At 64.7% G+C, this 48592-nt stretch carries 35 protein-coding genes (1 of these 35 running past the window's edge); 20 read left to right on the top strand and 15 right to left on the bottom strand.

Annotation, left to right across the window (positions count from 1 at the left end):
- Positions 1-59: 59 nt before the first annotated feature.
- Positions 60-3380, bottom strand: coding sequence for a maltose alpha-D-glucosyltransferase (treS, locus tag OGL93_RS19860; protein WP_263264634.1), 3321 nt, complete (start codon positions 3378-3380; stop codon positions 60-62).
- Between the two features lie 14 nt (positions 3381-3394).
- Positions 3395-5419, bottom strand: a complete 2025-nt coding sequence (locus tag OGL93_RS19855; RefSeq protein ID WP_263264633.1) for an alpha-1,4-glucan--maltose-1-phosphate maltosyltransferase — start codon at positions 5417-5419, stop codon at positions 3395-3397.
- 202 nt (positions 5420-5621) lie between these two features.
- Between OGL93_RS19855 and OGL93_RS19850 the strand changes: the two genes are divergently transcribed.
- The 5 genes from OGL93_RS19850 (at position 5622) to OGL93_RS19830 (ending at position 12659) form a co-directional block, all read left to right on the top strand.
- Positions 5622-5798: a hypothetical protein gene (locus OGL93_RS19850; RefSeq protein WP_263264631.1), complete on the top strand. Its 177-nt coding sequence runs from the start codon at positions 5622-5624 to the stop codon at positions 5796-5798.
- A gap of 204 nt (positions 5799-6002) precedes the next feature.
- The gene (locus OGL93_RS19845) at positions 6003-7082 is read left to right on the top strand and encodes an enoyl-CoA hydratase/isomerase family protein (RefSeq protein WP_263264629.1); all 1080 of its coding nucleotides are present in this window, start codon (positions 6003-6005) and stop codon (positions 7080-7082) included.
- 60 nt (positions 7083-7142) lie between these two features.
- Positions 7143-8294: an acyl-CoA dehydrogenase family protein gene (locus tag OGL93_RS19840; protein ID WP_263264627.1), complete on the top strand. Its 1152-nt coding sequence runs from the start codon at positions 7143-7145 to the stop codon at positions 8292-8294.
- Between the two features lie 121 nt (positions 8295-8415).
- Positions 8416-10275: a pyruvate kinase gene (locus OGL93_RS19835; RefSeq protein ID WP_263264626.1), complete on the top strand. Its 1860-nt coding sequence runs from the start codon at positions 8416-8418 to the stop codon at positions 10273-10275.
- 266 nt (positions 10276-10541) lie between these two features.
- The gene (locus OGL93_RS19830; protein ID WP_263264624.1) at positions 10542-12659 is read left to right on the top strand and encodes a TonB-dependent siderophore receptor; all 2118 of its coding nucleotides are present in this window, start codon (positions 10542-10544) and stop codon (positions 12657-12659) included.
- A gap of 62 nt (positions 12660-12721) precedes the next feature.
- On the opposite strand, the gene OGL93_RS19825 is transcribed toward OGL93_RS19830, so the two are convergent.
- Positions 12722-13825 carry a catalase family protein gene (locus OGL93_RS19825; protein WP_263264623.1) on the bottom strand — a complete coding sequence of 368 codons (1104 nt, stop codon included), beginning with the start codon at positions 13823-13825 and terminating at the stop codon, positions 12722-12724.
- A gap of 212 nt (positions 13826-14037) precedes the next feature.
- On the opposite strand from OGL93_RS19825, the gene OGL93_RS19820 reads away from it, so the two are divergent.
- The 3 genes from OGL93_RS19820 to OGL93_RS19810 all read left to right on the top strand — a co-directional run bounded on the left by OGL93_RS19820 (position 14038) and on the right by OGL93_RS19810 (position 16547).
- Positions 14038-14763 (top strand): haloacid dehalogenase type II, encoded by a 726-nt coding sequence (locus OGL93_RS19820; RefSeq protein ID WP_263264622.1) that lies wholly within the window; start codon positions 14038-14040, stop codon positions 14761-14763.
- A 119-nt stretch (positions 14764-14882) separates the two neighbouring features.
- Positions 14883-16052 (top strand): cystathionine beta-lyase, encoded by a 1170-nt coding sequence (locus tag OGL93_RS19815; protein ID WP_263264621.1) that lies wholly within the window; start codon positions 14883-14885, stop codon positions 16050-16052.
- A gap of 168 nt (positions 16053-16220) precedes the next feature.
- Positions 16221-16547, top strand: coding sequence for a hypothetical protein (locus OGL93_RS19810; RefSeq protein WP_263264619.1), 327 nt, complete (start codon positions 16221-16223; stop codon positions 16545-16547).
- Between the two features lie 70 nt (positions 16548-16617).
- Here the strand turns inward: OGL93_RS19810 and OGL93_RS19805 are convergent, their stop codons facing one another.
- From OGL93_RS19805 to tpx, 5 genes are all read right to left on the bottom strand, one after another.
- The gene (locus tag OGL93_RS19805; RefSeq protein ID WP_263264617.1) at positions 16618-18066 is read right to left on the bottom strand and encodes an efflux transporter outer membrane subunit; all 1449 of its coding nucleotides are present in this window, start codon (positions 18064-18066) and stop codon (positions 16618-16620) included.
- Positions 18063-21170, bottom strand: coding sequence for an efflux RND transporter permease subunit (locus OGL93_RS19800; RefSeq protein WP_263264615.1), 3108 nt, complete (start codon positions 21168-21170; stop codon positions 18063-18065). The genes OGL93_RS19805 and OGL93_RS19800 overlap by 4 nt, the downstream gene beginning before the upstream one ends.
- Entirely contained in the window at positions 21167-24355 is a 3189-nt protein-coding gene (locus tag OGL93_RS19795) for an efflux RND transporter permease subunit (RefSeq protein ID WP_263264614.1), read from the bottom strand. The genes OGL93_RS19800 and OGL93_RS19795 overlap by 4 nt, the downstream gene beginning before the upstream one ends.
- The gene (locus OGL93_RS19790) at positions 24352-25668 is read right to left on the bottom strand and encodes an MdtA/MuxA family multidrug efflux RND transporter periplasmic adaptor subunit (protein ID WP_263264613.1); all 1317 of its coding nucleotides are present in this window, start codon (positions 25666-25668) and stop codon (positions 24352-24354) included. Before OGL93_RS19790 ends, OGL93_RS19795 begins: the two co-directional genes overlap by 4 nt.
- Positions 25669-25866: 198 nt before the next feature.
- Positions 25867-26367 carry a thiol peroxidase gene (gene tpx / locus OGL93_RS19785; RefSeq protein ID WP_263264611.1) on the bottom strand — a complete coding sequence of 167 codons (501 nt, stop codon included), beginning with the start codon at positions 26365-26367 and terminating at the stop codon, positions 25867-25869.
- Positions 26368-26702: 335 nt separating this feature from the next.
- Between tpx and moaA the strand changes: the two genes are divergently transcribed.
- The 9 genes from moaA (at position 26703) to OGL93_RS19740 (ending at position 39585) form a co-directional block, all read left to right on the top strand.
- Positions 26703-27701 (top strand): GTP 3',8-cyclase MoaA, encoded by a 999-nt coding sequence (moaA, locus tag OGL93_RS19780; RefSeq protein WP_263264643.1) that lies wholly within the window; start codon positions 26703-26705, stop codon positions 27699-27701.
- A gap of 121 nt (positions 27702-27822) precedes the next feature.
- Positions 27823-28782 (top strand): MoxR family ATPase, encoded by a 960-nt coding sequence (locus OGL93_RS19775; protein ID WP_263264610.1) that lies wholly within the window; start codon positions 27823-27825, stop codon positions 28780-28782.
- Positions 28783-28804: 22 nt separating this feature from the next.
- Positions 28805-29806 carry a DUF58 domain-containing protein gene (locus tag OGL93_RS19770; protein WP_263264609.1) on the top strand — a complete coding sequence of 334 codons (1002 nt, stop codon included), beginning with the start codon at positions 28805-28807 and terminating at the stop codon, positions 29804-29806.
- On the top strand, positions 29803-30318 hold the full coding sequence (locus tag OGL93_RS19765) for a DUF4381 domain-containing protein (RefSeq protein ID WP_263264608.1): 516 nt from the start codon (positions 29803-29805) through the stop codon (positions 30316-30318). The genes OGL93_RS19770 and OGL93_RS19765 overlap by 4 nt, the downstream gene beginning before the upstream one ends.
- Positions 30311-31369 (top strand): VWA domain-containing protein, encoded by a 1059-nt coding sequence (locus OGL93_RS19760; RefSeq protein WP_263264606.1) that lies wholly within the window; start codon positions 30311-30313, stop codon positions 31367-31369. Before OGL93_RS19765 ends, OGL93_RS19760 begins: the two co-directional genes overlap by 8 nt.
- Entirely contained in the window at positions 31366-33108 is a 1743-nt protein-coding gene (locus OGL93_RS19755; protein ID WP_263264603.1) for a VWA domain-containing protein, read from the top strand. The genes OGL93_RS19760 and OGL93_RS19755 overlap by 4 nt, the downstream gene beginning before the upstream one ends.
- Positions 33105-34718, top strand: a complete 1614-nt coding sequence (locus OGL93_RS19750) for a BatD family protein (protein WP_263264602.1) — start codon at positions 33105-33107, stop codon at positions 34716-34718. Before OGL93_RS19755 ends, OGL93_RS19750 begins: the two co-directional genes overlap by 4 nt.
- Positions 34719-34732: 14 nt before the next feature.
- Positions 34733-35965: an exonuclease SbcCD subunit D C-terminal domain-containing protein gene (locus tag OGL93_RS19745; protein ID WP_263264601.1), complete on the top strand. Its 1233-nt coding sequence runs from the start codon at positions 34733-34735 to the stop codon at positions 35963-35965.
- Positions 35962-39585 (top strand): AAA family ATPase, encoded by a 3624-nt coding sequence (locus tag OGL93_RS19740; protein WP_263264600.1) that lies wholly within the window; start codon positions 35962-35964, stop codon positions 39583-39585. Before OGL93_RS19745 ends, OGL93_RS19740 begins: the two co-directional genes overlap by 4 nt.
- Positions 39586-39708: 123 nt before the next feature.
- On the opposite strand, the gene OGL93_RS19735 is transcribed toward OGL93_RS19740, so the two are convergent.
- The 5 genes from OGL93_RS19735 to OGL93_RS19715 form a co-directional block, all read right to left on the bottom strand.
- Positions 39709-39891: a hypothetical protein gene (locus OGL93_RS19735; RefSeq protein WP_263264599.1), complete on the bottom strand. Its 183-nt coding sequence runs from the start codon at positions 39889-39891 to the stop codon at positions 39709-39711.
- Between the two features lie 98 nt (positions 39892-39989).
- The gene (locus tag OGL93_RS19730) at positions 39990-41144 is read right to left on the bottom strand and encodes a lactonase family protein (RefSeq protein WP_263264598.1); all 1155 of its coding nucleotides are present in this window, start codon (positions 41142-41144) and stop codon (positions 39990-39992) included.
- A 63-nt stretch (positions 41145-41207) separates the two neighbouring features.
- Positions 41208-41480, bottom strand: coding sequence for a DUF5629 family protein (locus tag OGL93_RS19725; protein ID WP_263264597.1), 273 nt, complete (start codon positions 41478-41480; stop codon positions 41208-41210).
- Positions 41481-41555: 75 nt separating this feature from the next.
- Entirely contained in the window at positions 41556-42548 is a 993-nt protein-coding gene (araD1, locus tag OGL93_RS19720; RefSeq protein ID WP_263264596.1) for an AraD1 family protein, read from the bottom strand.
- 21 nt (positions 42549-42569) lie between these two features.
- On the bottom strand, positions 42570-43880 hold the full coding sequence (locus OGL93_RS19715; RefSeq protein ID WP_263264595.1) for an MFS transporter: 1311 nt from the start codon (positions 43878-43880) through the stop codon (positions 42570-42572).
- Between the two features lie 199 nt (positions 43881-44079).
- Between OGL93_RS19715 and OGL93_RS19710 the strand changes: the two genes are divergently transcribed.
- Positions 44080-45819, top strand: a complete 1740-nt coding sequence (locus OGL93_RS19710; RefSeq protein WP_263264594.1) for an IlvD/Edd family dehydratase — start codon at positions 44080-44082, stop codon at positions 45817-45819.
- Positions 45820-45954: 135 nt separating this feature from the next.
- Here the strand turns inward: OGL93_RS19710 and OGL93_RS19705 are convergent, their stop codons facing one another.
- Entirely contained in the window at positions 45955-46596 is a 642-nt protein-coding gene (locus OGL93_RS19705) for a hypothetical protein (protein ID WP_263264593.1), read from the bottom strand.
- Positions 46593-46946, bottom strand: coding sequence for a hypothetical protein (locus tag OGL93_RS19700; protein WP_263264592.1), 354 nt, complete (start codon positions 46944-46946; stop codon positions 46593-46595). Before OGL93_RS19700 ends, OGL93_RS19705 begins: the two co-directional genes overlap by 4 nt.
- A gap of 360 nt (positions 46947-47306) precedes the next feature.
- On the opposite strand from OGL93_RS19700, the gene OGL93_RS19695 reads away from it, so the two are divergent.
- Together OGL93_RS19695 and OGL93_RS19690 are read left to right on the top strand one after the other, a co-directional pair.
- A complete protein-coding gene (locus OGL93_RS19695) occupies positions 47307-48056 on the top strand; it encodes a hypothetical protein (protein ID WP_263264591.1) in 750 nt (249 codons plus the stop codon).
- 57 nt (positions 48057-48113) lie between these two features.
- Positions 48114-48592, top strand: partial view of a hypothetical protein gene (locus tag OGL93_RS19690; RefSeq protein ID WP_263264590.1) — the 5' portion only. Its footprint extends 259 nt past the window's final position; 479 of the gene's 738 nt are visible here — the first part of the coding sequence; the start codon lies at positions 48114-48116; the stop codon falls past the right edge of the window.

Genomic DNA, 48592 nt, shown 5'->3' with positions numbered 1-48592 from the left:
TTGAATATCCGCGTCTGGCGGAAATACGCCCTGGGCGCGGCCCTGTCCCTGTTGCGCACTCATGTGTTCTCTCCGTTGGTAGCCAGCAGCCCGAACAGGCCATGCAAAGGCACGGCCAGCCACGTTGGGCGGTTTTCGGCTTCGTAAGCGATTTCGTAGGCAGCCTTTTCGAGGCTGAACAATTCAAGGGCCGCGCGCTCTCCTTCGGGGTCTTCCCACGCATGGGGAAGCGTGGCGCTGGCCAGCCCGTAGGCTTCGATGAAGGCTTGACGTGCTTCGCCCAGGTAGCGCTCGGCCACGTGACGCCGTGCCTCGCCCGCCTGGCTGGAGCTGTCCACTGCCTGGGCGCTGCGCACGGCCATGGCGGCGGCGTAATCGAACGACCGCAGCACGCCACTGACGTCCTTGTAGGGGCTGTATTTGCCCCGGCGTTCTTCCAGCGGCCGCGCAGGCTCGCCTTCGAAGTCGATCAAATAGGCATCGCCCTGCACCACCAGTACCTGGCCCAGGTGCAGGTCGCCATGCACCCGCATCACCAACCCACCCGCCGCCGCGCGGGCGAGCTTGGCCACATGGGCCAGCAGGGCGTCGCGCCGGGCCAGGAGTTCGGCCACCTTGGGTTTGGCGTCATCGGTGAAGCTGTCCTTGTGTTGTTCGAGTAGGTGCAGCGCGCGTTCGACCTGCGCGGTAACGCTTTTGCTCCATGCCTCGGCATCTTTTTCATCACTGACCCGGGCGGCGAAGTCGGGGTTGTCGGTGTCCCCGGCCAGCGCCACATGCATTTCGCCCAGGCGCTGGCCGAGCATGCCGGCGAAGGCCTTGAGTTCTTCCAGGGCGTTGTAGTGCTGGGCCTGCTCGGAGCGGGCGGCGTCGAGCTCATCGCGCACCGCGCGCTCGAGGTTGTTCTGGGTCCACTCCCAGGCGTCGCCCTGGTTGTTGAGGTAGCCCTGGGCGATCATCAACAAATGTGGCGTGCCGGCGTCGTCTACCCGAACCACCGAACCCATCAGCGGCGAGATGTTCTGGTAGCCCGCCGCCGTGAGGAAGGCGCCCATCTCCAGCTCCGGGTGGACGCCGCCGCTGACCTTGCGAATCATTTTCAGCACCATGGAGCCATCTATCACCACGGAGCTGTTGGACTGCTCGGCCGACAGGTAGCGGATGGCCGGCTCCTCGGTGAGGTTCAGCGCGGCCATTTGCGCGGTATGGGTAAAGCGCAACTCCCCTTCCCCGCAAGGCAACACAGTGTCGGCCTTGAGCCCCTTGACCACCGCGCGGATAAAGCTCTCCAGCACGAAGGCATCGGTGAGCAGGCCCACCTTGTTGTTGCGGCGCACCCGCGACAACGCCAACTGCTGCGGCAAGGCGCTGGTGATCAATTCCTCGGGCAAAAACCCGAAGGGGAACTGGTAGCGGCTCACCACACCGCCGCTGCTCACTTCGATCTCGCTCAGCAGCACGGGCGTGGGCAGGTTGCTGAAGCGCGCGCCGTAGGCCAGGCGGATGCTGTCGATAGCCGTGCCCTTGCCCGCGAACCAGCGACGCTTGGGCAGGTACTGTTGCAGCGTCGCTTGCTCGAGCGTATGCCGCGCCGGCCCTTCGAGCAGCTCCTCCATGCGTTTTTTGAGCACCAGAGTTTCGAAGTCGGGCATAGGTTGCGCGGGTTCCACGTGCCAGCTGGGCATTTGATTCTCCGGTGCGAGCAGAAACCAGTAAAAAGCGTAAGGGGGCAAGGTCAGCAGGAAGTTCAGTTGCCCGATCGGTGGGAAGGCACTGCCGCCCAGCATCTCCACCGGAACCATGCCCGCGTAGGGCGACAGGTCCAGCTCGGCGGCCTGGGCAGCGCGCGACACGTTGGCCACGCACAGCACCTGCTCGGTCTTGCCGTTGCCGTCGGTGTACTCGCGGATGTATGCGAGCACCCGGCGGTTGCTAGGCGTGAGCATCTTCAGCGTACCGCGGCCGAAGGCTTGTTGTTGCTTGCGCACCGCCAGCAGGCGGCGGGTCCAGTTCAACAGCGAATGCGGATCGCCGGCCTGGGTTTCTACGTTGACCGCTTGGTAGCCATAGAGCGGGTCTTGGATGGGTGGCAATACCAGGCTCGCCGGGTTGGCTCGAGAAAAGCCACCGTTGCGGTCCACTGACCACTGCATCGGGGTGCGCACGCCGTCGCGGTCGCCCAGGTAAATGTTGTCGCCCATGCCGATCTCGTCGCCGTAATACAGGGTGGGCGTGCCGGGCATGGACAACAGCAGGCTGGTCAACAGTTCGATCCGCCGACGGTCGCGCTCCAGCAGGGGCGCAAGGCGGCGGCGGATGCCTAGGTTGATCCGCGCACGCCGATCGGCGGCATAGTGGTTCCAGAGGTAATCACGCTCCCGGTCCGTGACCATTTCCAGGGTCAGTTCATCGTGGTTGCGCAGGAAGATCGCCCACTGGCAGTTCGGCGGGATCTCGGGGGTCTGCCGCAGGATGTCGGTGATCGGGAAGCGGTCCTCCTGGGCCAAGGCCATGTACATGCGCGGCATCAGCGGAAAGTGGAACGCCATGTGGCATTCGTCGCCGTGGTCGCCTTTGCGGTCGCCGAAGTACAGCTGGGTATCTTCAGGCCACTGGTTGGCCTCGGCGAGGAGCATCCGGTCCGGGTAATTGGCGTCGATCTCGGCGCGGATGGCCTTGAGCACCTGGTGGGTTTCCACCAGGTTCTCGTTGTTGGTGCCGTCGCGCTCGATCAGGTAAGGGATGGCATCCAGGCGCAAGCCGTCGATGCCCAGGTCCAGCCAATAGCGCATCACCCCGATGACCGCCTTCATCACCTGCGGGTTGTCGAAGTTCAGGTCCGGCTGGTGCGAGTAGAACCGGTGCCAGAAGTATTGGCCGGCGACAGGGTCCCAGGTCCAGTTGGACTTCTCGGTGTCGAGGAAGATGATCCGGGTGCCGTCGTATTTCTTGTCGTCATCGGACCACACATAGAAATCCCGGGCCCGCGAGCCCTTCTTGGCCCGGCGCGCACGCTGGAACCACGGGTGCTGGTCCGAGGTGTGGTTGATGACCAGCTCGGTGATGATGCGCAGGTTGCGCTTGTGCGCCTCGGCAATGAAGCGGCGCACATCGGCCATGGTGCCGTAGTCCGGGTGTACCGCTTTATATTCCGAGATGTCGTAGCCGTCATCGCGGCGTGGGGAGGGGTAGAACGGCAGCAACCAGATGGTGTTGACCCCTAGCTCGGCGATGTAGTCGAGCTTGGCAATCAGCCCCGGGAAGTCACCGATGCCGTCGTTGTTGGAGTCATGGAAGGACTTCACATGCACCTGGTAGATCACCGCATCCTTGTACCAGAGCGGGTCGTTCAAAAACGCTTCGCGGGGTTTCTTAGCCATTTATGGGGCATCCGTCAGATTGAAGCCTTTTCCATTCGCCAGATCCCAAAGGGCATCTGCGGCTCCAGGCGCATGAATTGAGTCTTGCCGTACCAGGTCCAGCGGTGCCCGGTCATCAGGTCCTCACCATTGACCGCGGCATTGTCGCCAAGCCCCAGCTCCCACAGAGGCAATTCGAACTGCGCCTCCTGGACGTTGTGCGGGTCGAGGTTGATCGCCACCAGGATGAAGTTCTTTTTGTCCGGGGTACGTTTGCCGAAATACAGGATGTTGTCGTTGAACGCATTGTAGAAAGCCACGCCCAGATGGGTTTGCAAGGCCGGGTTCTGCCGGCGGATGCGGTTGAGCTGGGCGATCTCGGCAATGATGTTCCCCGGCTGGGTGAAATCTCGCACGCGGATTTCGTATTTCTCCGAATCCAGGTACTCCTCCTTGCCGGGAATAGGCGCGGCCTCGCAGATCTCGAAGCCCGAGTACATACCCCACAGGCCCGACCCCATCGTTGCCAGCGCGGCGCGGATCAGGAACCCGGGGCGCCCGCTTTCATGGAGGAAGAACGGGTTGATATCCGGCGTGTTGACGAAGAAGTTCGGCCGATAGCACAGCGACCATGGCGGCTGGTTGAGCTCGGTGAAGTACTTCTGCAGCTCGGCCTTGCTGTTGCGCCACGTGAAGTAGGTGTAGCTCTGGCTGTACCCGACCTTGCCCAACCGGGCCATCATCGCGGGCTTGGTGAAGGCCTCGGCGAGGAACATCACGTCCGGATCGCGGCTGCGGATTTCCTCGATCATCCATTGCCAGAACGGCAGTGGTTTGGTGTGGGGATTGTCCACTCGGAAGATCTTCACACCTTCCTGTACCCAGCCCCAGACCACCTCGCATAGTTCGAGCCACAGCGACGGCACGGCTTCGGCCGCATAGAAGTCGACGTTGACGATGTCCTGGTATTTCTTCGGCGGGTTTTCCGCGTAGCGGATGGTGCCGTCGGGGCGCCAGGAGAACCAGCCCGGATGCTGCTTGAGCCAGGGGTGGTCCTGGGAGCACTGGATGGCGAAGTCCAGCGCGACCTCAAGGCCATGCTCGGCGGCTGCCTTGACCAGGCGGCGGAAGTCCTCGCGGGTGCCCAACTGCGGGTGGATCGCTTCATGGCCGCCATCGGGGCTGCCGATCGCGTATGGGCTGCCAACGTCGTCCGGGCCTGCTTCAAGGGAGTTGTTGCGGCCCTTGCGGTGCGCCCGGCCGATGGGGTGGATGGGGGTGAAATACAGCACGTCGAAGCCCATGTCGCGGATCATCGGCAATCGGCCGTGCACGTCGTTGAAGGTGCCGTGGCGCTTGGGGTCGTCGGTGATCGAACGGGGGAACAGTTCGTACCAGCTGGCGAATTCGGCCCGCTCCCGCTCGACTTCTACCGGATATTCAGGGCTGTGGCTGAGGAACGGGCGGTTGTCTGCCTCGCGCATGGCTTGGGCGGTCGCCGGCTCCAGCAACAGCGCCACGCGCCGATCCGTGTCTAGCCCGGCCAGGCGGTCATGCACGCCTTTGATACGTTCACGCAGCTCGCCTTCGCAGCGCTGCATCGCCTGCTCCAGATGCAAGCGCCCTTCTTCAAGCTCCAGGTCAATGTTCACCCCGGCGCCGTACTTCTTTTCTATCTCATAGCGATAGCTGGCGAACTCATCCTTCCAGGCCTCGATCACAAAACTGTGCCGGGCGACTTCGTCAAAGGTGATCTGCGCCTGCCAGCTATCGTTGCCCAGGTCCGCCATGGGCGTGCTTTGCCAGTCCGGGTTGCCGACCTTATGCCAGCGCAGGATGACCGCCAGCTTGTCATGGCCATCGGTGAACACCTTGGCATCGATGGTCAGCGTGCGGCCAGCCAACGATTTGACCGGCCAGGCACCGTCGTCGAGCACCGGCGACACGTCTTCGATAGCGATGCGTGGCAACAGCAACGCCTCGGATATGGTCAAGCGGTGTTCAAGGTGTTCGCCATGGGGCGCCCCTGGCCCCGTTTCAAAGGTTTGTTCCACCGTCATCGAGCTTCGCTCCCTACGCCTCGTGGACGCCACGCGTTCACTTGTGCCCTGCCGAAACCGGGCGGCTTCGACCTTTGAATTCGGAGGCTGAGCACTTTTGAAAGTTCAAGCGCTGTGCGCCCGTCAGGTGGCGGCCGGCGCACGGGACCCTTTCGCTTCGCTAAAGGGTCTGTTGAAAGAATCCGCACACAGGAGCATCGCCATGACCCTACCCCTTCCCGAGCCGCTCGACATTCCCGATCCGAACATCGACGATCCGGCGCTGCCGCCGGCGGCCCCACGCGATGAGCCCGACGAGGTCCCGTCCCCCGCCAGCACACCCCCAGGCATAGGCGACCCACCGGCAGAGGCTCCGCCAGCGCACGCTGGGCCGCTCTGAATCTATGCTTACAGCGGGACGAACCAAGCGCGTTGGATCCGGTCTGATATTAGTGGTCAGCAGCGTTGGCACGAATGGCAAAAACGCAGGCCAATGCTGCACCAATGCTCGTTGAAGCACGCAAACTTGCCTGTCAGGATGCCGCCATCCCAGCAACCAGCGTGCGCGGCGGGCCCGCCTTAACAATAAGCAGGGACTTTGCGAATGTCTGCACAGGCTATTTCCGCCCAGGGCCAGGATGCCAACCTCCTTAACAACCCTATTTTGAGTGAGGTCCGCAATCACGTCGGCTACCTCACTTTGAACCGCCCCGCGGGTATCAACGCGCTCACCTTGCCAATGGTGCGCGAAATGCGTGCACGCCTTGCCGAATGGGCCGAAGACAGCGACGTGCTGGTGGTGGTGCTGCGCGGCGCCGGCAACAAGGGCTTCTGCGCCGGCGGCGACGTGCGTGCGCTGTGCGAGAGCTACGAACGCCACGACAACCTGCACCAAACGTTTTTCGCCGAGGAATATCAGCTGGACCTGGCCCTGCATCAATTCCGCAAGCCAGTGGTCGCGCTGATGGATGGCTTCACCCTCGGCGGCGGCATGGGCCTGGCACAGGCCGCCGAGTTGCGCGTGGTGACCGAGCGCAGCTGGCTGGGCATGCCCGAGACCGCCATCGGGTTTTTTCCAGACGTTGGCGCCAGTTATTTCCTGTCCCGGCTGCCCGGCGCCATCGGCCTTTACCTAGGCATCACCGGTGCCCGCATCCAGGCGGCCGATGCCCTCTATTGCGGCCTTGCCGACTGGTTCGTGGAGCACGACCGGCTGGCGCAGTTCGAAGAGCGCCTGGACCGCACCGAATGGTCGGCCATGCCCTTGAAGGATGTACAGAACGTGCTCGCCAAGCTGGGCGTGCAAGTGCTGCCTGAGCCGCCGCTGGATCGCCTGCGCCCGGCCATCGATCATTTCTTCAATCAACCGGAGGTGCCCAGCATCATTGAACAGCTTCGCCAGGTGAACGTGGCGGACAGCCGCGACTGGGCCTTGCGCACGGCCGAAGAAATGGCGCTGCGCTCGCCCCTGGCGATGGTGGTAACCCGTGAAATGCTAGTGTTCGGGCGCCAGCTGAGCCTCGAGAGCTGCTTCCATATGGAGCTGCATCTGGCCAGCCAGTGGTTCGAGCGAGGCGACTTGCTCGAAGGCGTGCGGGCCCTGCTGATCGACAAAGACAAGCGGCCGCGCTGGAAGCCGGCCCCAGGCCCACGACAACTACAAGAACTATTCGAAGGCCTCTGACCCTCGCCCTCCCGCAGGAGCGGGCGCCGGGGGCAGGCAGGCTTTGCCAAGGAGTGACACATGCAAGACCTCGAGCTGAGCGAAGAACAGGTCATGTTCCGCGACATGGCGCGCCAGTTTGCCCAGGGGCAGATCGCGCCCCATGCCCAGGCGTGGGAGAAGGCTGGCTGGATCGACGACCAGGTGATCGCACAAATGGGCGAACTGGGGCTGCTGGGCATGGTAGTGCCCGAGCAATGGGGCGGCAGTTACCTGGACTACGTCGCCTACGCCCTGGCTGTGGAGGAAATCTCCGCCGCCGATGCGGCAGTGGGCGCAATGATGAGCGTGCACAACTCGGTAGGTTGCGGGCCGATCCTCAAGTTCGGCACCGCTGCCCAGCAAGACACCTGGCTACCGCGGCTGGCTAGCGGCCAGGCCATTGGCTGCTTCTGCCTGACCGAACCCCAGGCGGGCTCCGAAGCGCACAACCTGCGCACCCGGGCGGAACGCCAAGGGGATGAATGGGTGCTCAACGGTGCCAAGCAGTTCGTTACCAACGGCCGCCGCGCAGAGCTGGCCATCGTGTTCGCGGTGACCGATCCGCAACTGGGCAAAAAGGGCCTGTCCGCGTTCTTGGTGCCGACCGCGACCCCGGGCTTTACCGTTGACCGCAGCGAACACAAGCTGGGCATTCGCGCCTCGGACACCTGCGCGATCACCCTGAGCGACTGCCGGGTGCCGGCGGCCAACCTGCTGGGCGAACAGGGCAAAGGGCTTGCCATTGCCCTCTCCAACCTGGAGGGCGGCCGCATTGGTATCGCCGCGCAGGCGGTAGGGGTTGCCCGTGCCGCGCTGGAAGCCGCGCTGCGCTATGGCCGCGATCGGGTGCAGTTCGGTCAACCCATCGTCGAGCATCAAAGCGTGGCCAACCTGCTGGCCGACATGCACACCCGGATCAACGCCGCGCGCCTGCTGGTGCTGCACGCCGCGCGCCTGCGCAGCGCCGGCCTGCCGTGCTTGTCCGAAGCCTCCCAGGCCAAGCTGTTCGCCTCGGAAATGGCCGAATGGGTATGCTCCAAGGCGATCCAGATCCACGGTGGCTACGGGTACCTGGAGGACTATCCGGTGGAAAAATACTACCGGGACGCCCGCATCACGCAGATCTACGAGGGTTCCAGCGAGATCCAGCGAATGGTGATAGCACGGGAGCTGGTGCGCAACGGCCTCTGATCCCTTTGGCGCCGAAGGCCCTGCGCCTTCAGCGCCCGCCCCGCTCATCGCTACGTAAGAAAACCGTCATCCTCGCGCCCTATGGTGAAGTGGCTATTTCCAATCGCCACGAGGGCGCGCCATGTCTTCTGCTCCATTCTCCTCCCTGGCTGAATACGCCCCCGCTGGGGCAGCCCTCAAGTCCTTGTATTTTCTGCGAGAGCAGATGCGCGCTGCGCTGGCCGACCTCGACTTCACGGCTATCGACCCCAGCTACCGCGACAGCGCAGCCAACCTGATCGCCTATCTCGCGCTGCGCCGTCACGATGTGCGGCTGCTGCAACGCCAATTGAACGCGCTCGGGCTGTCCTCGCTTGGCCACTGCGAGAGCGATGCCTTGGACACGGTAACCCGGGTGATCGCAGTGCTGGAGCAGATGCACGCCTCGTTCGGGGCAGCACCCGAAGCCTCCGAGCCGTGGCCCGCACCTGCCCAGGAGTACGCGTTGCAAGGGCATGCCGAGGCGCTCTTCGCCGGCCAGGCCCGTGGCAGGGATGTGCGCATCATGGTCACCATGCCCGAGGAAGCGGCGCACGATGCCCAACTTGTCGAGCGCTTGGTGGTCGCCGGGATGAACTGCCAACGGATCAATTGCGCGCACGATGGTCCCGACGCCTGGGCCAAGATGATCGAGCATGTGCGTCAGGCCTCCCGCAAGCTCGGTAAGCCCTGCCAGGTCGCCATGGACCTGCCCGGGCCCAAACTACGCACCGGCCCCATGGCCGCCGGCCCTGCGATATTGAAACTGCGGCCGCAGCGTGATGAGAACGGCGCCGTGCTGCAACCGGCCCGGGCATACCTGACCGGCGACCGGCACACCGCAGAGGTGGCGGTCGAGGTGCCCGCAAAGTGGTTGCGCACGCTGCAGGTCGGGGACGTGCTCAAATGCCGGGATGCGCGCGGGGCCAAGCGCAAACTGCACGTGGTCGATGTGCAGCCGCAGGGTGTGTGGGTAGAGCTGGATAAAACCACGTACATCGCCCCGAACATGGCCCTCAAACGCAAGGCGCCGGATGGGCGCAAGGCCAAGGCCCGCGTAGTCTCGGTACCGCCTCGAGGGCAGGCGATCAAGCTGCGCGAAGGTGACCTGCTGACGCTTACCCGCGCCGCCGAGCAAGGCGCCCCGGCGCAGGTGGACCCAAGCGGCACGGTGGTCGCCCCGGCGCATATCGGCTGCACCGCCGAGGCCGTGTTCGCCACGGCTAAACCGGGCGACCCGATCTGGTTCGACGACGGCAAGATTGGCGGGAAAGTGCTGGAGGTTAGTGCACAGGCGCTACAGGTGCGCATCGATCACGCACCCGGCGGCGCCAAGCTCAAGGCAGACAAGGGCATCAACCTGCCCAATACCGACCTGGGGCTGGTCGGCCTGGCGGACGATGACCTGGCCGCGCTGGAGTTCGCGGCGCGCCACGCAGACATCATCGAATTGTCGTTCGTGAACTCGGCAGACGATGTCCGCTGCCTGTTCGACCACCTCAAGCGCCTGGATGCCGAGCACCTGGGCGTGGTGCTCAAGATCGAAACCCGCCAGGGCTTCGAAAACCTCCCGCAACTGCTGCTCGAAGGCATGCGCAGCCGTCGGCTGGGCGTGATGATCGCTCGCGGCGACCTGGCGGTCGAAACGGGCTTCGAGCGCACGGCTGAATTGCAGGAAGAAATGCTCTGCCTGTGTGAGGCGGCGCACGTGCCGGTGATTTGGGCGACCCAGGTACTGGAGACCCTGGCCAAGACCGGAGCGCCCACCCGGGCGGAAATGACCGACGCCGCCATGGGCATCCGGGCCGAATGCGTGATGCTCAACAAAGGCCCTTACATTCATAAGGCGATCGCCGCCCTGGACGACCTGCTCAAACGGATGCACAACCACCACGAAAAGAAGCGCGACATGCTGAGGAAGCTGCAGGTAGCGCGCTTGCCGGTGCAGACCGCGCAGGCGTGATCCCTTGTGAGGGCCAGGGGCCGAATAGGAGAAGGCCCTTCACCAACCGGTTCGTGACAGGCCTGCTACCCAGTGGATACAACCCTGTACAAACCCAGCAACGGGGCTGGCAGCCCCGCGCCGCTTGGCTTAGCGGTACGCTCTACCCAAAAATCACTTGCGAGAACTCGCCATACGTCGCAGTCAAGATTGATTATCATTATTTCTAGATGTGAAAATTGCGAATACTTCCCACTTCCCCAAGCTCATTGGAGTATTCGCTCGCCATGCGCAAACTTACTGCAGTCCCGGTGTCAACGCTTACGTTGCTCGCCGTGAGTATCTTCAACAGTGCATTGGCCGATGACAGCACAGTGGCACTGCCTGCCACCGTCGTTGACTCCACAACCGATGCCGCTGCGCAAATTGCACCGCAAAGCTATCAGGCCACGCCTAACACAAGCACCACCCGTTTAAACCTTACTCCGCAGGAAACCCCGCAGAGCACCACGAGCGTCAAGCGTCAGGCGATCGAGGATTTCAAGCTGAACAGCATCCGGGATGTGTTGGCCAACACCCCTGGGGTGAACGTTCAGAAGACCGAGACAGATCGGACCTACTTCACCGCCCGTGGTTACGACATCACCAATTTCGAATACGACGGCATGGGCATGCCGCTGAACAATGGTTTGCTGGTGGGTGACATCGACCCCGCGCCGTACGAACAGATCGACATTCTGCACGGCGCCAACGGGCTGATGAGCGGAAGTGGCAACCCCTCGGCCATCATTAACTTCGTGCGCAAGCGGCCCACTTATGACACCCAAGCACGTGTGGATGTCAGTGCCGGTTCCTGGGACAAGCGCCGGGTCGACGTCGACGTGTCCGGCCCTTTGACCGAGACCGGGAACATACGTGGGCGGTTGATCTACGCCAACGAGGTAGGCAATTCCTATCTCGACCGCTATTCCCGCGAAAAGAACATATTCAGCGGGCTGCTGGCGTTCGACCTTACCGAGAACGACACCCTGACCGTCGGTTACGAAGATCAGAAAACCAGCTCCGATGGTGCCAGTTGGGGCTCGCTGCCGCTGACCGATGCCAGCGGCAAGGCTATCCACTACAGCAGTACTCACGCCAACATCGCGCAGCCGTGGTCATACTGGAACATCCATACCACCCGTGCCTTCGCCGAGTGGGAGCACAGCTTCGCCAACGACTGGAAGTCCACGCTGACGCTTACGGCCATGGAGCACCGCGAAGATACCCAGATGTTCTACATCTACAGCTCGGATGCGACCACCGGGTATACGGGGCTGGGGTCCAAGTACAAGGACAAGACCCGCGAGGTGGACGCAGACCTGTCCCTCACCGGCCCATTCTCCTTGGCTGGCCGCGAGCATCAGCTGACCCTCGGTGCCAATGTGGCCCGCTCGCGCACCCAGGAAACGTCGCTGTATGGCAGCGCCTTGTACTACACGCCGGTTTCGCTCGAGGACGCCTTGAACGGCAACGTCGCCAAACCTACCTACGACATCGCCAACTCGGCGGACACGTCCAACTACACCGACCGGCAGAAGAGCGTGTATGCCGCCGCGCGATTCAGCCTGGCGGACGATTGGCATTTGATCACCGGGGCACGGATGCTAAGCGCGGACAGCGATGGCGAGAACTACGGGACCGGCCGCGACGTGCGTATCCATGGGAAGGTCACCCCCTACGCCGGGGTGATCTACGACGTGACCCCGCAATACGCGCTCTACGCCAGCTACGCAGAAATCTATAACCCGCAGTACTACCTCAACCCGCAGGGCTCGGTATTGGCGCCCCTCGAAGGCAAGACCTACGAAGCGGGTATCAAGGGGCACCTGCGCGACGGCAAGCTCGACGTATCGGCGGCGCTGTTCCATACCAAGCAGGACAACGTCGCGACCTACGCAGGCTACAATGCCAGCCTCGGTGGCTATCTCTACGACGGCATGTCCTACGAGAGCAACGGCCTGGAACTGCAGACCTCTGGCGAATTGGCGCCCGGCCTGCAGGTTCAGGGCGGCTATACCTATGTGTACATGACCGACGAGGATGACAACCGCGGCCGCACCTTCATGCCGCGCCACCTGTTCACATCCTTGATGACCTACCAGCTGCCCATGGCACCGAAGGTCAAGGTCGGCGGTAGCCTCAAATGGCAGAGCAAGATCCAGAACGACGACGTGCCAGAGGCCAGCCAGGGCGCTTACGCGTTACTGGGCTTGATGACTGGCTACGAGATCGATTCGCACTGGAGCACCCAGCTGAACCTGGACAACCTGACCAACCGCAAATACCTGGAAAGCGTGCGCTACGGCCAGAGCAACTTCGGCACCCCCCGCAACCTCACCGCGTCGATCAGCTGGAAGTTCTGACCAGGTAACGGGCAGGCGCCAGCCACTGATCGCAGTGGCCGGCGCTTAGGCTTGGCCGACTCTCACAGCCCATCCGCTGGCCGCGGCTCATGGATCGGGCAACCGCGATGCTCACCACGGAAGCCCGCCGAATGCTCGTAGGCCGGCTTGCGCACGCGCATGATGCCGCCCAGCGGGCGATGCGCGGCCAGGCCATGCCAGGGGCTGAAGGACATGCCGTCGTCCACCTCGCTTACCCGTTCGGTCGACCACGTGGGCTGCCGGGGGATGTCGATACGCGCTACGGCGACATACGGGCTCTGGTCTTCAGGCCATAGCACCGAGGCGTCTTCGATAGGCATTTTCTCGGCGTCGGTGGCGAGCTGAATCCGCACTTCCCAGGTGCCGTCCTGCTCGGCGAAGTAGGCCTGCACGGCTTCACGCAAGCCGTCGGGCTTGTCGTCCAGGTCCACCTTCTGCCCGGTCAGCGCGGTCAGGCCAGGCGACACCGGAGCGACGCTGAGCTTGGCGTAATAGGCGCCGTAAAGGATGGGCACGACCGTGTAAAAGGTTTCGCCGAGGATATGCGTCAAGGGGTGGCCACCAAGGCTTCTCAGCGTGCCGCTTTCACCGCCCATGGCCTCGACCGTGGATTCGATACCGCGCAGGGCCGCCGAGAGGGCTTTCTTCAGCCCTGGGGCCTTGTCGGTGGTTTTTGCCAGGAGCTTCAGCGTTTTTAGAAAATCCTTCGGGGTGGCCGCGGTGAACGCCCTGGCGTTCTGCATGACGAAGTCCTGGGTGGTGTCGCCTTCGCTGCCCGGCAGCCGCTCCCCTTCCACGCCGATGATCTTCAACGCCAGGCCACGCGGGGTGGAGACCTTGTCGTCGAGGATGTCCCCAGGGTTGGTGGACAGCCGCATCACCACGTTGTAGCGGCCGGGCCGGGCGAACGCGCCTTGGGCCAGCTCCGACGGCAGCCCGTCGAGCACCGTCAGCGTTCCCTTGAGCAGCCCGTGGGCCTTGGCATGAACGCTACGCACCGGATGGCCGTAATCGGCCAGGGTGGTTTCCAGGATGCTGTGCATGGCTTCGACCAAAGCCGCGCTGGTTTCGGCTTCGTCTTCAGGTATCTGCTCGAAGGATGGCTGGAACAGGATCGGCGGCACGACGGGCGGAAGGGTATTCATGGGTAGGGTCTCGATCGGCTGAGTACGGTGGCGCGCCGTGCCCGGTTTCTTTATCGACGGGCTAAGGCGGGACCTACTGCCGACCCTCAAACCCTGCCCGGCGTTCAGCGGCTGCGACCAACGCAGCGGCAACCGGATGCAATCGTTGGCCTGTGAGGCGGTCAACTGTATGCCGCTGGCGATCAGGCCGGCCAAATTTCGGAGGGCGGGCTGTGAGCGAGCAGGTGCGGAAGGCAGGCTTTCTAGGCTTCGACGTGTTTGGCACGGTGGTGGACTGGCGCAACGGCGTGGCCCGTGCGGCGCAGCCGTTCCTCGACCGCTACGCAATCGATGTCGATCCACTGAACTTCGCCGACGAGTGGCGGGGGCTGTATCAGCCCTCGATGCAGCGGGTGCGCTCAGGGGAGCGTGCCTTCGTGACCCTCGACGTGCTGCACCGGGAAAACCTCGAAACCGTCCTGGCCAGGCACAACGCCGACTTTGCCGCCATCCGCGAACGCGACCTGGTGGCGCTGAACACCGCCTGGGAACGGCTCGACCCTTGGCCCGACGCTGTCGAAGGGCTGACCCGGCTCAAGTCCCGCTTTCCCATAGGGCCCCTGTCTAACGGCCATATCGCCGGCATGTTGAACCTGGCGAGGTTCGGTGGGCTGCCCTGGGATGTCATTACCGGCGCCGGGTTGGCCCAGACCTACAAGCCGCAACCGCAGGCTTACCTCAAATCCGTGGCCGCGGTAGGCCTGCTGCCCGAGCGGACGGCGATGGTCGCCGCCCATAACCAGGACCTTGCCGCGGCCAGCGCGACCGGCATGCGCACGGTGTTCGTACGCCGGCCCACCGAACATGGCCCCGCTCAACAGACCGACCTCGCAGCGACCGGCCCCTGGGACATCGTTGCCGAATCGCTGATCGAGGTGGCGCAAGCGTTGGAGTGTTGAGCCAGGCTCGCGGGTGATTCGGCTTCACCCATGCCCTCCAGGGCAGGGCGCTTCTTGCAGGTGCGGGCAAGCTCACCAGCGACGGCCAGAACGCACTACCCAGCAGACAGGGAGACCGCATGAACGACAATAAAAAGCAGCATTGGCACACCACCCTGGTTCAGCCTCAGGTGCAGGTGCCGGCGGGCTTCAAGGCCCTGGTGCCGGCGATACACCGGGGGTCGACCGTGGTATTCGAGCGGCTGGCCGATGTGCAGGACAACTGGCGCCAGGACCACTACACCTACGGCCTGTACGGCACCCCCACTACCCGTGAACTGGCGCTGCGCATCGCCGAGCTGGAAGGCGCCCACGGCAGCTTCATCACCCCGGGAGGCCAGGCGGCGATTCTGCTGGTGTATCTGGCTTGCTGCCGGGCCGGCTCGCATGTGCTGCTGCCAGACAGCGCCTACGGCCCCAACCGCGAACTGGCGACAGATTTATTGGCGGGGCTGGGCATCGAGGTCGAACCTTACGACCCGCTGGCCGGCGCGAACATCGCCACCCTGATCAGGCCTAATACCCACCTGGTGTGGTGCGAAAGCCCCGGCTCCATCACCATGGAAGTGCAAGACGTTCCAGCCATCGTGGCCGCCGCGCACCAGGCGGGAGTGCCCGTGGCCCTGGACAACACCTACGCCGCCGGGGTCTATTTCGATGCCTTTGCCCACGGGGTGGATATCAGCCTACAAGCCCTGACCAAGTACATAGGCGGGCACAGTGACCTACTGCTCGGCTCGGTGTCTGCCGGCGGCGCACAGTGGTTCGAACGGCTAGGCGCCACCCATCGCCTGCTGGGCTTGGGGGTATCCCCAGACGATTGCGCGCTGGCGCTGCGCGGCCTGGAAACCCTCGCGGTGCGCCTGGAGCGGTTGCAGGCCTCCGCGTTAGAAGTCGTTGGCTGGTGCAAGCAGCAGCAAGCCATCGCCCGGGTGCTGCACCCTGCCCTGCCCGATTGCCCGGGGCATGACCACTGGCAGCGCGACTTCAGCGGCAGCAGCAGCTTGTTTTCCATTGTGTTCCAGCCAGGCTTCGATCAAGCGTGCACCACCCGCTTCGTGGAAGGCCTGCGCTTGTTCAAGCTGGGCTTCAGCTGGGGTGGCACTACCAGCCTGGTGATGGCCTACCCGCGGCTGGCCCGGGGCCCGGCGCGAGCAGGGCAACTGGTGCGGTTGAACATCGGCCTGGAAGCGCCAGCGGACCTGATCGCCGACCTGGCGCAGGCGCTCGCCGGAGCCGGTAGTGCTTGAGCGGCGCGGGCACCGGCATCAGGTGCCCAGCGCAGGCAAAGGCTCGCGTTTACGTTAAAACACATATTGCTCAAATAGCCTTGCAGCGACCGTTCGTCGGCCAGCAGGCACCTTAAGCGCAGCGTCGTACCCAAGCTAAGGTAATCCCCATAATGCGGAGATTCACCCATGAACATGAATAAACTGGCCGGCCTAGTATTAGCCGGTCTGCTGAGCGCAACTTCTGTCGCTGCGCTGGCGGCGGAATCTGGCACCACCACCGCGCCTAACAGTGGTAACACGACTAACCCGTCGACCACGGGCGGTGGCAATGGCACCAATAACGGGGGCATGGGCCAAAGTACTCCTGGCACCCCTGGCACCTCGGGCGCAGGTACCGGCGGCATGACCAACGGCACCGGTGGTGGCAGCGACGGTGGCGGGTCGGGCGATGGCGGTGGCTCTAGCGGCGGCGGTAGCGGCGCTGGTGGTTCGGGCGGCGGCGCTAGCAAATAAGCCTAGGCTTGATCGAACCGGCCGACTGCTTCGCGCAGTGGCCGGTTTTTTTATGCTTGCCATAAGGCTGCTACGGGTTCGCCTCCCACCCCCCACCCAGCGCCACGATCAGGTTCACGCTAGCCAGCAACCGGCTTTGCAAGAGCGTTAGCGCGCTGCGTTCGTTATTCAACGCGGTCGCTTGCACCGTGACCACGTCCAAGTAGCCGATAAGCCCTGCCCGGTATTGGTTGGTGGTCAGGCGCAAGGAATCGCGCGCCGCGGCCAGCGCCTCATCGCGTAACACCGCCTCGTTTTCATAGACCTTCAACTGGCTGAGGTAGTCCTCGACCTCGCGCATGCCGTCGAGCACGGTCTGCCGGTACTGGGCGACAGTCTGGTCATAGGCCGCCTGGGTACGCTGCACTTCGGCCGAACGCTGCCCGCCGTCGAACAGGGTCAGCGCCAGCTCCGGCCCCACCGACCAGTAGCGGTTGGGCAGGCTGATCCAGTTCGACGAGCTGCTGGAGCTATAACCGCCGCTCAGGCTGAGCGACAGGTCGGGGTAATAAGCCGCGGTGGCCACGCCGATCTCGGCATTGGCGGCAATCACGTTACGCTCCGCCGAGGCGATATCTGGCCGGCGCTCCAGCCATTGCGACGGCACACTCAGGGGAATCTCCGGCAATGCCGGCACCTGTTCGCGCTCGGCCAGGCCGAAGGTGGCCGGAGGCTGGCCCATCAGCACCGCGATGGCGTTTTCCAACTGTGCCCGCTGCCATTGCAGGTCCACCAGTTCGGCCTGCGTGCTTTTGAGCTGGGTGCGCGCCAGGGCGATGGCGTCGCTGCCTGCCACGCCCGCGCGGTACTGGTTCTGGGTCAGTTCCAAGGACCGTTGATAGGTTTCGACGGTGGCCTGCAACAGCCGCTTCTGCTCATCCAGCACGCGAATCTGCAGGTAGTCCTGCACCAGTTGCGATTGCAGGCTCAGGCGCATCGCCGCCAGCTCGGCAAAGCTTGCCCCGGCACTGGCGGTATCGGCTTCCAGACCGCGACGCAGCTTGCCCCACAGATCCGCTTCCCAGCTCACGCCCAATTGCGCGTTGTAGGTATCGCGGATGCCGCTGCTGGCCGTGCTCAGGCTAGAACCGCTGCTGCCGCTGCCCTGGGCGGCGCGGGTTTTGCCTACGCTCAGGCCGAGGCTTGGATAGAAGGCACCGCGGGCGCTGCGCACCAGCGCTTGGGCCTGGCGATACTGGGCGTCATATTGGGCGACGGTCTGGTTGTTGCGGTTGAGCGCGGCCACCAGCTCATTGAGGGCCGGGTCCTGGTACACCTCCCACCAGGCGCCCCGGGCCCGCTCATCGGCCGGTGCCGCCTGCCGCCAACCCTCGGCCTGCTTGAACTGCGCCGGCGTAGCCACAGCCGGGCGCTGATAATCCGGGCCCACGGCGCAGCCGGCGAGCCATCCGGCGCAGCAGGCCAGGGCCAGCAGGCGCGGATAAACAGCCCAGGGGCGGAAGGCGGTTGGCACGGTCATAGCGGGGTTTCCAAGGCAGCGTCGGTGCGGATCCCACGCCAGCGGTTATAGCGATGGCGCAAGCGGTCGAGGGCAAGATAAACCACAGGCGTGGTGTAGAGGGTCAGGACCTGGCTGAGCAGCAAACCGCCGATGATCGCCAGCCCCAGGGGCCGCCGCATCTCCGCGCCGTCGCCGCTGCCCAGCAACAATGGCAGCGCACCGAGCACAGCGGCCAGGGTGGTCATCAGGATCGGCCGCAAGCGCAGCAGGCACGCGCGGCGGATTGACTCCAGCGGCGCCAGGCCTTCGTCACGCTCCAGTTGCAGCGCCAGGTCGATCATCAGGATCGCGTTCTTTTTCACCACCCCGATCAGCAGGAACAACCCCAGGAGGGAAATGAGGCTGAACTCGCCGCCGGTGAGGTAGATGGCCAGCAGCGCCCCGACCCCAGCCGAGGGCAGGGTCGAAAGGATTGTCAGCGGGTGGATATAGCTCTCATAGAGAATGCCGAGGATCAGGTACACCGCCACTAACGCCCCGAGGATCATCCATGGCTGGCTCTTTTGCGAATCCATGAAGGCATTGGCGTTGCCACCGGCCTTGACGATGAGTTCGTCGGGTATGCCCAGCCCGGCCAGCCCCCGCTCGATCGCTGCGGTGGCGCGATCCAGAGGCACCCCGGGAGCAAGGTCGAAGGAAATCGCCTCCGAGGCGAACTGCCCGTCGTGGCTGACGCTGTCATCGGCCAGGCTGTTCTCGTAACGGGCCACGGCTGCAAGCGGCACCCGCTTGCCCGCGCTGGTGATGACCTGCACCTGGTCCAGGGTGACCGGATCCTGGGCATAGCGGGGGTCGATCTCCATCACCACCTGGTACTGGTTCAGGCTGTCGTAGATGGTGGAGATCTGCCGCTGGCTATAGGCATTGTTGAGCACCGTCATCACGGTGTTCATGTCCACACCCAGGCGCTTGGCCTGGTCGCGGTCCACCACCAGGGTCACCTGCGCGGTGCCGGCGCCATCGCGGGCATCGATGGACGTCAGCTCCGGCAGCGAGCGGAACAGCGCAACCACCTTCGGGAACCACTGCCGCAACGTGGCCAGGTCGCCGCTTTGAATGATGTATTGGTACTGGGAGCTGGAGTTGTCCCGGGCGCCACCGAATTGCAGGTCTTGGTCGGCCATCAGCATCAAGCGCCCGCCGGGGATCTTCGGCACCGTGCGGCGCAGGCGCTCGATCACTTGCTGCGCAGACACCCCGCGCTCCGCCAGGGGCTTGAGCCGCACCAGAATGGTCGCGTTATTGGTGCCGTTGTTACCGCCAAGGGTCGCGGCCACGCTGAGCACCGCGGGGTCGGCCAGGATAGCGTCGCGGAACTGGTGCATCTTGGGCTGCATCACGGTGAAGGAGAGGCCGTCGTCGCCCCGGATGAAGCCCATGAGCTGGCCGGTATCCTGCTGCGGCATGAAGGTTTTGGGCACCACCACATACAGCGCGACGTTCAGCGCGATGGTCGCCAGCAGCGACAGCAAGGTCAGCACGGGGTGGCGCAGCACCCAGCCCAACGTGCGATCGTAACCGGCCATCAGCCGCTGGTTGGCGGCGTTGCTCCAGCGCTGCCAACGCCGCTCGGGCCCCGGCGGCCGCGGTTTCAGCCAGCGCGCGCAGAGCATGGGGGTCAGCGTGAGCGACACCACCAGCGATACCACCACCGCGGCGGCAAGGGTGATGGAAAACTCGCGGAACAGGTTCTCGATGATCCCGCCCATGAACAGGATGGACAGGAACACCGCCACCAGGGAGGTGTTCATCGCCAGCAGGGTAAAGCCCACCTCACGGGCGCCCTGGTAAGCGGCGCGCAGCGGCGGGATGCCGTCGTCGATGTGCCGGGAAATGTTTTCCAGCACCACGATGGCGTCGTCCACCACCAGCCCGGTGGCCAGGATCAGCGCCATCAGCGAGAGGTTATTGAGGGAAAACCCGTACAGGTACATCACCGCGAAGGTGCCGATCAGCGACACCGGCACCGCCAGCGTGGGGATCAGCGCGGCGCGGCCGTTGGCGAGGAAGCCGAACACCACCAGCACCACCAGCACCACCGCGATCAGCAGGGTGCGCTCGGCCTCGTGCAAGGTGGCCTTGATCACCGTGGTGCGGTCCATGCCCACGTCCAGTTCCACGTTCGCCGGCAGTAACGAGCGCAGCGCCGGCAGGTGCGCCTTGATCGCTTCCACGGTTTCCAAGATGTTCGCTCCGGCCTGGCGGTTGATCACCAGCAGCACCGCATCCTGGCGGTTGTAGAAGCCGCTGTTGTAGCGGTCCTCGACCCCATCGCTGACCTTGGCCACGTCACCCAGGCGCAGGATCGCGCCGTTTTGCTGGCGGATCACCAAGGGCCGGTAATCGCGAGCCTGCTCGAGCTGGTCGTTGGCCTGCACCTGCCACGCCCGCTGGGCGTCTTCGACGAAGCCTTTGGGCTGGCGCACGTTGGCGTTGTCGATGGCCGAGCGCACCTCGTCCAGGGCGATGCCGTACTGGTTGAGCCGGGCCGGCTCCAGCTCGATGCGCACCGCGGGCAGCGAGCTGCCGCCGATCTGCACTTCCCCCACCCCGCTCACCTGGGCCAGGGTCGGCGAGAGGACGGTGGACGCCAGGTCATACAAGCGGCCTTTGTCCAACGCCGGAGAGGTCAGCGCCAGCACCATCACGGGCGCCTGGGAGGGGTTGATCTTCTTGTAGGTGGGCATGCTCTTCATGCCGCTGGGCAACAGGTTGCGCGAGGCATTGATCGCTGCCTGCACGTCCCGGGCCGCGCCGTTGATGTCGCGCCCTTGCTCGAATTGCAGGATGACCCGGGTCGAGCCCTGGCTGGAGCGGCTGTTCATGCTGGTCACCCCGGAGATGGCGCCGAACGCCCGCTCCAACGGGGTGGCCACCGACGAAGCCATTACTTCCGGGCTGGCCCCGGCCAGGTTGGCGCTGACCACGATCACTGGAAAGTCCATCTGTGGCAACGGCGCCACGGCCAGCTGGCCGAAGCTCACGCCGCCGAGCAGGATGATCGCCAGGCTCAGCAACAGGGTGGCGACCGGGCGCCGGATGAACGGGCCGGAGAGGTTCACGCCTGGGCCTGCGGCGCGGGTCGCCGGCCGAAGCGGCGGCTGGTGCGGTCAAACCATAGGTAAATGACCGGGGTGGTGAACAGCGTGAGCAACTGGCTGACCAGCAGCCCACCGACCATCACCAGCCCCAGCGGTTGCCGCAGCTCAGCGCCAGAGCCACTGGCGAACATCAATGGCAAGGCACCGAACAGCGCCGCCAGGGTGGTCATCAAGATCGGCCGGAAGCGCAGCAAGGCGGCCTCGTAGATCGCCGCCTGGGGTTCCAGGCCGCGGCTGCGCTCCGCTTCCAGGGCGAAGTCGATCATCATGATCGCGTTCTTTTTAACGATCCCGATCAGCAGAATGATGCCGATGATAGCGATCATGCCCAGGTCCTTGCCGCTGATCAGCAGCGCCAGCAGCGCGCCGACCGCCGCCGATGGCAGGGTCGAGAGGATGGTGATCGGGTGGATATAGCTCTCGTACAGCACTCCCAGCACGATGTACATGGTCACCACCGCCGCCAGCACCAGCAGCAGCGTGCTCGACAGCGAAGCGCGGAACGCGGCGGCGGCGCCCTGGAATTCGGTTTGCACACTAAGGGGCATGCCGATGTGCTGCTGGGCCTGCTCGATCACCTGCACCGCCTCGCCGAGCGAAATTCCATCGGCGAGGTTGAACGACAGCGTGACCGCCGGGAACTGCCCCAGGTGAGAAATGGCCAGCTGCGCCTGGCGCTGCTCGATCCGCGCCAGGCTCGACAGGCGCACCTGAGCGCCGCTGGTAGTGGTCGTGTTGGTGGTGGCGCTTGCGTTGGCGGAAGAGCCGGTGCCGCTGGCCATTTCCGTTTCTGTGCTGGTATCGCTGCTGCTCGACGAGGCTTTCACGTAGAGCTGTTCCAGCGCCTCGGGGCCTATGCGGCCGCCGTCCGCCGACTGCAGCACCACCCGATACTGGTTGGCCTGGGTGTAGATGGTGGAGATCTGCCGCTGGCCGAAGGCGTCGTAGAGGGCATTGGTGATGTCCGACACCTTCACGCCCAGGCGCATCGCCGCATCGCGGTCGATGTCCAGGTACACCTGTAGGCCCTTGTCCTGGAGGTCGCTGGCCACGTCCTTGAGTTCCGGGCGCTGGCGCAGCTCGTCCACCAGCGTGCCGGTCCATCGCGCGAGCAGGTCCGCATCCGGGGAGGCCAGGCTGAACTGGTACTGCGTGCGGCTGACCCGATCCTCGATGGTCAGGTCTTGCACCGGCTGCATGAACAAGCGCACGCCCACCAGGCGGTCCACCTTCGGTTGCAAGCGGGCGATGACCTCGGCAGCGCTGAGGTCTCGCTCGCCGTGGGGCTTGAGGTTGATCAGCAATCGCCCGCTGTTGAGGGTGGCGTTGTCGCCGTCCACGCCAATGTAGGAAGAAAGGCTCTGCACGGCCGGGTCCTGCAGGATGATGTCCGCCAGGGCCTGCTGGCGCTCGCTCATGGCCTGGAACGAGACCGCCTGCGGCGCCTCGGAAACCGCCTGGATAAAGCCGGTGTCCTGTACCGGAAAGAAGCCCTTGGGCACCATCAGGTACAGCGCTACGGTCAGGCCCAGCGTGGCGACTGCCACCAGCAGGGTCAGCGGCTGATGCCGCAGCACCCAACCCAGGCCTTTGGCATAACGGGCGACGAGCCAATCCAGCCAGGCGCCGCTGGCGCGGTAGAAGCGAGACTGCTGCCCTTCCGGCGGCTCCCGCTTGAGCATGCGCGCGCACATCATCGGCGTGAGGGTAAGCGACACCACCAGGGAGATGAGGATGGCCACCGCCAGGGTGATGGCGAATTCTCGGAACAACCGGCCTACCACATCGCCCATGAACAACAAGGGAATCAGCACGGCGATCAGCGAGAAGGTCAGCGACACCAAGGTGAAACCGATCTGCCGAGCGCCCTTGATCGCCGCCTGCATCGGCGTTTCACCCTCTTCGATATGGCGGGCGATGTTTTCCAGCATCACGATGGCGTCGTCCACCACAAAGCCGGTGGCGATGGTCAAGGCCATCAGGGTGAGGTTGTTGACCGAGAACCCGGCCAGGTACATCACGCCAAAGGTGCCGATCAGCGACAGCGGCACGGTCACCGACGGAATCAGCGTGGCACTGAGCCGACGCAGGAACAGGAAGGTCACCATCACCACCAGGGCAATCGCGAACAGCAACTCCTTCTGCACATCCCACACCGAGGCGCGGATGGTCTGGGTGCGGTCGCTGAGCACCGTCACGTCCAGGCCCGCCGGCATGCTGGCGGTGAGGGTGGGCAGCACGGCCTTGACCCGGTCGACCACGTCTATCACGTTGGCGCCGGGCTGGCGCTGAATGTTGAGCAGTACCGCCTGGTTGCGGTTGGCCCATGCGGCAAGGCGTTCGTTTTCCGCGCCATCGGCGATCTCGGCTACGTCGCGCAGGCGCAGCGGCGCGCCGTTCTTGTAGCTGAGAATCAGGTTGGCGTATTCCTCCGGGGAGCGCAGCTGGTCGTTGGCGTCGAGCATGGCCACCCGCGTGGGGCCGTCGAAGTTGCCCTTGGGCTGGTTCACGTTGGAGGCACCGATCAGGCTGCGCACGTCGGCCAGGTTCAACCCGGCCGCGGCCAGTGCCTGCGGGTTGACCTTGATCCGCACTGCGTGCCGTTGCCCACCGGCGATGCTGACCATGCCCACGCCGCCGATCTGGGCGATCTTCTGCGCCATGCGGGTATCGACCAGGTCGTTGACCTTGGGCAACGGCAAGGTCTTGGAGCTGATGGCGATGGTCAGCACCGGCGTATCCGCCGGGTTGACCTTGTTGTACACCGGCGGCGCCGGCAAATCGCTGGGCAACAGGTTATTGGCCGCGTTGATGGCGGCCTGCACTTCTTGTTCGGCGACGTCCATGTTCAGCGCCAGGCTGAAGCGCAGGGTAATGACCGACGCGCCACCGGAACTGGTCGAGGCCATTTGTTCAAGCCCGGGCATCTGGCCGAACTGGCGCTCCAGCGGGGCGGTGACGGCGCTGGTCATCACCTGCGGGCTGGCACCTGGGTAGAGGGTCATCACCCGGATGGTGGGATAGTCCACCTGGGGCAGTGCCGATACCGGCATCAGCCGCCAGCCGATCAGGCCGGCCAGCACGATCGCCAGCATGCTCAGCGTGGTAGCGACCGGGCGCAGGATAAACAGCCGCGAGAGGTTCATGCGCCGGCCTTGCCCTGGCCCGAAGCTTGGCTGGGCGCCGTGGTTTCGCTCGGCTTGGCGCCTTGCAGGTGCTCGCCGGGGCCTGCGGGCAGCGCACGGTTGTCGTTGACCACTTCCACCTCGCCCCCGTCGCGCAGGCGGTCGGTGCCTTCGAGCACGATGCGGTCACCCTTGGCCAGGCCGCTTTCGATGACGGTCGAGCTGCCATCGCTGGCGCCGACCTTCACTTGCCGCACGCGCACCTTGTTGTCCCCCTCCAGCAGGTAAACGAAGGTGCCGTCGGTGCCGAACTGGATGGCCGCGCTCGGCGCCAGCACCACCTGGCGCAGGGTATCGACCAACAGCCGAACGTTGACGAACTGGTTGGGGAACAGGTGCTCGTCCTTGTTCTCGAAGCGCGCCTTGAACTTGAGCGTGCCAGTGGCGGTGTCGATCTGGTTGTCCGGGCTGGCCAGCACGCCGCTTGCCACCTGCTCGCGGTCGGCGCGATCCCAGGCTTCCACGCTGAGCTTGTCACCCTTGCGGTAGCGCTGCAGCACGGGGTCGATCTGGGTTTCCGGCAGGGTGAAGGCAATGCTGATCGGCTGCATCTGGGTGACGACCGCGACCGCGGTGCTGTCATTGGCGGCCAACAGGTTGCCGGCATCGAGCTGGCGCAGGCCAACGCGGCCAGCGATGGGTGCGCGGATGTCGGTGAACTGCAGGTTCAGGCGGGCATCCTCGACCGCGGCGGCGTTGGTTTTCACCGTGGCCTGGTACTGCGCCACCAGCGCTTCCTGGGTGTCGAGGGTTTGCCGGGCGATGCTGTCCTGGGCGAAGAGGTCGCGGTAACGCTTGAGGTCCACCTGGGCATTCTTCAACTGCGCCTGGTTCTCGCCCAGGGTGCCCTCGGCCTGCTGCAACGCGATGCGGTAGCTACGCGGATCGATCTGCGCCAGCAGATCGCCGGCCTTCACCGCCTGGCCTTCCTGGAAGTTGACCTTGACCAGCTCGCCTGCCACGCGGGTGCGAACGTTGACCGTATTGAGCGCGGTCACCGTGCCCAAGGCTTTGAGATAAACAGGGAAGTCCCCCAGGGTGACGGCACCGACCCTTACTGGGGTGGCCCCGGCGGCATCGCCCCAACCTGGGCGCATAGGGTTGCCGCCGGGGCGGCGGGCATGGCCCTGGGCCTTGGCGGACGGATCCTGGGGGGCGGCCACCTGACGATGGTTCCAGTACCAGACAGCCGCACTCACGGCCAGCAGCAACAACAAGGCGGCCAGCGCGGCGCGAACCAGGCGGGAACGGGAATGACGGGGACGATCGACCATGGCGCGGCTCAGCTTTCCTTCAGGACGCTGAACGATAAGCACTCGGGCGCTTTTCGCAAAGCGCATTTACCGGTCATTTACGCTATTAGTAACAATGCGTTACCAATAACACCTACGAGATGACCGTTCGTGGGCTGGCGCCTGCTCCTACGGGGCGTGGCGCAAGAATGGCCGCTGCCCCGCAGGATCGGAAAGGCGTTACTTCAGTACGGCCAGGGCCGCGTCGTAGTTCGGCTCCTGGCCGATTTCCGGTACCAGCTCGCTGTACAGCACCTTGTCTTGCTCGTCGAGCACCACCACTGCGCGAGCGGTCAGCCCCTTGAGCGGGCCTTCGGCGATGGCCACGCCGTAGGCTTCGATGAACTCGCGACCACGCTGGGTCGACAGGTTCACAACGTTTTCCAGGCCCTCGGCGCCGCAGAAACGCTTCTGGGCGAACGGCAGGTCGGCCGAGATGCACAGCACTGCGGTGTTCGACAACTCGTTGGCCTGGGCGTTGAACTTGCGCACCGAGGTGGCGCAGGTGGGGGTGTCCACGCTTGGGAAGATGTTCAGCACCTTGCGCTTGCCGGCGAAGTCGGCGAGGGTTTTATCGCTCAGGTCACCGGCCACCAGCGAGAACGCTGGCGCTTGGCTGCCGGCCTGGGGAAGTTGGCCGTCGACACGGATAGGGTTGCCCTTGAGGGTCACTTGAGCCATGAACGCTTTCCTTTTGGTGGAGTGTTGTCGGAACCGGCGAGTTAACCATGATTAGCCCGGGGCGGCCATGGTTCAGAACCTTCCGGGCCAGGCTGGATTCGGCAAGCAGCAGCCCGAGTTCGCAAGCCTCGGCCGCTCACCCGAGGTCCAATAGCCCATCCGCCCGAACCCCGACACCATCAACGAGGTCTATCAAGCCATCGCCACAAGCGATTGGACGCCCCCGCCTGTAGGCTTTAACGTGGCCTGTCGGGCCGTTGGCCTGGCAATGCCCAGAGGTCGTTTTTGATCGCGCGGGCGTACCTTGTGGTTCAGTTTTTTCATGCGAGGCAATGATGGCACCGCGGTACCTGACCGACAGCTTTGCCAGAAGGGTCGACTACCTGCGGATGTCGGTCACTGATCGCTGCGACTTCCGTTGCGTGTATTGCATGGCCGAGGACATGCAGTTCCTGCCACGCCAACGCATCCTTACGCTCGAAGAACTCCATGAGATGGCCCGCGCTTTCGTCGCGCTGGGCACGCGCAAGATTCGCCTGACCGGCGGCGAACCCCTGGTGCGCGCCGGCATCGTCGAGCTGTGCGCCAAGATCGCCGCCCTTCCCGGCCTCGAAGAGCTGTGCATGACCAGCAACGGCTCCCAGCTCGCGCGCCTGGCCGGCCCGCTACGGGATGCCGGCGTGCACCGCCTCAACATCAGCCTGGACAGCCTCGACCCCGAGCGGTTTCGCCAGCTGACCCGCACGGGTGACTTGGCCCAGGTAATCGCCGGCATCGACGCGGCGAACGCCGCGGGCTTCACGCACACCAAGCTCAACTGCGTGGTGATGAAGGGCCGCAACGACGATGAGATCAACGACCTCGTAGGCTTTGCCATCGACCGCGGCCTGGACCTGAGCTTTATCGAAGAAATGCCACTCGGCGTGATCACCGAGCACAGCCGTGCGGAGGCATTTTATTCCAGCGACCACGTGCGCGAACGCATCGCCCAGCGCTATACCCTGGTGCCGGCCACCGATACTACCCATGGCCCTTCGCGCTATTGGCGCCTGGCCGAAGCGCCAGGCACCCGGATCGGCTTCATTTCCCCGCATAGCCATAACTTCTGCGCCACTTGCAACCGCGTGCGGCTGACCGTCGAGGGCCGCCTGTTGCTGTGCCTGGGCAACGAACACGCGGTGGACCTCAAAGCCATATTGCGCGCCAACCCGGGCCAACCGGAGCGGCTGCAACGGGCGATCATCGAAGCCATGGCGCTCAAGCCTCTGCGGCATGACTTCAAGCTGGACGACAGCGTGCAGGTGGTGCGCTTCATGAACATGACCGGCGGCTGAAGCGCTGCCGGCCCTGCCAGGCGCTGGCGCACGCCTGCGAACCAGGCATCGCTTGCAAGGCGCCAATGCATTAAAATGCTGGCCCTTTCCCAGCCCGCCCGGCCACCCAGGAACCCCACCGATGGAACATCGTGAAGCGCTGATCGCGCTGCGCAGCTTTCTCTCTACCCAGATCCTTGGCCAGGACAAACTTATCGACCGCCTGCTGATCGTGCTGCTCGCCGACGGCCATATGCTGGTCGAGGGCGCGCCGGGGCTGGCCAAGACCAAAGCCATCAAGGAACTGGCCGAAGGCGTTGAAGCGCAATTCCACCGCATTCAGTTCACCCCGGACCTGCTCCCCGCCGACATCACCGGCACGGAGATCTACCGCCCGGAAACCGGCAGCTTCGTGTTCCAGCAGGGGCCCATCTTCCACAACCTGGTGTTGGCCGACGAGATTAACCGCGCGCCGGCCAAGGTGCAGTCCGCGCTGCTCGAAGCCATGGCCGAGCGCCAGGTCAGCGTGGGCCGCAGCACCTATGAGCTGTCGCCGCTGTTCCTGGTGATGGCCACGCAGAACCCGATCGAACAGGAAGGCACCTATCCGCTGCCCGAGGCGCAGCTCGACCGCTTTTTGATGCACGTGAAAATCGGCTTTCCCGACGCCTCGGTGGAGCGGCGGATCCTCCAGCAGGCCCGCGGCGAGGCCCTCAACGGCGAAACCAAGCCCGAGCGGCGGGTCAGCCAGCAGGCTATTTTCGCCGCCCGCAAGGAGATCCTCGGCCTGTACATGGCCGATGCCGTGGAGGAGTACCTGGTGCAGCTGGTGATGGCTACCCGCACCCCAGCCAAATACGACAGCGAGCTGGCCGAGTGGCTGACCTACGGCGCCAGCCCGCGCGGTTCGATTTCCCTCGACCGCTGCGCCCGCGCCCATGCCTGGCTGGCCGGGCGGGACTTCGTGAGCCCCGAAGACCTGCAAGCGGTGATCTTCGATGTGCTGCGCCACCGCATCATCCTGTCCTTCGAGGCCGAAGCGGCGGGCGTGGACCAAGACCGGGTGATCCAGCGCATCCTCGATGTGGTCGCGGTGGCCTGAGCCTCTCTATGAACAGCCAGCCATGAACAACCCGCCGCGCCCCGCGCCCAGCATCACCGTTACCCTCGCCGAATTGATCGAGATGCGGCATCGGGTGCGCGAAGTGCAGCTGTTTTCCCGGCCGGGCCAGCGCAGCCCGCTGATCGGCCTGCATCACTCCAAGCTGCGCGGGCGTGGCGTGGACTTCGACCAGGTGCGGGTGTACCAGGCCGGCGACGACGTGCGCAACATCGACTGGCGCGTCACCGCGCGCACCCAGGAGCCGCACACCAAGCTGTTCCACGAGGAGCGTGAGCGGCCGATCTTCATCCTGGTGGAGCAAAGCCGACAGCTGTTCTTCGGCTCGGCGGTGGCGTTCAAGTCCACCTTGGCCGCGCAGGTGGCCGCACTGTTCGGCTGGGCCACGCTGGAGCACAACGACCGCATCGGCGGGCTGGTGTATGGCGACCAGGAGCACTACGAGATCAAGCCCCGGCGCAGCAAGCAGAGCCTGTTGCAACTGCTCAACCGGCTGGCGCGAGTCAATGCCGCCCTCAGCACGGACGCCCTCCCCGCGGCGGACCCGCTCGGCAGTGCCCTGCGGCGTGCCCGCGAGGTGCTGCGCCCCGGCAGCCTGGGCATCGTCATCTGTGACGAGCGCGCGCTGAGCGACGCCACCGAGCAGCAACTGAGCCTGCTCGCCCGCCATTGCGACCTGCTGTTGCTGCCGATCAGCGACCCCCTGGACCACGCCCTGCCCGCCGCCGGCCTGTTGCGCTTCGGCCTGGGTGCGGCGCAGCTGGAGGTCGACACCAGCGACGCCGAGTTGCGCCGCGGCTACCAGGCCCTGGCCGAGGCACGTCGGGCGCGCTGGGAGCGCCTGGGGCAAAAGCTGGGAGTGCTGGTGTTGCCGCTCAGCACCCGCGCCGATGCGGTGGACCAGCTGCGTGAGTACACCAGTTCGCGGCCCAAACCGGGTGCCCGGCCAGACGTCAGGCCGGGCGCCAAGCCGGCGTCGCCACCGAGCACGGGCGCTGCTCAATGAACCCCTTGCCTGGCTTGCTGCCGCTGATCGAGCCGGCCCCTGTCAGCGCCTGGCCGCCAGCCCCTGGCTGGTGGGGCCTGGCGTTACTGCTGCTGATCGCCGTTGCCGCCGCGCTGTGGGCCTGGCGACGGCGGCCAGCGCCGACAGCGCCGCCAGCCGTAGCGGTAGTGCCCGAAAGCAGCGAGCCCGCGGTAGACCCCGCCCGGCTGGAGGCCCTCGCCGAGCTGGCGTTACTGCCGCGCCCTTACGATGGCGCACCCGCCGGCGCCTGGTTGCAACAGCTCAACGCGCTGCTCAAACGCCTGTGCCGCAACCATTACCCCGGGGCCAACAGCCATACCCTCAACGGCCGCAAGTGGTTGGCGTTTCTGGACAACCGCTGCCCGGCAGCGGGCCTGACCCGGTGGATGATCCTGGTGGAAGGCGTTTACCGCCCCGAGTGCAAGCTGGACGACAAAGCCATCAACGGGCTCTATCAGGCCGTGGACACCTGGATTCGCAAACATGTTTGAGTTCGCCTGGCCGCTGATCTTCCTGCTGCTACCGTTGCCGTGGGTCGCCCGTCGCCTGCTGCCGCCGGCCAACAGCGGCGAGCAGGTGCTGCAGGTGGGGTTTCTCGAAGAACTGGCCACCCTCAGCCACCGCCGCACCAGTGGCGGCCTGCCCGGCTGGCGCCAGCAACTGCCCTACGCCGGGGTGTGGCTGCTGCTGCTGGTCGCCTGTGCCAGGCCGCAATGGCTGGGGCCGCCCCTGCCGCTGCCGGCCAGCGGCCGCGATCTGCTGGTGGCGGTCGACGTGTCCGGCTCGATGGATTACCCCGACATGCAATGGCAAGGCGAAAACGTCAGCCGCCTGGCGCTGGTCAAGCACCTGCTCGGGGATTTCCTGGAGAACCGCCAGGGTGACCGGGTGGGGCTGATTCTCTTCGGCAGCCGCGCTTACGTGCAGGCGCCACTGACCTTCGACCGCCACACCGTGCGCGCTTGGCTGGACGACGCCCAGGTGGGCATCGCCGGGCAAACCACCGCCATCGGCGACGCCATCGGCCTGGCGGTGAAGCGCCTGCGCCTGCGCCCGGCCGAAAGCCGGGTGCTGATCCTGGTCACCGACGGCGCCAACAACGGCGGGCAGATCCAGCCACTGACCGCGGCGCGCCTGGCCGCCGCCGAGCAGGTGCGCATCCATACCATCGGCATCGGCGCCGACCCGCAAGCGGCCGGAGCCGCGCCGAACGCGGCACTAGGCCTCAACGCTGGCAGCGACCTGGACGAAACCGCCTTGCAAGCCATTGCCAGCGCCACGGCCGGGGAGTACTTCCGTGCCCGCGACGGCCAAGACCTGCAAGGCATCGGTGAGGCGCTGGACCGCCTGGAGCCGGTGAACCAGCAACCGACCCGGGTTCGCCCAGTGGAGGAGCTCTACCACTGGCCGCTGGCGGCGGCGGTGATCTGGGTAGCGATCCTGGCCGGGCAACGCCTGTTGCCACCGGGCCGCCGCTTCGGCTGGGCGCGCCCAGCCCCGGCGCTGCGCGGGCACCTGGCCCGGCTGAGGCGGCGGCGATGAGCGCGTTCTGGCCGCATTGGGCACGCCTTGGCTGGTTCTTCGCCTGGCCGCTGCTCGCCTGGCTGTGCTGGGCGTTATGGCTGCGTCGCCGCCGCAGTGGGCGCTGGCAGGCATTGCTGCCGAGCGCCTTCCACGCGACGCTGCTGCGCGGCAGCCAAGCCCGCGCCGAACGCTGGCCGCGGGTGCTGCTCGGGCTCGCCGCGCTGCTAGCCGGGCTGGCGCTGGTCGGCCCCGGCTGGCAGCGCGAGCAACAGATCGCCCAGCGTCCGGACGACCCGTTGGTGATCATCCTGGCCCTCACCCCGGACATGCTCGCCAAGGACGCATCACCCGACCGCCTCGGCCAGGCGCGGCGCAAGATCCTCGACCTGCTGCAGCACCGCGCCGATGCGCAGACCGCCATCGTGGTCTACGCCGGCAGCGCGCATACCCTGGTCCCGCTATCGGATGACGAGGCCACGAGCCGCAACCTGCTCGAAGCCCTTAAACCCTCACTGATGCCCGAGCCTGGGCAGCGCGCGGACCTTGCCGTGCATCAAGCGCTGGACCTGCTCGCTCAGGCCGGCCAAGGGCCGGGCAGGTTGCTGCTGATCGCCCCGGGCCTCAGCGACCTCGAGCGCGAAGGCATCGACCATTGGCTGGGCCGGCACTCCCCGCCGTTGCTGGTGCTGGGCGTGGGCAGCGCCGAAGGCGGGCCGGTCACCCTGGAAAACGGCGAGCTGCTCAAAGGGCCAGACGGCGCCATCGCAGTGTTGCGCCTGGATGCGACCGCCCTGGCCGCGACCGCCGCCCGGGCCCATGGCCGCTACGAAAGCGCCCGCCTGGACAACCACGACCTGCGCGCGCTGGGCCTGCTGGACACCGCCCACACGCCCATGGCAGGCGACGAGACCCCACCGCGCCCGCTCGACCGCTGGGCCGACCAAGGCTATTGGCTGCTGTTGCCACTGCTGGCGTTGGCCGCCCTCGCTGGCCGTCGGGGTTGGCTGCTGTGCCTGCCGTTGCTGCTCGGCATGGCCATGGCGCCACGCCCGGTGTATGCCTACGGCCTGGCCGACCTCTGGTGGCGGCCAGACCAACAAGGTGCGCATCTGCTCACCGAGGGTAAGCCGGCGCAAGCCGCCCAGCGCTTCATCGATTACCGCTGGCAGGGCATCGCCTTCTACCGGGCCGGCCGATATGCCGAAGCCGCCCAATGCTTTGCCGAAGGCGACAGCGCCGCCGACCACTACAACCGCGGCAACGCACTGGCGCAGAACGGCCAGCTCGAAGCCGCGCTGCAGGCGTATGAGCAGGCGCTGGAGCGCGAACCCGGGCTGCGCGCCGCCAGCGACAACCGGGCGTTGGTGCAAAAGCTGCTCGATGCTGGCAAAGCCGAGCCCAATCCCGCCAACCCGGCTGAGGGGTCCGCCAACGCGGCACCCGCATCGGCCCAGGGTGGCAGTGCCGGCGAAGGCGCTGGCGGTGAGCAAGGCACGGCTGCGGCCGCCGCTGCGCCGCCGTCGGCCACCCCACCTGCGGTTTCCGCCGCCACGGCCAGCGGCAATGCCGGCGCGAACGCTGAAGGTGCCCCCGGCGCAGCCAGCCCCGCCAAGGTCGCCAGCGCCAGCGAGGCGCCGGACGACGAAGCCCGGGAGTCATTGGAGCAATGGCTGCGACAGATCCCCGACGATCCGTCAGAATTGCTGCGGCGTAAATTCTGGTATGAACAGCAACAACGGCAGGAACAACATCCATGAGTCGGCTCTGTGCCCTTTTACTCTGCGGCTTGATCGCCCTGTTGCCGGTTTCGGCGACCGCGGCGGTGCTGCTGGCCAGCGTCGACCGCACGCGCCTGGCAGTGGGCGAAACCTTCGAGCTGACGTTGCAGACCAACGACGTGACCCTGTTCGGCAAGCCGGACACCTCACCGCTGCAAGCGCAATTCGAGGTTGGCGATACCCGCCAGGTGAACGAACTGGCCAGCCTGGCCGACGATCACGGGCCGAGCACGCGCTGGATCATCACCCTGGTGCCCCGGGAAAGCGGCACCCTCACCTTGCCCAGCCTGAGCCTGGGCGAACTGCACAGCCAGCCCATCGTGCTGCAGGTGCTCGACGCCGATGCGCCAGTGGCGGCTACCCAGGCACCGGTGTTCATCGAGGCCACCCTGGATCAGAACCAGGTATACGTGCAGGCGCAGCTGATCCTGACCCTGCGCGTCTACCATTCGGTGGCGCTGTATGACGACAGCAGCTTCGCCCCCCCGGACGTAGCCGATGCGCGGGTGGCGCCGCTAGGTAACCGGCGCACTTACGAGAAGGTGATCAACGGCTTGCGCCATGGCGTGATCGAAACCCGTTACGCGCTCTACCCGCAGCGCAGCGGTGACCTCACCATCCCGGCACTGCTGTTCACCGCGACCACGGTCAATGCCGACGACACCGGCAAGCCACGCCCAGGGCCGCAAGTGCGGGTGAGTTCGGCACGCATGACGGTGCGGGTGCTCGGCCGGCCAGCGCTGTACCCGGCCGACGCTACCTGGCTGCCGGCGCGTAGCCTGACCCTCAGCGAAAGCTGGAACCCGCCCCCGGAAGACGCGCGCGAGGGTGATTCGCTTACCCGCACCCTCACCCTCAAGGCCGAGGGGTTGTCCAGCGCGCAGCTGCCACCCCTGCCCCAGGCCGAACTCAGCGGCGTGCGCCGCTACCCCGACCAGGCGCAGTTGAACGACCAGAGCACCGAGCGTGGCCTGGTCGGCAGCCGCCAGGAGCGTGAGGCGTTGGTCCCGATGCGCGCCGGCAGCACCGAACTGCCGGCGGTGGAAGTGGTGTGGTGGAACACCCGCGAAGACCATCTGGAGCGCACTAGCCTGCCGGCGCGCACGTTGCAAGCCGCTGAACGGCCGGCGGCACCCGTGGACAACGGGCCCGCCGCAGTGGCGCCCCGGCCCCGCCCGTTGTGGCCATGGCAACTATCGACCGTGCTGCTGCTGTGCACTACCCTGCTGGGCTTCGGGCTGTGGTGGCGGGCGCGGTCGCAGCCAGCGGTGGCGCGGCTCGCCGCCACCGGGCCGAGCCCACGCAGCCTGCTCGACGACCTTAAGCGCGCCTGCCAGAACAACGACCCGCAAGCTTCCCGCCAGGCCCTGGACGCCTGGGCCCGGCAGCAGTCGGAGACCCTCGCGCAATTGGCGGCACGCTACCCGGCGCTGTCCGATGCCCTCGACGGCCTGAACGGCGCGCTCTATAGCGAAGCGGGCCGTTACTGGCAAGGCAGTGGACTGTGGAGCGTAGTCAGCGGCATCCCGACCATCGCCCGACCGGCTCCAGGGGCGGAAGAAAACCTGCCGCCGCTTTACCCTAAATAGTTTCGAGACCCGCCATGCGCTTGCTGCACACCTCTGACTGGCACTTGGGCCAAAGCCTGCACGGCCAGGACCGCGACCACGAACACCAGGCCTTCCTCGCCTGGCTGCTGGCGCGCATCACCACGCTGTTGCCCGATGCCCTGCTGATCGCCGGCGACATCTTCGACACCGTGAACCCGCCGCTCAAAGCGCAGGAACGGCTCTACGACTTTATCGTCAATGCCCATGAAGCCTTGCCGTCACTGACCATCGTGATGATCGCCGGCAACCATGACTCCGGCTCGCGCATCGAACTGCCCGCGCCGCTCATGCGCCGGCTGCGCACCCACGCCTTGGGCCGGGTGTTATGGCTCGACGACGGCCAGCTCGACTGCGACCGCTTGCTGATCCCGCTCACCGACGGCCACGGCGCCACCGTCGCCTGGTGCCTGGCGCTGCCGTTCCTGCGCCCTGCCGAGGTCACCGGCCCACACCTGGGCGAGGACTACCTCGGCGGCATCGCGCAGGTGCACCAGCGGTTGATCGCGGCGGCCAACGCACGCCGTCAGCCGGGCCAACCGCTGATTGCCATCAGCCACGCGCACATGGCCGGCGGCGCGGTATCGCTGGACTCCGAACGCAGCCTGGTGATCGGCACCGCCGAGGCGCTGCCCGCCAGCCTGTTCGATGACAGCGTCGGCTACGTGGCGCTGGGGCACTTGCATAAGCCGCAGCAGGTCAACGGCGAGCAACGCCTGCGCTATAGCGGCTCGCCTATCCCGCTGTCGTTTTCCGAAGTGGACTACCCCCACCAGGTGCTGCAAGTGGACTTCATCGGCGAACAGCTGCAGCAGGTGCAGGCTCACCGCGTACCGCGCGCGGTAGACCTGCTGCGCGTAGGCCCGGCCCGGCTGGACGACGTGCTGGCTCGCCTGGCCGCGCTCCCTGCGCCAGACCTGCTCGCTGGCGTGGTGCAGCACCCCTGGCTGGAAGTGCGGGTGATTCTCGACGAGCCGCAGCCTGAGCTGCGCACCCAGGTTGAAGCGGCCTTGGCCGGCAAGGCCGCGCGGTTGGTGCGTATTGCCGTGGAATACCACGGCAGCGGGCTGCGCCAGGATGCCGTGGCCTTGGAACAGCTCGAGCAACTGAGCCCCGAACAGGTGTTCAGCCGCGCCTGGGAAGAGCAATACGGCAACGCTGTGGACGATGCCACCCTGAACGACTTTCTGCTGCTGTTGCAGGAAGAGCAGCTGGAGCCACAGCCATGAAAATCCTCGCCATCCGCCTGAAGAACCTGGCCTCGCTGGCCGGCCCGGTGGCCCTGGACTTTACCGCCGAGCCCCTGGCCAGCGCCGGGCTCTTTGCGATCACCGGCCCCACCGGCGCGGGCAAGAGCACCCTGCTCGATGCCCTGTGCCTGGCGCTGTTCGGCGCGGTGCCACGGTTGGGCGATACCGGCCGCGACGCCAAGGTGCCCGATGCCGAGGGTGAAATCGCCACCGGCGACCCGCGCAACCTGTTGCGCCGCGGCGCGGGCGCGGGCTTTGCCGAGGTGGATTTCATCGGCGTGGACGAGGTGCGCTACCGCGCCCGCTGGGAGGCCAACCGCGCCCGCGACAAGGCCGGCGGCAAGCTGCAACCCAGCCGGCAAACGCTGCTGGACCTGGACAGCGATCGCCTGCTGGCGACACAAAAAGGAGAGTACCGGCCACTGCTCGAAGCTCGCCTGGGGCTGAACTTCGAGCAATTCACCCGCGCTGTGCTGCTGGCCCAGAGTGAGTTCAGCGCGTTCCTCAAGGCCGACGACAACGAACGCAGCGAATTACTGGAAAAGCTCACCGATACCGCGCTGTATAGCCGCCTCGGCCGCCGCGCCTACGACAAGGCGCGCAGCGCACGCCAGCAGCTGGAAGCGTTACAGGCCCAGGAAGGCGCCAGCGCCGCGCTCGATGCCGATGCCCGCATCGCCCTGGACAGCCGCCTGGACCAGGCCCGCCAAGGCTTGCTGGCAGCCCAGCAGCAGCGGCGCGAAGTTGAAACCCAGCACCAGCACCTGCTCGACGAGCAGCGCCTGAACGCCGAACAGCAAACGGCCGCCCACGCCCTCGGCCAGGCCGAAGCGCAGTGGCGGCAACTCGAAGGCCAACGGCAAGACCTCATCCACCTCGACGCGCTGGCCCCGCAGCGTGCGCTGCTGGAGCGCCAGGCGCGCTTGCGCGGGCAACTGCACACCCTCGGGCCGGCCCGGGATGAAGCCGCCGACCAGGTGCAGGCCACCGAGCGTGCCGTCGAGCATGCCCAGGGGCAGGTGCAAGCCGCCGAAGCGGGCCTGCTGACCGTCACAGGCGCGCAGGCAGCCGCCGCGCCCGCCTTGCGCGAAGCCTTCGACCAACAGGCCACGCTGCAGCACCTGGAACACGACCTGGCGCCGCTGCAAACGCAACTGGCCCAGGCGCAACGGCAACATGAAGCCGGCCAACAGGCGCTCGCTGACCTGGCGCAGGCCCAGCGCCAGGGCGGCGAGCTGCTCCAGGCTGTCGAAGCGCGGCTGGAAGACAGCGCTCCGCTGGCGCGCCTGAGCAATGCCTGGCAGGCCTACCAACCACGCTTGCAACAGCTGGCGCCGCTGGCCGCCCGCCAAGCCCAGCTGGCAACGGCGCTGCCCGGCCTGCGCCAAGCGGCCGACGCCGCCAACGAGCAGCAAGCCGCGGCTCAGGCCGTGCTCGATGATGTGCAAGGGCGGCTTGGCGCGTCGGCGGACCTAGGCGAGCGCCTGCGCTTGCTCAGCGAGCTGATTGCCGACAACCGCCGCGCGCTGGAACAATTCGACGCCCTGGACGGCGGCTGGCGCCGCTGCGCCGAGGCCCAGGAGCGGCTCGCCGAACTCAGCACGCAGCAGCAAAAGCTTGCCGAGCAGCGCCAGGCGCGCACCGCCGAGGGTAAAGCGGCGAGCGCTGACCACCAGGCCGCCAGCCAGGCGCTGGAGGTCACGGTGAACCTGCTGGAGCGCCAGCACCTGGCGCGCTTGCGTGCCGGCTTGCATCCGGGCGCGCCCTGCCCGGTGTGCGGCAGCGCGGAACATCCGGGCGGCCATGATGCCGCGCTGGCCACCCTCGAGGCCCAGGACCTGGACGACATCCAGGCCGCGCAGGGGCGCGTGCAGGCCCTGGCGGACCGCCTCGCCGAGCTGCGCGCGGACGTTCGCGCGCTTATGGACCAACAAAAAACGCTGCACGAGCAACAGCAACGGCTGGATGCTCAGCACAGCGCCGCGCTGGACGCCCTGCAGGCATTGCCGCGGCAGGACGAATTGCTGGCGCAACCGATCGCCCGGCGACAGGGCTGGCTGAACGACGCCGTGGCGCGCTTGCGCCAGCAGATCGCTGCGGACGACGAACAGCTCAAGGCCCTGCTCGCCGCGCAAACCCAGGCCGGCCAGAGCCAGCAGCGACTGCGCGAGACGCAGCAGGTGGCAGACGCCGCGAACCGCGCGCTGGCCCAGCAGCAGGAACAGTTGCAACGCGAGCAGCAGCGGTTCGATGAAGCGCTCGACGCCTTCGCCGAACTGCTGCCCGAGCACACGCTGGCAGCGCTGCGGGCCGAACCGGCGCGGGCAGTCGCCGCGCTGGAACATACCCTCGCCGAACGCTTGCGCCTGCTGGAGCAGCAACAGGCGCAGCAACTTGCGCAGACTCAACGGCAACAACAGGTGCAGGTGACCGAGGCTGAGCAGCAGGGCCTGGCGCGCCAGCTGGAAAGCCTGCGCGGCGCCGTGCAGGGCCTGCAACAGCGGCGCCTCGATGCCCAGGCTACGCTGGCCGAGCGGCTTGGCTCGCAGCCTAGCGCCGCAGCGTGGCAAGCCAGCCTGGAGCAGGCCGTGGAGCAAGCCCGCGGGGCCCAGGCCGCGGCGGCCCAAACCCTGCAACAGGCGGGCAATGAACTGCTCGCGGCCCGCGGCCGCTGGCAAGCGCTAGTCGACCAGCACACCGCCAGCGAGGCAGAGCTGGCCGAGCTGGACACTCGCCTGCAGCAGTGGCGCCAGGCCCATCCAACCCTCGGTGACGCTGACCTGCAACGTCTGCTAGCAATCGCCGAAGACGCCGTAGAGCAGCTGCGAAGCCGCCTGCGCGAAGCTGAAAGCGCGCTGGAACAAGGCCGGGTGTTGTTGCACGAACGTCAGCAGCGGCTGCAAGCGCACCGGGCCGACGCCACCGCGCCAACCCAGACCGCCGAGGCGCTGGCGGAGGCTCTCATCGCAGCCCAGGGCCGTTGCGAAGCGCAGGAGCAGGCGTGCGCTGAACTGCGCGCCGCCCAGCTCGAAGACGACCGCCGCAGGCAAGCCCGCGAGGCGCTGGCCGCCCAGGTCGAACAAGCCCAGGCCGAGCACCGACGCTGGGGGCGCCTGTCGGCGTTGATCGGTTCGGCCGAGGGCGACCGCCTGCGCAAGATCGCCCAGGCCTACAACCTCGACTTGCTGATCCGCCACGCCAATGCCCAATTGTTGCAGCTGGTGCGCCGCTACCGACTCAAGCGTGGCGGCAGCGCCTTGGGGCTGCTGGTGGTGGATACCGAAATGGGTGACGAAGTGCGCTCGGTGCATTCCCTCAGCGGCGGCGAAACCTTTTTGGTATCTCTGGCGCTGGCGCTGGGCTTGGCCTCCATGGCCTCGAGCAGCCTGCGCATCGAATCGCTGTTCATCGACGAAGGCTTCGGCAGCCTGGACCCCGAATCCTTGCAACTGGCCATGGACGCCCTGGACAACCTGCAAGCGCAGGGCCGCAAGGTCGCGGTGATCTCCCACGTGCAAGAGATGCATGAGCGCATACCGGTGCAGATCCAAGTGCGGCGGCAGGGCAATGGCTTGAGCGAGGTCACGGTGGTGCCCTAACCCAACGACCCGACCGTTCCTGGGCGCTGCCCGGCCTCACAGGTGCGGGGCGAGCGGGCTGCGGCGCCCGAGGTCATTGGGAAAGCAGGCCAGCCTGCGAACTCACTGGCGACGCTGCGTCAATCAATGCGTGGCGATCTTATGATCCAGCGCGGCATAAAAGTTGGCGCTTTTTTGCAGGTATTGCGGGGTATAGCCCTGGGCCGAACGGCCGGAATGGTCGGGTTGGCCATTGGCACTGGTGGGCAGCGCAACGGACGCGGAAATGGCGGATGCGGCGATAACTGAGAACAGGTTGAAGTGCATGATGGCGTTCCTCCGGGAAGTCAGTGACGGTGAGGAAAACTTAACTCCCGGAGGCGCACGCTAGAAATTCATTGCAGCAGTAACAGTTATCAGCGCCATCAATGGGCTGGCTGCAAGAACTTCAGGTCCGACGGCGAATCCAGCGGATAATGCTGCACAGTGCGCTGCAACATTCCGCTCGCGGCATCCCGCTCTACCACCACGATTTCATTGCTCTTCTGGTTGGCGATCAGCACGAAGCGGCCGCTCGGGTCGAGGGTGAACTCACGCGGGTGGTCCCCTTCCACAGAACGCCGTTGCACCTGCTTCAACCCGCCTTCGTGGTCCACTGCATACACCACCAGCTCGTTGACCGTGCCACGGTTGGCCACATAGAGGAATTTGCCGTCTGGCGAAAGGTGCAACCCGCCGCCAGCGCCAGTGGCCGGCTTTTGCTCGGTGGCCAGGTCGTGCAATTGGGTGCGCACCAGGTTGCCCGCCTGCCACTTGAAGCTGGCGACCTGCGCGGGCATCTCCAGGGTGAGCCAGGCATGTTCGCCGCTGGCGTCGAATAACAAATGGCGCGGGCCGCTGCCCGGGGGCAACGCTACGGCGGCGGGGTTGGCCGGGCTAAGCGGTGCGGTCGCCTTGCCTTGGGCACGGTAGACAAACACTTTGTCCGCGCCCAGGTCGCTGGAGTACACGAAGCCGTGGTTACTTACCGTGGAGTGAACATGGCCGCTGGCCTGGCGCTCGGGGTTGACCTTGCTCGGTGCGTTATGGAACTGCTGAGCGACCTCGCCCAGGGTGCCGTCCGCGGCCACGGGCAATACCGCCAAGCTGCCGCCGGGGTCCGGGTGGACCGCATAGTTGGAAACGAACAACCACTTTTCATCCGCGCTGAGGCTGGCGTGGGTGGGCTCATCGCCCTTGCTCTGCACCTGGTTGATCAGGGCAACCTCATGGGTGGCGGGATCGATACGGTAGCTGCTCACGCGGCCGACGGTATCTTTCTGCCCAGGGCCGTTCTCGTTCACCACGAACAGCTGGCTCTGCGCCTTGTTCAGCACCAGCCAGGAAGGGTTGTCGGCCTTGATTACCTGAACCGGCGCGCTGGCGAGCTGGCCGCTCTGGCTATCGAAGCTCAGGCGATAAAGGCCTTCGCTACTGCCTTGGGTATAGGAGCCGACCAACAGGTCGTAGGTGGTGGCTTGGGCAAGGGAGGAGCCAAGGGCGGCTCCGGCAAGGGTAAGCGACATCAGCACTCGCAGCATGAAATAAACCTCTTGTGAAGACCGTGCTTGCACGCAAAAGTTGATCTCAGGCCACGAACCGCATCAGGCCTGATCGTCATCGTCGTCGGCAGCGAACGCCTCGAGTAAGCGCAGCCGATGCACTGCATCGGACCCCTGGATTTCCCAAAGATCGCTTTCGCTGACGAAGCGCGCGGCGGCCACTTGTTCGGGGCTGAACCGCCATTGGCGTTCGTCGCGGCCATCCATGCACACGATGGTCAGGCCGTCGCTGCCCAGGGCGAACTCGAATGCATAAAGGTCATCGATGATGACCATGTCGGTGGCGTCGAGCGCCTCGGCTAGGGGCTGGGTCATGGGCGGCTCCGCATAGATAGAAGGGCGCATTCTACCTGCGCGAAGCGCTGCTCGCGCGCCCACTTCAGGGCGAGCTCAAAGCACCCCTACCCCACCCGGCGCGAACACCGCTTCGGCGTGGCGGATGCCATTGACCAGCGGCTCGCCGAACGCCTCCAGGCTGATCTCGAAGCGGTCGCCAGGGCGCGCGCTGATGCCATCGGCGAACGAGAGGGTCGCGGTGCCGAAGAAGTGCACGTGCACATCGCCCGGCCGCAGGAACTGGGCGTATTTAAAGTGATGGAATTCCAGGTTGTCGAAGCTGTGGCACATGTTCGCAGCGCCGCTGAGAAACTCTTTTTCCCACAGCACCTGACCATCGCGATGGATACGGCTGAGGCCGGCCAAGTGCTCGGGCAACGTGCCAACCCGCAGTTCCGGGCCGAAGGCGCAGGCGCGCAGCTTCGAATGGGCCAGGTACAGGTAGTTCTTGCGCTCCATCACATGGTCGGAGAACTCGTTGCCCAGGGCATAGCCCAGGCGGTAGGGGCGGCGATCCGGGCCAATCACGTAGAGCCCGGCCAGTTCAGGCTCTTCCCCGGCATCCTCGGCGAAGGGCGGCAGCGGGAAGGCCGCGCCCGGGCGCACGATGATGCTGCCGTCTCCTTTGTAGAACCATTCGGGCTGTATGCCTGCCTCCCCGGCGGGTGGCTTGCCGCCCTCCACGCCCCACTTGAACACCTTCATGCTGTCGGTGATCGCCGCGTCGTCGTGGGCCTGCTGGTGCATCTTGTCGCGGGTGGCGGCGCTGCCCAGGTGAGTAAGGCCGGTGCCGGTGACCAACACGTGGGCTGGGTCTGGGTGGTCCAGGGGCGAGAGGATCCGCTGCTCGTCGAGCAACTGGCGATAACTCAAGCGCTCGCCGCGCTGGCAGCGCTGCGCCTGGGTCGCAAGGTCACTGCCTTCGGCGATGGCGTGCAGGGCCAGTTCGCGGGTACTGCCCACGTTAGCAAGGACCTGAACTTGATCGCCTTCCACCACGCCTACCTGGCGGGCTCCCTCAGCGGTTTGCAGTTGTACTAGGCGCATAACGGTCTCTCTCCGGGCAATTCAAGAGCGCGCGCTGGCAGCGAAGGCTTCGGCCGGCAACGCATGGCGCCGCTCCAGCACGCGGTAAACGATGAACGTGAGCACCAGGCCGAACAGCATCACCCCGGTGAGGAAATACAGGCCACTGGCGAGCTGGCCGGTCGCCTCCTTGAGCGCGCCCACAACGAAGGGCCCTAGGTAACCGCCCAGGTTGCCCACCGAGTTGATCAAGGCGATACCCGCAGCGGCGCTAGCACCGGCGAAGAAGCGGCCGGGCAGCGTCCAGAACACTGCGGTGCAGGAAAACAACGCAAACGCCACCACGCACAACGCCGCCAATTGCAACGCCGGGGCGGCCAGCCAAGCGGCGCCGAACATGCCCCCGGCACCAAGCGCATAGAGCACCGCCAGGTGCCCATAGCGGTCGTTCAGGCGATCGGAACTACGCGGCACCAGCAGCAGGCCGACGATGCCGAACACATAAGGCACTGCGGAAACGAAACCGGTGGCCAGGTCGCTGCCACCGAACTGCTTGATCAAGGTGGGCAACCACAGGCCAAGGCCATAGATGCTCAGGGTCACAGGCAGGTAGAACAACGCCAGCAGCAATACGCGGGGGTCTTTCAGCGCACGCAACGGGTTGCCGTGGCGGGTCTGGCCGTATTCACGCAGGTCTTTTTCCAGCTCGCCGGTTAGCCAGGTTTTTTCTTCGGCACTCAGCCATTTCACCTGCTGCGGGCCATCGGGCAACCAGCGCAGCACCGGCCAGGTGAGCAGCACCGCTGGCATGCCAATCACGATAAACAGCCACTGCCAGCCGTGCAGCCCCAGCACACCTTCCAGGCCCAGCAGGCCGCCGGACACAGGGCCGGTGATCATCATGGCGATGGGTTGCGAGAGGATAAACAGGCCGAGGATTTTGCCGCGGTGGCGGATGGGGAACCACTGGGTGATGTAGTACAGCACGCCAGGGAAGAATCCGGCCTCGGCCGCGCCGAGCAGCAGGCGCATGGCGTAGAAACTATAAGGGCCCTGGATGAACGCCATGCCAATGGTGATTACACCCCAGGTGATCATGATGCGGGCGAACCAGCGCCGCGCGCCGAAGCGTTCGAGCATCAGGTTGCTGGGGATTTCCAGCAGAAAGTAACCGATGAAGAACAGGCCCGCCCCCATGCCATAGGCTGCATCACCAATGCCCACGTCGGCGCCCATGTGCAGTTTGGCGAAGCCGACCGCGGAGCGATCCACGTAAGCGACCAGGTAGAGCAAAACGAGAAACGGGATCAGTTTGAAGGTGATGCGCCGGATAAGCCCGAGTTCCTGGCTCATGGTGACGGTCTCCAATTGTTGTTTTTATGGAAGCTGTCTGGAATGCGGCTTTGCGGCGGGCGAAGGCCGAGAAAAGCACTCAGGCTGAAGTCGACTATATAGTATTACTATTTAACCAACAAGCTCTTCCATTATCCCGAGATGCAGCCTATTTTAGAAAGCGTGCGATGCCATTAGTCTTACAATAAGAGAGCCTGACATGTCCGAGAAAAAACCTTCCCTGCGCTCGGCCCAATGGTTTGGGACCAACGACAAGAACGGCTTCATGTACCGCAGTTGGATGAAGAACCAGGGCATCGCCGACCATCAATTCCATGGCAAGCCGATCATTGGCATTTGCAACACCTGGTCCGAACTCACGCCTTGCAACGCGCACTTTCGGCAGATTGCAGAACACGTCAAACGTGGAGTTCTAGAAGCTGGCGGCTTCCCGGTGGAGTTCCCGGTGTTCTCCAATGGCGAGTCCAACCTGCGGCCCACGGCGATGCTCACCCGTAACCTGGCCAGCATGGACGTGGAGGAAGCGATCCGCGGCAACCCGGTGGACGGCGTGGTACTGCTCACTGGCTGCGACAAAACCACCCCAGCTCTGTTGATGGGCGCCGCCAGTTGCGACGTGCCGGCCATCGTGGTCACCGGCGGGCCCATGCTCAACGGCAAGCACAATGGCCGCGACATCGGCGCCGGGACCATCGTTTGGCAAATGCATGAAGCTTACAAAGGCGGGTTGATCGGCCTGGATGAGTTCCTCTCCGCCGAAGCCGGCATGTCTCGCTCCGCCGGCACCTGCAACACCATGGGCACGGCTTCGACCATGGCCTGCATGGCTGAATCCCTGGGTGTGTCGCTGCCCCATAACGCCGCGATCCCCGCGGTGGACTCGCGCCGCTATGTGCTGGCGCATATGAGCGGCATGCGCGCGGTGGACATGGTCAAGGAGGACCTTCGCCTGTCCAAAGTGCTTACCCGCGCAGCCTTCGAGAACGCCATCCGGGTGAACGCTGCCATTGGCGGCTCCACCAATGCGGTGATTCACCTCAAGGCCATCGCCGGGCGCATGGGGGTGGACCTGGAGCTGGACGACTGGACCCGCGTGGGCCGCGGCACACCGACCCTGGTGGACCTGCAACCCTCGGGGCGCTTCCTTATGGAGGAGTTTTACTACGCTGGCGGCCTGCCGGCGGTGCTGCGCCGGCTGGGGGAGAACAACCTGCTGCCTAACCCGGAGGCACTCACGGTCAACGGCAAAAGCCTGTGGGAGAACGTGAAGGCCGCGCCGATCTATGGCAAGGATGAAGTGATCCGCGCCATCGATAACCCCTTGGTCGCCGACGGCGGCATCTGCGTGTTGCGCGGCAACCTGGCGCCCAACGGCGCGGTGCTCAAGCCCTCGGCCGCCACCCCCGCGCTGATGCAGCACCGTGGCCGCGCCGTGGTGTTCGAGAACTTCGAGGCCTACAAGGCGCGGATCAACGACCCGGACCTGGACGTGGACGCGACCTCCATCCTGGTGATGAAGAACTGCGGGCCCAAAGGCTACCCAGGCATGGCCGAGGTCGGAAACATGGGCCTGCCCGCCAAGTTGCTGGCCCAGGGCGTGACCGACATGGTACGGATTTCCGACGCCCGCATGAGCGGCACCGCCTACGGCACCGTGGTGCTGCACGTAGCCCCCGAGGCCGCCGCCGGTGGGCCGCTGGCCGCCGTGCAGGAAGGCGACTGGATCGAGCTGGACTGCGCCACGGGCCGCCTGCATCTGGACATCAGCGACGAAGAGCTTGCCTCCCGCCTTGCTGACTGGCAGCCGGAGGCCAGCAATCTAATCCCGGGTGGCTACCGGCAGTTGTACGTGGAGCATGTGATGCAGGCGGATCAGGGGTGTGATTTTGACTTTTTGGTGGGGTGCAGGGGGGCGGAGGTGCCGCGGCACTCGCATTGAGTGGGCGGGGCGCCCCGCCACCGTGTGGGAGCGGGCTGGCTTGCGAATGATCCGCACATTCCAAAGTTGGACAGTGAGGTTAGGCTACCCGCATCGATTCGTTAGGGGGTTCGGGGCTAATACATGCCCGCGCCGTCAACCGATCTTCAAGGCGTAGTGCTTGCGAACGTGCTGATTGATATAGGTGGTCAAGCCGGTGCCGCGCTTAGCAAGGCGTTGCATCTCCTGCACAGCTGCAAGGCCTGGTCGGTTAGCGTCGTACAGGTACAGGGTTGCCCGGTCCGCGAAGCGCAGAGTAATGCTGTCACCCTCGATAAGGTAGGCAACGACGCCGCTGTTTCCATTGGGGCTTGCATATGGAAGCATCGCGGCAGCCGGATTCGGTGTGCCTTCGGCACCTGGCTTCGGTTCTATCCGTGGGCGGGTGCCCTGCTCTGCATCTTGGATGGCCCGGTCGACTTTCCGTAGCCAGCTGGAAAAGTCTTCTGGGTTCAATTCCTTTGTGAATTGCCTCTGTTGGCTGAGATAGCCTTCTTCCCACGCGACGCGGGTAATGGTGGGCATTTTTGAAATGTAATCGCTAGTCTCTTTCAAACCACTACCTCTATTCGACCACATCGCCAATTCGGCGATAAAGCCAAGGCCAGGGTTATCCCTGCTTAGCTCCCCCGGGCCATTAGGGTTCTGTTCAGCAGCCTTCAATGCTCGCTCTATCTCTATCATCACCTCGTCCAGACGCTCTTCATCCGCCTTTTTAATTAACTCACGATGCCTCATAGCGCTGCATCAACTAAGGATCTATCGTGTTTGTTTTCAAGTGATTTCGGATTATGCAGCGCGGCAGTGTAAATAGCGTCCGCCTTGGCTTTGCTCAGATGTTGCGCCGCCACCTCGGCATCCAAAATCCTTCGAAAATACGTTTGCGCCCTTACATTTCTGCTGGATTTTTTCGTATCGTGCTGCATATTCCCGAATGCCAAACCGCTACTTCCGGTTGAAAAACTCGATTTGTATGGGTTGGTTCGCGCTACCTCTCCGCTTTTCACCGCCAGGAATACATAGGCCTTTAGGAATTCCGCTGTAGGTGCTTTTTTATCGCCTGATTGCTCTTTAGCCTTTTCGTTCATTACGACTCCTTAGATGGTAAACAAGCAAACGACCATGCCTGCTTACCCCAAGTGTGCGCGCGTGATTACCTACCGTGTAGGCGGAATAAATCCCTATTAACTTGTAGCTCGTAAAATTTCTGCAAAAACCCAGGGGGTTTTCGTCAATGGAAGTACCTGGCAAAGCCATCTATTCGAAGCTCAGCATCCAGCCCTGAAAGTTAGAGGCCTGATGCAATAACTTGATTTTCTTTTACTGGCACCAAACGATTTCTTATTATTCCCGAGCAAACATAGTGTCACAAAACCTGCGACTGCAAGCCTTTCTGCAGATCGGGAGTTATGGTCAAATACTTCCCATCACACAATCAAGGCGCGCGCATGAAGACGCTTCCGTATTTTGCCACCATCATCTTTTCGACGTCAGCTATCGCCAATGAAAGTGAAGAACTGGCTTTTTATTATCAGCTTGGTTACACATTAGAAGAAGTCGCCGACATAAACCGGCCAGAGGCACTTGAAACGTTGGTCTCAATTAGAAAATCCCAACGCATGCGGGGGCACTTGGAAAGTTGTGAAACCATTTACCACCTGGCCGACGAAACCGGACAAAGTGTCGCCTATGGTTCTATCTGTAAAACCGACCAAGCTAACCTCAAAGGGTTCTTCTGTTGGGATAAGGGTGGCCAGCATTTTGGGTATGCAAACAGGCGCCATGGGGCAAGTAGCGACTGGATGGGCGACAGTATTCTTCATGGGTGTGGCGGGGCGCTAGTGCCCGAGCCGGATCATAGAGAAAAGATCGATGGCGTCGAACTCGTTCCCACCAGGGACGGATGGGCACTGCCAGAGGTTGGATGGGGCGAAAAACGCCCCGTGGTGACTATGCTTTACCATGACCTCAAACGCCTCGGCTTTGACATATCTCCACGTTGCGATCCAATACGTTTGATCAGCCTCGGTGAGGAAGGAAACAACTATTATGGAGCGACCTGCAAAATCGATGCTGCAAATCACGAGGCTGTTATCTGCCTTGATAATCTGGCCGAAAATTTTGGTATTTTCACTCGTCATCAAAAAACATCAAAGTGGACTGAGCTTACCATGTACAGGTTTTGCTGGAGCGACTGACGTATCGTTTGCATCACCAATCAACAGCGCCCACCTAAAAGCTTACGAAATAAACATATGAAAATTGCTCTGTACTTTCTAACCGCCATGTTCACTACATCGGCAATGGCTCGGTTATTTGAAGACAAGCCCTTCTATGCGCAAGCTGGCTATATTCTAGAGAAGCTTCCGGAAGCACGTGAACCAGGCGCACTGGCGCCTTTGGGTTCCAGCAAAGAATTCAAACGCATGCTGGGGCTTAAGCGAAGTTGCGAAGCCGTTTACCACCTATCCGATGCAGCAGGGGAAAGTGTTGGCTATGGTTCCATTTGCAAAACCAGCCATAAGAACGAGAAGGGATTCTTCTGCTGGGATTTAACAGGGCAACACTTCGGCTATGCGCGAAAGCCTTATGGAGCAGACGCTGCGTGGATAGGTGATAGCATTCTTCATAGTTGTGGAGGGAGGCTGGTACCTGATGCGGATCAGAGTACCGACGAGGTTGATTCCATCGATGAATGGACCATGCCGGAGCTTGGATGGGGCAAAAGGCGCCC

The organism is Pseudomonas sp. RIT-PI-S, from assembly GCF_025642975.1.
In the GTDB taxonomy this organism is placed as follows: Bacteria; Pseudomonadota; Gammaproteobacteria; order Pseudomonadales; family Pseudomonadaceae; genus Aquipseudomonas.
This window is presented reverse-complemented; position numbering and strand designations above follow the sequence as displayed.

Excerpts from the sequence above, each read along its gene's own strand:
- treS (WP_263264634.1), bottom strand. The coding sequence starts at position 3,380 with ATGGCTAAGAAACCCCGCGAAGCGTTTTTGAACGACCCGCTCTGGTAC.
- OGL93_RS19855 (WP_263264633.1), bottom strand. The coding sequence starts at position 5,419 with ATGACGGTGGAACAAACCTTTGAAACGGGGCCAGGGGCGCCCCATGGC.
- OGL93_RS19850 (WP_263264631.1), top strand. The coding sequence starts at position 5,622 with ATGACCCTACCCCTTCCCGAGCCGCTCGACATTCCCGATCCGAACATC.
- OGL93_RS19845 (WP_263264629.1), top strand. The coding sequence starts at position 6,003 with ATGTCTGCACAGGCTATTTCCGCCCAGGGCCAGGATGCCAACCTCCTT.
- OGL93_RS19840 (WP_263264627.1), top strand. The coding sequence starts at position 7,143 with ATGCAAGACCTCGAGCTGAGCGAAGAACAGGTCATGTTCCGCGACATG.
- OGL93_RS19835 (WP_263264626.1), top strand. The coding sequence starts at position 8,416 with ATGTCTTCTGCTCCATTCTCCTCCCTGGCTGAATACGCCCCCGCTGGG.
- OGL93_RS19830 (WP_263264624.1), top strand. The coding sequence starts at position 10,542 with ATGCGCAAACTTACTGCAGTCCCGGTGTCAACGCTTACGTTGCTCGCC.
- OGL93_RS19825 (WP_263264623.1), bottom strand. The coding sequence starts at position 13,825 with ATGAATACCCTTCCGCCCGTCGTGCCGCCGATCCTGTTCCAGCCATCC.
- OGL93_RS19815 (WP_263264621.1), top strand. The coding sequence starts at position 14,883 with ATGAACGACAATAAAAAGCAGCATTGGCACACCACCCTGGTTCAGCCT.
- OGL93_RS19810 (WP_263264619.1), top strand. The coding sequence starts at position 16,221 with ATGAACATGAATAAACTGGCCGGCCTAGTATTAGCCGGTCTGCTGAGC.
- OGL93_RS19805 (WP_263264617.1), bottom strand. The coding sequence starts at position 18,066 with ATGACCGTGCCAACCGCCTTCCGCCCCTGGGCTGTTTATCCGCGCCTG.
- OGL93_RS19795 (WP_263264614.1), bottom strand. The coding sequence starts at position 24,355 with ATGAACCTCTCGCGGCTGTTTATCCTGCGCCCGGTCGCTACCACGCTG.
- OGL93_RS19790 (WP_263264613.1), bottom strand. The coding sequence starts at position 25,668 with ATGGTCGATCGTCCCCGTCATTCCCGTTCCCGCCTGGTTCGCGCCGCG.
- tpx (WP_263264611.1), bottom strand. The coding sequence starts at position 26,367 with ATGGCTCAAGTGACCCTCAAGGGCAACCCTATCCGTGTCGACGGCCAA.
- moaA (WP_263264643.1), top strand. The coding sequence starts at position 26,703 with ATGGCACCGCGGTACCTGACCGACAGCTTTGCCAGAAGGGTCGACTAC.
- OGL93_RS19775 (WP_263264610.1), top strand. The coding sequence starts at position 27,823 with ATGGAACATCGTGAAGCGCTGATCGCGCTGCGCAGCTTTCTCTCTACC.
- OGL93_RS19770 (WP_263264609.1), top strand. The coding sequence starts at position 28,805 with ATGAACAACCCGCCGCGCCCCGCGCCCAGCATCACCGTTACCCTCGCC.
- OGL93_RS19765 (WP_263264608.1), top strand. The coding sequence starts at position 29,803 with ATGAACCCCTTGCCTGGCTTGCTGCCGCTGATCGAGCCGGCCCCTGTC.
- OGL93_RS19760 (WP_263264606.1), top strand. The coding sequence starts at position 30,311 with ATGTTTGAGTTCGCCTGGCCGCTGATCTTCCTGCTGCTACCGTTGCCG.
- OGL93_RS19755 (WP_263264603.1), top strand. The coding sequence starts at position 31,366 with ATGAGCGCGTTCTGGCCGCATTGGGCACGCCTTGGCTGGTTCTTCGCC.
- OGL93_RS19750 (WP_263264602.1), top strand. The coding sequence starts at position 33,105 with ATGAGTCGGCTCTGTGCCCTTTTACTCTGCGGCTTGATCGCCCTGTTG.
- OGL93_RS19745 (WP_263264601.1), top strand. The coding sequence starts at position 34,733 with ATGCGCTTGCTGCACACCTCTGACTGGCACTTGGGCCAAAGCCTGCAC.
- OGL93_RS19740 (WP_263264600.1), top strand. The coding sequence starts at position 35,962 with ATGAAAATCCTCGCCATCCGCCTGAAGAACCTGGCCTCGCTGGCCGGC.
- OGL93_RS19735 (WP_263264599.1), bottom strand. The coding sequence starts at position 39,891 with ATGCACTTCAACCTGTTCTCAGTTATCGCCGCATCCGCCATTTCCGCG.
- OGL93_RS19730 (WP_263264598.1), bottom strand. The coding sequence starts at position 41,144 with ATGCTGCGAGTGCTGATGTCGCTTACCCTTGCCGGAGCCGCCCTTGGC.
- OGL93_RS19725 (WP_263264597.1), bottom strand. The coding sequence starts at position 41,480 with ATGACCCAGCCCCTAGCCGAGGCGCTCGACGCCACCGACATGGTCATC.
- araD1 (WP_263264596.1), bottom strand. The coding sequence starts at position 42,548 with ATGCGCCTAGTACAACTGCAAACCGCTGAGGGAGCCCGCCAGGTAGGC.
- OGL93_RS19715 (WP_263264595.1), bottom strand. The coding sequence starts at position 43,880 with ATGAGCCAGGAACTCGGGCTTATCCGGCGCATCACCTTCAAACTGATC.
- OGL93_RS19710 (WP_263264594.1), top strand. The coding sequence starts at position 44,080 with ATGTCCGAGAAAAAACCTTCCCTGCGCTCGGCCCAATGGTTTGGGACC.
- OGL93_RS19705 (WP_263264593.1), bottom strand. The coding sequence starts at position 46,596 with ATGAGGCATCGTGAGTTAATTAAAAAGGCGGATGAAGAGCGTCTGGAC.
- OGL93_RS19700 (WP_263264592.1), bottom strand. The coding sequence starts at position 46,946 with ATGAACGAAAAGGCTAAAGAGCAATCAGGCGATAAAAAAGCACCTACA.
- OGL93_RS19695 (WP_263264591.1), top strand. The coding sequence starts at position 47,307 with ATGAAGACGCTTCCGTATTTTGCCACCATCATCTTTTCGACGTCAGCT.